This window comes from Paenibacillus alba, assembly GCF_013204855.1.
GTDB lineage: Bacteria > Bacillota > Bacilli > Paenibacillales > NBRC-103111 > Paenibacillus_E > Paenibacillus_E alba.
This window is the reverse complement of sequence record NZ_JABMKZ010000026.1, coordinates 57,672-112,605: the sequence shown is the minus strand read 5'-3', so window position 1 is coordinate 112,605 and position 54,934 is coordinate 57,672. Positions and strand designations below refer to the sequence as shown.

The window sequence follows — 54,934 nt, the reverse complement described above, 5'->3', positions numbered from 1 at the left end:
GATTTGGGGTATTCGTAAAAAGCATAAAAACACCGCGCTTTCGATGAAATAGGCTTTATAGCTCTATATTCATAGTAACGCGGTGAATTGGTAAAGTTCAAGTATTTTCTCAACAGCCTGATAATCGCAGGCTTTTCGCTATTTTCACCTAATCTGATCAAAAAAGCCTGCACTATTGCAGGTATTTCAAAAATCCGTGACCCACGGACATTGTCTGTATGGTGGAGCATACGCCTATACATGTTATTGGGCATCTTTGCTTGTTTCCACGCCAGATTGAAGCTTCAAAGACTACTTTACATATTATAGTAAATTCTTGGTACTGCCAACAAAAAGCTCCTCCCTTCCCCACTCTAAACCTCACTTTTAGTGCAAAACTCTAATTTGCTTAGATGCTTGGGTGTGGGTGCTGTTAGGTGCTAGGTGCTGCGTGTTAGGTGTGGGATGCTGGGGATTGGATACTGCGTGCTGGTTGTTACATGCTAGATGCTGGATTCTGCGTGCTCGATGTTGGGTGCTAGATGCTGGATTCTGCGTGCTAGCTGTCGGGTGCTAGACGCTGGATTCTGCGTACTGGCTTATGGGTGCTAGATGCTGGATACTACGTACTGGCTGTTGGGTGCTAGATGCTGGATACTACGTACTGGCTGTTGGGTGCTAGATGCTGGATACTACGTACTGGCTGTTGAGTGCTAGGTGCAGGATACTGCGTGCTGACTGGTTGTTGAGTGCTAGGTACTGGGTTGGGTATTGGGCGCTGAATGCTGGGTGTCGGGTGTTGTTTGGTCTATTGCGTTGGGTGCTGGAGATTGGGTACTAGATGCTGGATTCTGCGTATTGGCTGTTGAGTGCTAGATGCTAGGGTTGGGTATTATGTGCTGGCTATTGGGTGCTGCGTGCTGCGTGCTAGGTGCTCCAGGTGTCCCAAGGTGCTATCCAGTGTACACTGTGAATCTGTCGCGCTCCATGTTGTCAGATCAGCAATCTTTCGTCTACTTCCTTAGATCCTCCATCCGTCCAAGCTGGCCATCTTACTACCTTTGGCCTGACCTCTCCGTCATCTAAGATCCTCGACTCGACCAATCTGCCATAACCACCTGCAATCGGTTCGATCCACCCTCCAACCAACTGCCTCATCCGTCTATGAACGTACACAAATTAGAACAAATAAGAGCCTCAGAGACTCGTATTCTAGAGGTTAATAACTTCTCCCCCTGCTCAACGAACCACTAAAAGCTCTTATTTGCTCCATCTTGTTTTCGAATCTTCTTCAGACTTCAAGCCTTCCAAGTCTTCTTCGATGCTTTTTACTGTTCTTTTCCCAACCTTTTTACAGGCCCTCTCGGGTCTTTTCAAGTCTTCTTACATCACTCTTACACAAGCTCCCTCAAAGCACTCAAAGCCGCATCATAATTCGGATGTTCTTTCATCTCTGTCAAATACTCGACGTAGCGAACGGTGTTGTTCGTGTCCAAGATGAAAATCGCACGTTGGTCGAGTTGAATTTCTTTGATTAGCAATCCGTATGCTTGACCGAAGGCGCGGTGTTTGTAGTCGGATAGTGTAATGACTTTATCGATGCCCGCGGCTCCGCAGAAACGGCTTTGCGCGAAAGGGAGATCTACGGAAACCGTTAGAATAACGACATCCTCGCCAAGCTTGTCGGCCTCCACGTTGAAGCGGCGCGTCTGCGCATCACAAGTTCCCGTGTCTACAGAAGGAACGACGGAAATCAGCTTCACTTTGCCAGCATAATCCGCCAAGCTTACCTCGGTCATCAGATCTTTATTTAATGTAAAATCCGGTGCCTGATCGCCAACTTTGATTTCCGGTCCAAGCAAGGTTACCGGGTTTCCTCCAACGGTTGCTACTCCTGTGCGTTCTTGAATTTGTGTCATATATATTCCTCCTGAATTTATATTGAAATGCGACTTTATCCACAGCTATTGTCTTAAGCTTGCGAGATCACTGCTTTCAGTTTCTCTTTGGACTGAACACCAACAAGCTGATCAACGACTTGCCCATTCTTGAAAACAAGCAAGGTCGGAATACTCATGACGTTATATTTGGCAGCGGACTCGGGGTTGTCGTCCACATTGATTTTTACGATTTTAGCAGCATCGCCAATCTCGGCGGAAAGCTCATCGAGGATGGGAGCGATTATTTTACAAGGGCCGCACCAAGGTGCCCAGAAATCGACGAGTACGGTGCCTGCCGCTGTTTCGCTTTGGAATGTAGCATCGGAAATATGGTTAACTGACATGGCTGATTCCTCCTAGTATTGGTTTAACTTATTCGTTACGCGTGCTGCTCAGAGATGTAACGTTCTGCGTCCAGTGCAGCCATACACCCGCTTCCTGCCGAGGTAATGGCTTGGCGGTAAATGCCATCCTGCACATCGCCACAGGCAAAGATGCCTGGCACACCGGTTTGCGACGTTCCCGAAATGACCTGTAAGTAGCCCAGTTCATCCGTTGGCAGCTGTCCGCCAAGGAATGCTGTGTTCGGGGTATGTCCGATCGCTAAGAAGATACCGTCTGCTTCAAGCAGTTCCTCTTCGCCAGTCACATTATTGAGCACTTTCAGTCCGCTCACACCCATCGGGCCCGCCACCACTTCAAGGGGGGTGCGGTTGAGGCTCCAAGCGACTTTTTGATTGCCGCGGGCATGATCCTGCATGATTTTCGATGCCTTCAAATCGTCTCGGCGATGAACCACGCGCACTTATGAAGCGAATCGAGTCAAGAACTGCGCCTCTTCCATCGCGGTATCCCCGCCGCCAATGACGATGATTTTCTTATTGCGGAAGAAGAATCCGTCGCATGTCGCACAAGTGCTTACCCCTTTGCCGATATTCTCGGATTCGCCTGGGATGCCCAGCTTTTTGGCCGAGGCTCCTGTTGAGATGATGAGCGCATCTGCTGTGAGCTTCCCTCCATCTTCTAAAAACAAAGTGAAAGGGCGCTTGGAAGTATCCACTTCAGCAACACGGCCGGACTGTATCATGGCTCCGAAGCGCAGCGCTTGTTTCCGCATATTGTCCATAAGCTCCGGTCCGGTAATTCCGTCTGGGAAGCCTGGGAAGTTATCGACCTCGATCGTTGTTGTCAACTGACCTCCGGGTTGTATGCCTTCGATGACGAGTGGGGCCACGTTAGCTCTCGCCAAATAAATGGCTGCGGTTAATCCTGCAGGACCAGTACCGATAATAATCGCTTTGTGATGCATAGGAATTCCTCCTTTGTCTTGCCTATCCGAAATTTGTTGGCGTCAATTTAAGTTGTTATAAATTTAATTTGAAGCAAACTTTATGAATGAATCATATCAATTTCATTTAATATTGTCAACAATTAATTTGTATACAATATAAATTCGCGCAGACCATCTTGTCAGAAGAAATTAATGTATTAGACTGAATGAGTTGATCCCATGCGTCTTTTCGAATTACAGTCTCGTCAGATTTAGTAAAATAAATTTTAGACTGACCCCAATAAAAGAAACAGCGGCAGCCATGGACTGATAAAATAAAGTCCTAGACTGCCGCTGTTTTATGATGATTAGTTAAGTTTCAGATTATTCAAATCTCTTACACTAGCTAATTCCCCAGGAGCAAAATGTGGAGGTTTTAGTTTACCACCAGCCATTCTAAACTTTCCTTGGATAGAACCCGTTACGTAGTATGCATCACTTGCAACCGGACCACTATATTTCTTTAGGAAGACAATTGCTGATTCATTGACCTTAAAAACTGGACTATCTTCAAAGATGTACTCTTTACCTTCAAAAGTACCACCGGTTTCTAAAATTTTCACTGTATTACCTGGAACTGAGCCCTTATATACCTTTTTAACATTAGAGTCTGCTATAGAAAACACAAGACCTTCATATTTCAAAGTATTAACACTATTAGCTGTAACTTCTAAGATTAATTCGGAGTCTTGTTTAAGCGCTTCTACTGTTGGATATTCATTTGCAAATTCACCATCTATCCTAACGATGGATTCTGACTTATTTTTCTTTTCAAAAAAAACTACACTAAAAGCGACAATAATTGCGAGTAATATACATATTATGTAAGTGTATTTGTTGTTGAAAACATTATTCATAAAGGTACCTTGCCTCTCCTAAGGGTATAAAAAATTCACGCCAGCAATATCATCGTTTTGTGGTGTGTATACTGTTCTTCCTATCAATGATGACTACATGATTTGGGCTGATGATGATACGTGATTAATTCCGAAAACATGCCCAAGTTCATGTGTAAAAGTAGCAGATTTCTTTAAATCATCAACCTTGTCCATAAGAGTATAATTTGCTTTTATTTCTGCTTTACTAGCTATTCCATTTTGAGATCAGACTAGAGTAGACGCAGTATTTCCGTTATCACCATAGTATGCACCAGTTATATTTATTTCAGCTAAGTTCACGTCTGAAGTAGGTGTAAATCCAATTTGGGTAGGAGAATTCCACCAATTATTCATCGCTACATCTGAAGACTCATCATAAAAATCGCTCAAAGTAGCATCATAGTAATGGAAAGTGTGACTTGTAAACTTGTGACCCTGAAGATTATAAGCATTTACAGTATACGAAATAGATAAAACAGTAAAAAGCGCAAGCAATAAAGTAGTAAGACGCATGTATTTTTGATATACCATAATTCTACTCCCTTTAATTGTATTAAAAGCGGCCGTCTTTATATTCCCATATATTAACTTTATTAGACTTGATTTACCATAGCACAAAAGTATCCTTTATCAGTTTCTTTGGAGAATTGTGTAGTTTAATATTACATTAGATGAATATAATTACTTTTTTTAGGATAACAGCGGGGTTTATGTCTCAATTATTCTCACATTTTATTTACTTGTTATGACTGTTATTTAGAAAAAGGTAGGGGCAGTCTAGGACTTTATTATCACATCATGAATTAATACAGCTCTAGTTAGTAATCATCATTCCTGGCCACTTAGTCAAGACTTTATTTTCTCAGTCTCGGTCTACATCTTTATTTTTCAGTCTAATACTTTGTTTTCTTTCAACACATCTCTCTTTCTGGCTGATCCTTCATCTACCTGGCATTTTTATCCACCATTTTCATGAACCTTTCAGCATTCACTCAAGCCCCTTTCAGTTTAAGTAGGCATAATGACCTTAGCACAACGAAATCAAATGTTTCGAAGGGAGATCATTCAATGAATAACCATATACAAATCAGTCCCAAATGGAAGTGGGTTTCTACCCTGCTTGTCCTCATTATGATTGCCTATGTACTCGTATATCCACCTCTGAAGAAAACAGATGAAGCTGCCGTAGCCAAAGTGAACGGAGTTGCCATCACGAAAACACAGCTTTATGACGCAATGGTAGGCAGCGGCGGCGAACAAACGCTGGATACGTTAATATCCGAGGAGCTAATCAACCAAGAAAGCCAGAAATCCGGTGTCCAAGTAACCGATGACGATATTCAAGCAGAAACCTCCAAGATTCAAGGTTCTTACGGCTCTGACACCGAATTTCAACAAGCACTTACTTCCTATGGCATGACGCTGGACGATTTAAAGAAAAATATGAAAAGCCAAGTGCTGTTGAAGAAGATTTTAGCCCCTCAAGTCACAATTACGGATGATGAAATTAAAAAATACTATGACGACAATCTGGAGTCTCTGAAAAATCCTGAACAGGTACAAGCTTCACATATTTCTGTAGCAACCAAGGAGGAAGCTGATGCGATCTTAGCGGATTTGAAAAACGGAGGCGACTTTACTGCCATTGCCAAGGAGAAATCTCTAGATACAGCAACGAAGGATAAGGGCGGTGCGCTTGGATATATTGACAAAGGCAGTATGGACCCTACCTTCGAGACTGCGGTATTCGCTTTGGGCACAGGTGCGACTAGTGAAGCTGTGAAGACCAGCACAGGCTATGACATCATCAAAGTAACCGATCATAAAGCTGCCTCTACGCCAACATTGGAGGAAAAAACGAAGGATATTAAACAAACACTAACCGATGAAAAGTTATCGACGTTGGCGTCGACATGGCTGGATGAGCAAAAAACGAAATCAACCGTTGAAAACTATCTCAAGACAAAGGCTTAATACTTCGGAGCTGCCAAGTCCCCCAGAGGATCATCAAACGGAACTACAGTACGTTATCCTATCTGGATTAGGCCAGTTTGCGGCGCAAGCGGAACTACAGTACGCTATTTGTTCAATTTCACCGATTAAATGAATGTTTCCGAGCAAATAGCGTATCTCAGTTCCTTTTCAGCCAAAATTCCACCTTTTCCGCGTAAATAGCGTACCCTATTTCCTTCTCATCTCCATATAACCACAAAAGCTCACCCCATTATGGGATGAGCTTTTTCTACTTTCTAGCCCCAATTGTCTCTTGCTATAGAGTGGCCGCATTCCTATTCACTCTATGGCGTGTGTGTTTTCATCTCATCGAGACTTTTGAACTGATAACCTTGACTCCTGGCGTCGTCAATGATTCTGGCGAGTGCTTCGGTGTTGTCTTTGGATACCGAATGCAGCAGTATCACCGCGCCGGGGTGCAGCTGCGCCATCACATTTTTGTACGCGTATTCCCAGCCCTTCTGATGCTTAGGCTCCCAATCGCGATACGCAACGGACCAGAAGACGTTCGTGTAGCCAAGCTGCTGGCTGACGGTCAAGGACTGGCCGTTGAATACGCCCCGCGGCGTGCGCAGGTAGCGCATCTCCGTTTGGCCTGTGACAGCGCTGACGCCCTCTTTCACTTGATCCAGCTCTTTCTTGATGCGGTCTGCCGATATTTGACTCATGTCGGGATGACTCCAAGAATGGTTGCCGATCAAGTGGCCTTCCTGCGCCATACGCTTCAACAGCTCTGGCTCGGTTTTGATGTAGTGACCTGTGACGAAGAAAATGGCAGGCACCTGCTTCTCCTTCAGAACGTCCAAAATCTTGCCGGTATACCCTTGCTCATAGCCATTATCGAAGGTTAAGTATAGTTCTTTGACCGAAAGGTCGCCTGTAAAGATCGCTTCATGCCGCTTCAGCAAGCCTTTGAAGCCTTCCTCATCAATGGACGGGCGTTGTCCGTTTATGCTTTTTTTAAAGCCAAAATGATACGAGCCATCGGCAGATGCCAGGCTGGCCTGCCCGAGCAGCATAACAAGCATGGCGGTAAGGATACGGATGTAGTACACGGGTGTAAATTCACTCCTTGCCTTCTGTGGTTTGGTACAGCCAACTAGACTGTTACTAATATGCCACATTTTAGAGGCTGATTATGTGAAGAGAAGGAGTGTACCCCGCAGGGTAATACTGGATATTTTCCGCTTGCTAACCAATCACTTTGCCAAATGCATCTACAATATCTCCGCGAAAAGACTTGCCGACAAGCTTTTGAATCTCCACATACGCTTCGTGCTGCGACATCTCTTCTCGGTATGACCGCGGTGTCGTTAAGGCCAGGAAAACTTCAACGAGACCAAGCATTTGCGAGAGGAGCGGAATCTGATTGCCCGATAACTGATACGGATAACCGGTACCGTCTACCTTTTCATGATGATAGAGGAAAGCTTTCTCCACCTCTAGAAAATCAGGGATGCCCTCGCATAATTCCTTCGCCATATAGCAATGCTCCTGCACCACCTCGAACTCGAATTCCGACAGCTTCCCTTCCTTTTCGAACATATAGTCCGGCAGCTTGACCCGACTTACAAAATGCAGAAGCGACAACAAGTCGATCTCCCATTCTTGCACGCGCAGCCCGCCGCCATACTGCGTCACAAGCGCTTTCAACAAAGCGCTCATTTCTCCGATCTCTTTGCGGGAGGTTTGTGTTTTCCGCTCTCCAACGGGGATAAAACATTGCAGCAGGTTAATGACCTGCTGCTTCTGCTGCTGGAAAGCGGCAGCTTCCACGCGCTTTTTATGCTGATGGAAGGTTAAACTAATAATGCCTCCCAGAATCATCGTGCCAAGGGCATATACGGCTTTGGTCGTCGCCATAATGATTGGAGATAACCCCTCGTTGTTCACCGTAGGACCAAATATATGAAAGATCGAGAAATATATAATAAATATTACGATGCCATACAGATACATGCGATAATCTACGAGCAAACTGAGCATAATGGGGAAAAAGATCAATGCCACCCACATCTGCTGCAAAGCCATTGGATTGTATAACGTTATCACAACAACGACCAGGAAAATCAGCGCGGGAGTGATGAGCTTCGAATAAGGGCTATCCTTAGGTATACTTTTCTGAATGCCGTACATCCCCCACGAAAAAAGAGAAACCGTTAGCGAGGTCATCGTATATAGCTTGGATTCCGCATTTCCGCTTATTAACATATAAAAACAACCGCTTAATGCACAGATAAAAGCCATGCTCCCAATCATAGCCATCATCAGCTGGTCGGCAGGCTGCTCAGAGAAGCGTTGCACATATTTCATAGCACATTCCTCCTTAAGCCAGGCTCATCGTAGCTGTTCTCTTTGGGCTGAAAACAAGTAGCCCCTTTCATCACGTCATCGATCGTGGATAGAATGACCTCTGGGCTCGTATCTTTCATTAAGTAACCATCTACCCCAGCTTTGATAGCGCGATAAATATCTTCGCTCTCGTCAAATGCGGTTAAGATAATAATCTTCATGGCCGGATAAGTATCCTTTAGCGCCCGAGCTCCTTCAATGATCGATGTTCCGGGCATTTTCAAATCCGTCAGAAGCAGGTCCGGCGCCAAAGCAAGCGACTGTGCGATCGCTTCGTTCCCGTCCGCTGCCTCTCCGGCGACCGTATAATCTCCACAGCTTTGAAGTAGAATATGTAGTCCTTCTCTAACAATTGAACGGTCATCGGCTATCACTACTTTATACATAGGCTATGCTCCTTTCACGCGGAATGTAGGCGGTAACGGTTGTCCCCACAGCCAGCTCAGAATGAAAAGACAAAGCCCCATTCAAAGCTTTGATTCGCTTCTCCATGCCGCCAAGTCCGAATCTTCCCTCTTGAGCCATGGATGAGCTTTGCATTCCTATCCCATCATCCTTCACCATAATTGTCCATTGGACGCTGGTCACTTCAATTTTCACATGAATGTGTTTGGCACGCGCATGCTTAATGACATTATTCGCTGCTTCTTCGACCAAATGATAGATCGCCTCTTCAATATCCAACTGTTCATGTGCCACCCAACCGATGTTTTCGAACTTTGGTTTCACCTCGGTATGCTCCGTAACCCGATAAAGGAGCTTCTCAATAGCATGATGAAGATTGAATTTTCGCTTCTCATCCTTAAGCTCGATAATGAACTGACGAATATCCCGGTGACTTTCTTTCACTTTCTTCTCGATCTCGGTCACATAAGGCAGTACGGTCTCGCGCGCCTCGGAGGGAAGCGCATTTTTTAATTGAAACAGTTGTATCGAGATGAAGAACAGCTCCTGGGTAATGCCATCATGAATGTTCTGAGCAATCGTATTGCGCTCTATCGCCACAGCTGTTTCTTCCGCATCCTGCAATTCCTCATTGGTAAAATGAAAGGCTTCCAGCTTCACAAGAATAAATTGCATGTACATTTTGTGCAAAATGGACAGTTCCTGCTTCTCTGCTTTGACGAGCAGCCAACCGTACACTTTGCCATTACGATCAACGAGGGTTTGGATATACAGAGGCACAACTTCACCCGTCGGAAACGGCAGGTTCGTAAAAAGTCTCGGGCTGGAGGGCGTATTTTGTTTCATATAGTTTGTAAAATAGGTATGCTTCCAGCTTTGAATCTTCTCGTAAGGACCAGCACTCTCCAAGCAAAGAATGACTTCGCGGTCATCCAGAACCTTCTTGAGCAATTCTTCCACTTGGTAAATCGTTCTTTGTTTAAATGGGTATACCCCCATATGCCGCGAGGAGTAAATCATCACAAATTTGCGATACTGTTTGCGCAAGTTTTGCAGCGTATAGTGCACAAGTCCTACCACGCAAAAAAACGCAAAAATGACAAAACCATAGGTGAAATGAGCCAGCACATAACTATAAATAGAGCTGCTTGACGTCAGAGCAAACACTGTGGGAAGCATAATCACATACCCAAGTGAAATCACATAATAAGGCTTCCAAGCCACAAATCGTTTAATCATCCCAAGACCCGTAAAGCTATAGAATAAAAAGGGACTCGACAGCCCGCCGGTCAGCCAAAGCATGCCAAAACCAAAGCACACATCCGCTGCAACCGCCAGGAAAGCAACCTTTCTGCGCATTTTGTCCAAATGTACGAGGCTATATATCGTTTGAAAAAGCACCGCAATCAATAGCAGCCCCGGAGAAACTCCGCTGGCTTGGGTATAGACCAACATGCCAATTAACAGCAGAACCCATCTGCTGCCCAAAAATAAATATAAGCCTGTTTTATTCTGTAAAGCCATGCTTAACTGCTCCTAAACTTAATGTATTCTTAATGGTTTTTCAGCCTGTTTTGTTATACAATGAAAATCAGAACTAGCATAGGCACATAGTATTAGGTATTTGGAACTATTATTTCCAGTATAACATAGATTAGATCTTTTTTGGAGGGACGCAGCTTGATTACTATGATTATTCTTGATGACCATCCTCTTGTTCGCAAAGGAATTTGCACGGTTGTTTCATCCGGTCAATCCATGGATGTTATCGGAGAAGCCGCGAATTCAAGGGAAGCCCTTGGGCTTTTGGACCAGATGCAGCCAGATCTTGTACTCGTAGATTTAAATTTGGGGAATGAGAATGGCTTGGATTTCATTCAAAAGGCTCGTCGGGCGGGGCATACGTGTAAATATATGATATTAACCTCATCGGTCACGCGAAGTGAACTTCAATTAGCACAATCGATGCAAATTGAAGGAATCTGCTTGAAGGAAGCTTTCCCAGAAGATTTATTATATGCGGTAGAAGTTGTTGCTCGGGGCCGCAAATACTATGATCCCGTCTTAATGGGGTCCATGATGGACGATAAAGCAGGTAAAGAAGAACAGGATCTATCCGAACTAACCCCCAAAGAGCTAGAGGTTCTGATGTCCCTGGGCAAAGGACGCTCCAACAAAGAAATCGCAAGCGCTCTTTACATTACAGAATTCACTGTCAAAAAGCATGTCAGTCAGGTTTTAGCGAAGCTGGAGCTAGCCGATCGAACGCAAGCAGCTTTATATGCACTGTCCAAAGGGCTCGTACAATTCGAAATGCAGCGATAAACAGCTTACAAGAAAGATCCGCCGGGATAGCCCGCCGGATCTTTTGTCTTTATAGGTCAAGCGGCTCTGGAATACGATGCATAGGAAGCAACGAGAATTCCGCGTAACCTTTCACATCCTTGATATGAACAGGACCTAATGAGGGATCCCTGCTGTCTTTGCTTTCACCCAAAGTCCTGTTGTCTCCTATGACGAATAGGGAACCGGCTGGAACTGTTTGAACCGCCATATCTTCTGATTTACCGGCTGTGTATAGTTCAGGAAGCGGCGTTTCGTTCACATAGATAACACCGTCCCGGATAAGGATCCGATCTCCTTGAACAGCAATAACACGCTTAATAATGCTAAATTCCAGACGCTCATCCTTAATGACAACGACATCGCCATATTTGGGGGTAGAAAAGAATAAGGAAAACTTATTCATCAGCAGCACATTGCCGTTTTGAAGGCTGGGATACATGGAGTTGCCTGAAACTCTCGTAAGCCCAATTACGTTGTTAATCAATATAAAGGCCAGAGTTAAGAGTAAAATAAATTTCACCCAACCCCAAAATCCATTTTTATTCTTAACAACGGAGCGACTTACTTCCGGATTCAATTCGATCATGATAGACTTCCCACCTCAGCAGCTTAAAATGTAAGATTATTATTGTGTATAGGTTGCATTCACTATAGTTGAGCTGGCGGGTGCTGCCCGTAGACATCATCTGTGACTGTAGGCTGCTGCGGAGTCGGCGGCACAGGTGCTGGCGCCGGATTCTCGACAGGCACTGTTGGCACTACTACTGCCGGAGGCACTGCTGGCACTACTACCGCCGGAGGCGCTGTTGGCACTACTGCCGGAGGCACTATGACAGGCGGAGCCGGCGAGAATACCAACACAGGCGGTACATAGCTGCCTGCCAATGCATCCATCGCACCCTTGGCACTATCCGTAATGGATTGAAGTTTGTTTATAATCTGCTGACGATCTTGCTCCGTTCTGATATCCGTCTGTGCGAGCAGCTTTTGTGCATATTGTGCAAGTGCTTGAACGTGAACCTGCTTCTGCTCCTCTGTGAAGGCTTCCAGATTCCTGGCTGATGCTTCGAGTCGAAGCTGCAACTCTTTCTTCAACACTTCCTTCTGCGCATCCGTCTCTAACTTCATGGATTGGTCAAGATTCTGGACCACTTGCTCCGTTTTCTTATTAAACCAAGAAGCCATTGTACCGGCAATATCAATATCCGCATAGGAAACCCCGGCTGATGCCGTAAGAATAACCGTTAAAGAAACAATTCCAGCTGCGACAATCCGTTTGGATTTCACCTTGCCTTGTTTTTCATTTCTAGTGATCATCGTGATTCCTCCTTTTCTTTATAGTGCATATAGTAAGAATAAAGTAAGATGGAGGCCCCGTTGCCGGGGCCTGTTTTCATTCTTATTTTTTGAATCCGTCAAGAACGATGTTTTCAAGAGCTGCTTTGCCAGTAGTCTCAAGGGCAACACCTTTCTCGGAGATGCTTTTCTTGTTGGAAGCTTCCAAAGCATCAGCAAGCGCTTGAAGATCAGCTAATTTCTCAGCTACTTTGGCAGCGATGTTATCTTTGATTTCTTGGGAAGCTGCCGTTCTTTCAGCAGCAAGCAAAGCGTTCAATTCTGCTTTAGTTGCTTCGATTTTTGCAGTTAAAGTCGTAGCTGCTTGAGCTTGTGTTGTAGCTACAGCAGCATTCAAGCTGTTCAGGGAAGACTTTCCTTGAGCTGTAACATCGCTGTAAATATCAGCTGCGCCGACAAGACCAGCTAAATCAACCGCTTTATTGTTCAAAGAGTTAGCATCACTAACCACTTTATCGTACTCGCCTGCCATGCCGTTTTTGATGCTTGTGTTTTTACCGTCAATTGCTGTGGAGTAAGCCGTTACTTGACCATTGATAGCGCCTTGTACGCGACCTGTTTCAGTTGTACCAGCTGTTTTCACATTGTTAACTGCACCGTTGTTGATAGCTTTGTAGTCAGAAACAAGTTTGTCTTTGTTTGCCGCTACGAAACCTGCAACATCTCCGGCTACTAATGCTTTTGTTGCAGCTGTTGCTGTGTTGTACCAGCCTTGAAGTTGTCCGCCAGCGTCAGTTGCTGCGAAAGCTGTACCCATACCCGCTACTAAACCTGTTGCAATAACACCAATTGCTAATTTGCTTTTCAATGCTTTCATCTTTAATCAATCTCCCTTATATGGTTTTATTGGTTTAATTGTGTTCACGATAGGTGAACCCATAACTCACAATGACTGACTACTTACCCAGCTTCGACGTCAGCTCTACAATTGTCTCCTGAGCCAACTGATCAATTTCACGATCATGGTTCCTTTTCGAAGTACTCACGTACTTGTCAAAATCAGCAGCGCCCCTTTTTACAAGTTCATTGGCAACAAGCTCCATTTGACTCACATAGATTTGGTTAGCTTTATCTATGCGATCGATTGTTTGTTGACTCGTGTCATCCGCTATCTTAGTCAGATGGACATTGGACACGGAGACCTTCTCTTTCGCCGATGCTTCCAAGGATTGAGCAGCTTCGGCCCATTCTTGTAGGGCTTTGATGTTGATCTCACTCATCCCCTGTTGGGTGCGAGCTTTGTACCAGTTCTGCAATGGCGCACTCGCATCGGAGTAGGCATACGCCGTACCCATCACAAGGCAAGTCGATAGGCTCAATGAAACGATGATGACTTTGCGTTTCAAGCGATTCATTGGGTTATCCTGCCTCCTTCTTGTTCTGCGCTTGCTTACAAACCTATTGTATCTCGCTATACGATTCGCGACTTCGTCCTTTGGAGTAATTTATATGTGCCACCTTCGCAGGGGGGGCATGGTAGACTTTGGTACCAGATGATTCAAAAACATCCAAATTGGTTATTAAGGTATATCGCCCCATACCACTTGGCATCCACTCGAATATACTAACTCACGAGCCCTTTGAAGGATGGCAAATCGTTTAACCTGTAGAAAAGAGGATACAATGAACACGAAACAAATGCTCATGGTCAGCACAGTGGCCATCACCCTAAGTATGGGTGGCACAACCTGGAACGACGCGGTACAGGCAAGTTCAATAGAAAACACACAAACAACTACACCTATAAAAGAAGATCTACTGCAAGTGCTGGGCGTATCCTCTGAGGAGGACATCTACAAAGCCCAATATGAGGGACAATCTCTGGCTGAGATGGCAAAAGCTAATCATGTCGATGTCCAGAAGGTCATTGCCCTTCAATTGGCAGAGCTAACTGAACTCCTCAACGAGCGACTGTACAGCGGCAGCATCTCTCCTGAACAATACCAAGCCCAATGCGCCGAACTGCCTGAGATTATTATTAAAAGTGTCTACGCGATGTGAAAAAAGAGCTTTCCTACAAGTCGTAACTTGAGGAAAGCTCTTTTTCATTCTTAGTACTTTTAATAAAACCTGCGATTATGCCTCTTTTTCATCCTTGAAATCACTTAAACGATGAAATTCCTGCGTTTCTGCAGGCTTTTGAGGCTTTTCCCGAATTTTAGGATGAAAAAGCTAAAAATTCCTGCACAATGGCAGGAATTTTCGTTTTTCGTGTGATTTTCTAGATAAAGCCTGCACTTTCGCAGGTTTCTGACTCCGTGAGCCAACCATTATACGTTGCCTTGCCCAAGGGAAAACCTTAAATCATTCCTCTTAGCCGATCCGCGATGACCCGCATCATGCTTCGCAGGACATCAATGTTCTGGAAGCAGAAGGTCATGACCTGATCCCGGTGCAATTGAAGCAGCAAGGTGGCTTCCTTCGCTGTACAGTCTGCCGAGCGGGGCCCGCTGTCGATAATCGCCATCTCCCCAAAGAACGAGCCTTCCTGAAGAACCGCATATTCCTCACTGCCGCGATGAACGCGAATACTGCCTTCGATGATCCCATACATGGTATCTCCGAAGTCACCGGCTCGGCATATCGTTTCACCAGGGGCAAAAGCGACTTCATCGACCATTTGCGCCAGCCACAAGAAGTCATCAGGAGCGAGATGAGCAAACAAATCAATCTTTTGCAGCACTAGTATGCGCCGTAATAGAACTTCATCCTTCGTCAGATCTTCCGTCGATTTGGCGGCCAGCAGCTCAGAGCCAACTGCGGCTTCTGCAAGCTTAGGCGCCGACTCGGACTTGTCAGCTGCCTGCCCCCGCTCCAATTCGGAGCGAAGCCGGCGGGAGAGCAGCTTCATCATTTCAACGGCAATGCTCGTTTGATCGAACATCATGTCGTAGAAAACAGATGAATCCAATCGCCACAAAAGGCTATCTTCCTCCGCTCGAATGGAAGCCGTCCGCGGTCCTTGCGTCAAGATGGCCATCTCTCCGAAGCAATCCCCACGCTTCAGTTCTCCGAGCAACTGACCGTTGCGGTGCACACTAGCACGTCCATCCCCCATCAACATCAAGGAATCCCCGGGATCCCCTTCCTGAATGATGATCGTTCCCTTGGACACGTCCATCTTATGCAGTCGCTGAGCGATCTCAGACAAGTCCTTGCTGGTCATGCCATGGAACAACGAAACGTGACGCAGCAGTTTCACACGGTGCATCAGATCCGCCAGCTCGTTATCCTGCGAAGCCTCGAATCTTTGTAGAATAAGATGCTGAATCGATTGGGTGAGCCAGTCATCTCCTTGCGCGGACAGCCAACTCAGATGTGCCTCGATTTGAGCATTCGCCGCAGAACTCCGCATCATTTTACGAGAAGCTGCCATTAGCTTGGTCATTTCCGTGCGAAGGCTTCCCTGCAGCGTTTGATCAATCACTTCTTCCGCATTCGCCTGCTGCCTTGTATCTCCCTCAGACCAATCCAAGAATACAGCCTGCATCGTCATCTCATCATGGATAAGAGACAACAATTGAAAAATGCGCCGACTGATCGCGGCTCGAATTTCGTTAACAATATCGGCAATATCCGCATAGCCGTCCACCCCAACCAGGCATGAGCCATGCTCAGCAAACTGTCCATACAAATGCAGCTCCTGAACAATATAAGCTTCTGCCTTCTTGCTGTCCACGAATGGCTCTCTTCGCTGCATCCGCAGCAGTGATTCCACAATCCGATCCCTCATGTCATAGGAGGCTGTTTCATAATAAGCGAATAATCGGTCAAAAGCTGATTGTGTAGCGAACCGCTCGAATACAGCCGGTACATGCAGACCCACTTCTTTTTGGTCCAAATAAGGCATCAATGGAGGCAGCACATCATCCTCATCGTAAGCCGCCAGCGCACTAATCGCGTAGCGGCGGGTTTGGCTATCTTTTAGCATAGCAATAATGGGGGCAAGCAGTGGGGGAACATGAAGAATAGCGGCCGACTCCAGCGCTCGAATTCGAACCTGCGGACTGTGATCATGCAAAAGAGAAATCAACGGCTTATAGAAATTTTTCACACGAATTTGCCCGAACAAAGCAGCCATCGCGATCCGTTCTTCTTCTTCTCCGCTCTCCATCATTTCCTTGAGCTTGCCAACGGCTCGAAACATGCCTTCAATGCTATAATATTTGACCAAACCAGCAATAGCTGCCGCTTGTACATCGACGGAAGGAGCATCCAGATGTTTCGTAATCTCATCAACATACGCCTCTTTGGCATAGGCAGCTAACGCCAGCAGCGCTTTGGCCTTCACCTGATTATCGCCTTCCGCCACTAAGGATTGCAGATCAGCTTCAAAGCCTTCGGGCACCTTTTGCTCCACATAAATCAAAGCTTCTATGACCATTTCGGGAATCGAATGATGCAGCAGTCCGTTCACATGGGGGGTAAGATCAAACGTATCCATCTCACGCAAAAGGCCAAAGGCATATAACGCCTGCTGCTTATCCGTGCCGGAAAGAGCATCAATCAAGATTTGCCGGCTTACGGCATCCATCAGATTGAGCTCGATCTTCTCTCGATCGTCTCCTCCTTTTTTGAGGTTGGCCAGCAATGTGCTTAAATAGGCTTTTTTCACTTTGACCCCTGCCAGGATCCCCACAGCAAGCAGTGCTACAATCAAATAACTCAGCTGCTCAGGCGCTAGAAATCGCGTCACGACGAGCAAACAGATCGCCGCCAAGCCCTTAGCCCCATTTCGGACAATGCCATCCAGGAAGCCTTTGGCTTTACCGCGCCACTCCGGAGGAACAGGGAACATCACAAGCTGGCTGACCGACGAATAGAGCGTGTCCCCAATCACTTTATCGCTGCCTTTCACCATAACAGCCATCGCCAGCACCGGTACGATCAGAATCCCAAGGCTGCCCGCCATTAACGCAATTGGAAAAATGAGCAGAGCCGTCATCACGCCGAATCGCGTCAAAATGCGTCCGGAAATAAACAATTGCACGAATAAAGCAATCAGCCCCGAGAAGCCATAAAAGCTCCCCATGAATCCAGCCAAAGCCTCATTTTGCAAAGTGCCTCTTAGGATGACCTTGAACTGATAATCAATTAAGGTAAGCGATACGACGAGCGCCGCTGAAAGAATAGCTACATATTTCAAATGAGGCACACTGGCAAAAAGCCCCGCCTTCTGTGGAACCGTCATCTTCGACGCAGTTGTCCTTGGCTGTACGGGCTTATTGTCCAACGTGTCTTTGGTGATCCGCAATATCAAATACACGGCTACTAAACCGAGCAGCTGCAATCCTGCATAGAAATAAATCAGGTTCGCCGTGCCTACAAGCGGAACGAGCGCTTTTAACCCAAAACCACTGAGAATTCCGCCTGTAATGCCGCCGCTTCCCACAATACCGATCATTTGCTTCGCTTTTCTTTGATCCATGACGGAAGTAGCGAACTGCCAGAAACATACGATCATCAGGAAGTTAAACACGTCGTACCCGATATAAATGACCGGAAATACCCAGCGCAGCTCGAGTCCAACACCGAGCCTCGAGACTAGCACCAGCACAGAGATAAGCGGTATTAAGCTCTTCATGAGGCTGTCCAACCGGACCTTCGGGGAGTAACGCTGGAACAGGATTCCTGCCGTAATCATGACGAGGGCCTGCGGCAAATACATCAAAGATAAATAGGAATTATCGAATCGGCTTAAAAAGAGCGTATCCGCCGCTGTTCTGCCGATCGTGGAGGCGGACACCACAAAAAATAAATAAGCGAACAATAAGAAAACTTTCCTGTACTCCTTCTTATCCTGTGCAAATTTATGTAGAAACGTTTGGTAAAATTGGCTGGACCATATCCCGTTCATGACACACCTCATCTTAGAATCATCGCTCACTTACTGGCTAATGAGATTGTACCAGAAGTCCTAGGAGAAAATAACTACTACAGCCAAAAAAGAACAAAAAAAAAGACGCGCTCCCACGGAGGCGTCTTCATCTGAATGACCATGTTTATGATTTTCCAATAATCTCGTCGATCTCGCTTTTCAGCAGCAGATAGCGGTGCACGCTTCTCATGATGGGCACCTTGGTCAACTTGTTTTTGTCCACGTAAAGCTTCATTTGATCCTTGGTAAGTCCTAAGTATTCCCCTGCTTCCATTACGGTTAAAACAACTTCATTACTCGTCGCATTGAACGTCGTCTTTACTTTCTGGTTCCAATCTTCAAATACCTGCATGTGCTCGCAACACCCTTCTAGTCCGATCCTACTAGTATACCACAAAAACCAACTCTTTGTGGATGGTGTCTTTATTTGGAATCGTCATCGGTTAGGAGCTCGAGCAAAGCTTGCGGCAGCGCGAACTGTTGATTATTAATAATAATGCGGTTGAGCGCATCGACAGAGGTATCCGATTGTTCTTCTTTGATGACTTCAATCTCTGCATGCAGCCTCTCCATTTGCAAATCAAGGGCATACGCGGCGGCAGCCGCTTGCTTTAATTCGTCCAACAGCCTTCCCGGCACCGCTTGATTGCCTTGATTGAACTTATAATAAATTTTGTGCTCCAAGCTGGCCCAGAAGTCCATAGCAATCGTTCGAATCTGAACCTCGATACAGACACTTTCTTGACGATCGGACATATGTACCGGAACTTCGATCAGCAAATGAAGGCTTTGATAACCGTTTGGCTTCGGATGCTTAATATAATCTTTTTCCCCTAGTATCTTGAGGTCGCTTTGGTTTTTGAGCATATTGCTGATCACATAAATATCCGAGATGAACGAACAGGTGATTCGCATGCCGGCTATGTCTTTAATACTGTCTCGAATCCCCGTAAAAGAGATATCGCCACCTTTTCTGTTCAGCTTATGAAAGATGCTTTCGGGCGATTTCAGGCGAGACTTGGTATGTTCAATAGGGTTATATTCATGCAGCATTTCGAATTCCTGCACTAAGATTTCTACGCGTGTCTCCATAGCATCCAGAGCAAATTTGTACGTCATCATGAAACGGGTGATTTCATTCTTGAAATTTTTCAAGTCATTTATGGAAAGCTGATTCATCATGATTGTTCCATCCTTTGGTCGTGGTTATTTTACCAGTCTTCTCTAGTTTAAAGCACGGGGTTCACTTGGAGCAAATTTGGTGTTCGTATTGACAGTTTGTGCGGCAACTTGGTATAGTACAGCTATTCTATTTCAAGCGAATACTTACGTGGAAGCACCCGTGAGATAAGGCTATCAGCCTTTCTTGCCGGTGCTTTTTTTGTTGTATTCCCAACCATTTTCAAATTCGAAGGAGGACGTTTATGAAAAATATGACCGTTTGGCTCACCGCATTTGCCCTCGCCTCAACCCTGCCAGCAGGATCTGCCGCTGCCGCTTCCATGGAAATAACCGCCGCGATCCAAACCTCGCTGGACAAGACCATCGCCGGCGCCTCTCCAAGCCAAGCCCGGACCATCCAATCTCTTTACAGCGAATTCCTCCGTCTGCAGAAGCAAGATCAAGATTGGGAGCGTACAATTGACGCCCTCCACGATCGTAATAAAGATACAACTGCCGCGATAAGCAAAAGTGTCAAAGAGATTGATTCGGCCAAAATCAGCAAGATGGAGGCGGAAATTAAGCAAACAAGAGAGAGGTACGAGCCCTTATTATCCCGATATACTTCACTGAATAAGCAGATTGAAGCTGCCCGAGCCTTGAAAAGCAAAAGCTTGAACACCCTGCTGAATATCCAGGTCGCCGCACTGAAAATCCCCGTGCAGCTTGCTCGCGCAGACATTGCTGCCAAGGTGAAGGCTCACCAAGCCGCCAAAGACAAAGTCACGCAAGCCTCGAAGAAAATCCGCAGCCGTCTCACTGAGCTTGACCCTACGAATGCCCAAATCAAAGCCAAACAAGGCGCGATCCGAACCACCCAAAGCAGTCTGTCTCCCTTATGGAGCGCCTTCAAGCAAGCTGCCAAAAAGGCCGACTCGAACGGTGTTCAAAGTTCTCTGGCCTCCATGGTCACTCTGGCACATCAAATTAATGAGGAAAACCAGAAAATCTTTAACCTCGAAACTACGATCAGCGAAAAGCTAACCTCCATTCAATCTCAAATGCCATAGAAAGAAAAAAGACACCAATTTGGGTGCCTTGACAGCCATTCAAGCCATCTTGTAGATCTTAGTCTCAATGCGCACTAACCTGGCGGTATTTAATGAAACTGCCAATTCGCCAGACGCAGATATATAAGTATGCCATTACCATCGTGAGCACGGTGAATTCGGTATAATCCAGACTTTTGAAATATTGCGATAAAACAACCCGAAGGACGACAATCGCGATCAGCACATATTTAAAATTTTTATTTCGCCGCGCATATACAAGCCCATCCTCGCGCTTCTCATAGCCAGTATGGTAAAGCATGATGCTGCCTAATCCGATACCCAATACGCCTGCGCATAATATTTCCCATATGGCTGGAAGATGAAAGGGATGGTCTGGTATGTGTGACAGTGAACTGATAGAAAACCCGAATATGACAAGCAGCAGAACAACCGGGATGAGCATCCCGAAGCCTTTATTGCGAATAGGCCGCTCCTTGCCGCGAGTTCTCAGCCAGATGACCAAGATAATAATAACAGCACCGATCCCATATCCAATTAACGTTTGGGCATTCATATGAACTTCCCCTTATATATCGTAGTGTGTAAAGCTCGGAACTTGTTTAGCCTTCTTATATTCTTGCCCGTTCAAGAAAACTTCATTAGGGTTTGTTATCCGATTACTGCGGGTCCATAGATTTTATTGTACCTAATTCTAAGAGTCTGTTCAATCAGCCCCCAGTAAGACTTTTTATCGGTCTTAAGTCGGACATTATCTCTAAGTGCATGGAATGAGCGTCAAGATAGGACAGTACTTAAACTCAGCCTCCTCACATATTTTTGTTATGGCGGGATACGTGCGCTTCTATAAAGGAGTTGAACATGATGGTGCTGTATAAAAAAATGAATATTAATGGGCTTTGTATATTTTTTCGCGAAGCTGGGAGTCGTGACAATCCGACCCTTATTCTTCTGCACGGGTTCCCCAGTTCCTCCCATATGTTCAGGGATTTGATCCCTCTTCTGGCTGACTGCTTTCATATCATCGCTCCTGACTATCCCGGCTTCGGAAATAGCAGCATGCCTTCAACGGAAGACTATCCGTACACCTTCGAGAATTTGTCCATTGTGATTGAACAATTAATCGCTAGACTCCATATTTCTCATTATTTATTGTATGTCCATGATTATGGCGGACCTATCGGATTTAGATTAGCTATGCGCAATCCGCAGCGTATTCTTGGCTTCGTTATTCAGAATGCCGTCGCCGATGAGAAAGGGCTGGGAAAGCCTTTTGATCTCTTTAAAGCGCTATGGGCAGACCGCAACCCGACAACTGAAGCAGCATTTGCCAAGCTTGTAACATTTGATTTTACCAAAAGCCAATATGTCCTCGGAGCATGCCAACCTTACCTCATAAGCCCTGATGGATATTCCATGGACCAATTTTTCCTGGATCGTCCCGGGAATAGCCAAATCCAGTTGGAGCTAGGCTACGATTATAGGAAAAACGTCGAAGAATATCCTGCCTGGCAGCATTACTTGCGGACTTATCAGCCTCCTGCACTGGTAGTCTGGGGGAAGAACGATTTTATTTTTACATTGGAAGGGGCCTATGCCTTTAGCAAGGATTTAATCCACATCCAAACTTATATGCTGTGTGGTGGACATTTTGTGCTGGAGGAACAAAGCTGGCACGTTGCGGAGCTTATCAAGGGGTTCTTTGTCCGCCTATGAACGGAAATAGAAAAGCAGCCATCCCAGAGGAGGAATCTCTGTGATCAACTGCTTTATGGGCATATAATTGAACCTATGTTTAACGCACTCCGGAATAACTGACAAGTGATCACGATTGATAATACGGGGGTGCTTTGAGCCACCCTCTTCTTATCAATAGATCTTTTAACGTGATGGCGAAAGTTAACTTCTTCATCTGAAACTTAACAAACATGGCAGCTACATCCGGCCGTACAGCTTCCGTCATTCCCCGGCAAGCATAATTCATGCCAAGTACAAGATTGAAACTAAGGAGACTTGCGATTTCCTCATCGGACATTCTAGAGCCCTCCGGCATATTGCGAAAATCTCCTATTGGTTTGTCCGGTGCTGGCTCTGTTAACGGAACGCCTTCCGCTTGCAAAAACTCCCTCAATTCGTTAAATATCGGACGATGAACGTCGTTGATAACTTCTTGCAGCTTCTCTTTGAGTTCAGGATCCTGAACAATATTATAAGAGACCTGCTCACCGCACATGGTTTGTTCCGTTGCAGTTAAATAAAACCACAGGTTCATGACTTCTCCGACGTTGAGAGGAGGCTTTTCACCATCCAGAAACGGCTTCATCGCATCGCTCAGTACTTCCAGAATATTCATGTTAGCAACTCCTTTTGCTAATTAGAATACCCAAAAGCTTCTATTTTATGAGCCGCCGATCTTTGACAACTATTTTCTTTGAGGCTGCCGCTAACGCATATGGGGCGGGAGCAGGAAGTCAAAATCACAACCTTGGTTGGCCTGCAGCACCCGCTCCTGAAACAAAAGACCATACCCCCGGTCATAGAATGGGGCTGGCGCCTGCCAGGCTTTGCGACGTTCGGCAAGCTCCGCTTCCGATACATTCAGATTTAACCTGCGATCGGCAATATCCAGCTCAATCTCATCACCATCCTGCACCAGCGCAAGAGGACCGCCTATCGCCGCTTCAGGCGCAACATGAACAATTAGCGCCCCATAAGAGGTACCGCTGATTCTGGCATCAGATATGCGAACCATGTCCCTAACCCCCTGCTTTAGCAGCTTGGTTGGGATCGGAATTTGCCCGATTTCCGGCATCGCCGGCGCGCCCTTAGGCCCTGCATTTTTCAATACGAGCACACAGTCCGCATCTACATCCAGATCAGGATCGTCAATGCGCGCAGCCAGATCGGCGGGGTTCTCGAAAACAACCGCACGTCCTGTATGCTTTTTGAGATGCGCGGAGACAGCCGTTTGTTTAATAAGCGCTCCATCAGGCGCAAGATTGCCGCGCAGCACAGCGATCCCTCCCTGCGGATCAAGAGGCTCTTCCACGGTGCGAATCACATCTCTATTCAACGTGCGGGCGCTCGCCGCTCCCAAGTTGTCTCCTATCGTTCGACCCGTAACCGTTAAACAATCCAGGTGTAGATTAGCTTCCAGTTCCTTCATTAATGCGGGAACTCCGCCAGCTTCGAAGTATTCTTCCATTTGATATTCCCCTGAAGGGCGCAAATTCAAAATAAAAGGTGTTGTCGCACTAATCGTATCAAATGTCTCGAGAGGAAGCTTCAAACCCAGCCTTCCGGCTATCGCGACCAAATGAATAATCGCATTGGTAGAGCCACCGCTCGCCATAGTAACCCGAATCGCATTCTCGATGGCTTCCATGGTCATAATATCGCGCGGACGAATGTTCTGCCGCACAAGCTCCACGATCTGCTTCCCTGTCCGTTCAGCCATATGCTTGCGGCGGCTGTCCGGCGCGGGAATCGCGGCATTGCCCGGAAGAGCCATGCCGATAGCTTCCGCGATAGAAGCCATCGTGCTCGCTGTTCCCATCACCATGCAGTGCCCATCGCTGCGGCAAATCGCATTCTCTGCGGTTGCCAGCTCCTCATCCGAGAGGTTGCCAGCCTTGTGCTCCAAGGTAAATCCATAGCAATCGGTACAAGCCCCAAGGCTCCGTCCGCCCAGACGTCCATTCAGCATCGGCCCGCCTGTAATGACGATGGCCGGGATATTGGCACTGGAAGCAGCCATTAATTGCGCTGGCACTGTTTTGTCGCAGCCTCCCATAAGCACAACACCATCAATCGGATGAGCTTTCATCATTTCCTCGGTATCCATCGCCATCAGGTTGCGTAGCAGCATACTGGTCGGCTTAACATAAGGCTCACCGATAGAAATCGTCGGAAACTCCATCGGTACGCCGCCTGCCTGCCATACCCCGCGTTTCACATAGTCCGCAAGCTCGTTGAAATGCGAATGACATTTATTTAATTCGCTATAGGTATTGCATATACCGATTAAAGGCTTCGTCAGATCTTCTTCCGTATAGCCCATGGATTTCGTAAAGGAGCGATGAATAAATCCCCACAAGTCCTTTTCCTGAAAAAAAGTTTTGCTTCTCAAGCTGTTTTCATTAGGTTCTTCGCTTTTCCGCTGCTCATCAGTCATGACGTCTCTCTCCTTCGGCATATGACTTACAACACGCCGTACTTATCGTAAACTTGACGCAGCGTTCTACCCTCCAGCAGTTCTTTGCGCGTGTTGTTCTCTCTTGTCGCTTTATCCAAAGCAAGCTTGATAACTTCATCAACCAGCTGATTCGGGATGACGACAATGCCGTCCCGATCTCCGAATACGACATCTCCAGGATTCACCATCACGCCGCCGCAACGTACGGGCACGTCATATTCGATAACCATACCACGTCCTTGGGAGTCAACAGGCTTCGTACCTGTAGCGAAAACAGGAAAGTCCAGCTCCAGTATTTTTTTCGTATCACGAATCAATCCGTCTACAACTGCGCCCCGAGCTCCTCTCACTTTGCAGGCGGTAGACAGAAGCTCCCCCCATAGCCCGTTCTGGGTCGATTCATTCGTACAGCCAATGACGATTTCATCCTCGTTCACACTGTCAACCGCTTCGATCTCTTTGCCATAAGGGTTTTCTGGAATGTAATGAACATCAACAGCCAGCACCGTCTTCGCACGGCCAGCTATAACCCAATTAGGATCTATGGGATTAATATTTTCCCGCATGACTTGATGACGATAACCCAGCTCATCGAGCGTATCAGAAATAACTGCGGCATAAAGGGATTCGCACATTGTATCGAACAGTTGTTTATCATTCATCTAGCTTCAGCCTCCTCTAGGCTTGTAAGTTGATTAGTAATTTCAGGACTCGAACTAGATAAGTCCCAACAGCTCTGGGGTATTGCGGTGTATGATATCTTCAATGATGGACTCAGGAATTCTCGGTAGCGAGGTTCCCTCGGTATGTTGATTAATGTTGCGCAAGGAGGCCATCATGCGTTCGGCAGTAAAAAAGGGATAATCGGAGCCGAACAATATTTTGTGAGTCACCCCGTATTCCATCGCCGATACGATAGCGTTATAAAATTGCCATGGACGTGAGCCCAGCGCAGACAGATCCATATACATATTCGTATTTTTACGGACGACGGCAATGCATTCATCTATCCAAGGATGACCCATATGGGCAATCACCATCTTCAGATCTGGAAATGCTCGCGCGATTGGATCAAGAGCCGCCGGTCTGGAGGCATCCAAATACCCTTCCGGCACGAAAGAAGTTCCCTGATGCCACAAAATCGGAATTTTCAGTTCATTTGCTTTAGCATAAAGCGGCAGAAACTCTGGAGCCCCTGGATAAAAGTTTTGATATATCGGTCCCAGTTTCAGTCCGGTTAGCTTCATTTCCTTAATGGCCGATTCCAAAATAAATGGGGCGTTTGCCCGATTGGGGTCAACACTGGCGAAGCCAAACAGCTTGCCAGGATGCTGCGCCACATAGTCAGCCACGTATTCATTGGGTACATTAAGTCCAGTAGCCGGCGCGTCAAAAGCAAGCACAATGGCCCCATCTAAATCCTTATAGAGCTCCCAATGAATCTCTGGCGTAACCAGCATTTCTTGATCGTTTCCCCAAGCGCGTTTGGCTGAGGCCAGTGTCGCCCCGCCGAATTGCCCAGGCCCAAACAGATGCGTATGACAGTCAAAGACCAAATGAATCCTTCCTCCCTAACACAGCCGGGCAAGGGGGCAGCTCCATTGCTTGCCTCCCCTTATCCACCTATGATTATTGATCGTTTCATCCGTATTACCGCAATTGCAGCGATCCTTCAATCCGCGAGATCAGTTCCTCTTCAGTCTCTAGTCCTGCCCAGTACAGCTTGGCTTCTTGATTGATGGTCGTAAGCTCCTTAGGGCTAATACCTAAGTCAGAGAAGTAGTGGAAACTCGGAATCGTTTCACGGAATAGCGAGAATCGAGAAGGACGATACAGCTCCTCCTGACCTTTCCATGCCGAAGCTGATTTCAGCGCGGGAAGACTGTAAGTCATCTGCCGGATGAACAGCTGCGCCTTGTGCGATGTCAGGAAATCAACCAGTTTGACGGCAGCTTCCTTCACTTGAGAATGGCGGTTAACAGCCAGACCGATATTAAGCAGCAATGTCAACGGAGTTCCCAGATGCGGTACTGGTGCTATGTCGAACGAGACATTCTCATTAATTAAATAGTTCAAATAAAAGTAACTCGTCATAATAATGGATACCTTGCCCTGCGCCAGCAGACGCTCCGATTCCCCCGTTGTAATGCCTTCGGACAACATGGGGAAATCATGCTTCATATCACGGCAAATTCGCAGCGCCTCCATCATTTTGGTCCCTGCAAGACGAATTCGCCCGTCCTGCTGCCGTTCGAATTTGGCTTGTGTTTGGAGCGGCAGCAGCGGCCAGCGGTTAGGAGAGTAAAAATCACAATGAAACCCGAGTCTTTCGTTAGGAATAGCGAGCTTGGCCGCATTTTTCCTCAGATCGCTCCACTGCCAGCTGCTGTCCGGCTCAGGAATGTTCGCTTCCAGAAAGTGATCGCGGTTATAACATAGAATAATAGGTGAAAAAATAAAGGGCTGTACCAGCAAACGCCCGTTGTCTGTAAAGCCATCGGATAAAAAGGTGCTGATCTCCGAATTAGGCTCCATCGGTTCCAATAAATCGCCATTATCAATCTCTAGAAATTCTCTGAAATTCGTATAGTTCATCATGACGACATCGAGGATACCGCCCGTTAAATAGTTATGAATATAGCCGTAGTCGCTTCCATATAGAGGCACAGCCTGAACCCGGATATGCGGATGTTCCTTTTGAAAAAGCGCCAGCAGCCGAAGAATATCCGCTTCTCCCGTCACGGAAGTATGGTATCCGAACTTCACGGTAACGAATGAACCGTCCGGTGATCCGACGACCTTCGTTCCCACACGCGGAATTTTCTCGATCAGCCTTTCCGATACCAGGACATCAAGCCCTTTGCGCACGAGCTGATTGCTAAGGTTATACTGCTCAGCGAACGTTTTCTCGGAAGGCAAATAGTCGCCAACAGGTCGTTTGCCTGTTAGAATATCTTCTCGAAGCATGCTGATAAGCTCGCTTAATCGTTTACGGGCTGTATCCCGATTTGTTTGTTTTTCCATTCTGCTCCCTCATTCTTCGAGCCATTTACTCGACAATCTACATAGTCCGCTCTAATCAATTCGTTATTTGGATAGGATAAGTATAGCAATAGTCTCCATTTCATCCAATCCAATATACGTCTGTAGAATTAGGAAAGCGTAATGTTTCCTGCGCTATGTTTAATCGCATCGTTCTCGGGAGGCAGTGCAGCACGATTAACACCTTGTTCGATGCATGAGTTTAGGAAGAAATAACGGCCACTTCCGAATGCAGTCGCCGCTGCCTCATACTTGCCATTCGTAAACCTTGCGCCGATGGCTTTCAAATTACCAGTGCCCGCCGGAATACTAAAGTGTGCGGTACTCGAATCTGCGGCTGTGCTTTTACAGTCCCCGAAGCTCCACGTAACGACACCCTTCGTATTATTGCTTTTCAAAAACGCCTTCTCCGCGTTCGTTCCGCTAAGCTGGGCTCCTCCGCCCACCGTAATCGACTGATCCTCCGTTCCTGTCGCAACCGAATCGAAAGTTCCTGTCAACAGCAGTCCCGAGTTGCGGAAGCCGCCACCTTGTACAGTTACATCAATACTGCCCACTCGTACTGGCCTGGATGTTGGCGAAACCCCAGTAAACCAAGTATTAATCAGTACAAGCCGGTTAATGCTGCCGATATGATTATTATCCACATTGATAAATTCACAATTCTGCATCACAAAATCGGAAGAAACGGGCAGATTCCCCACAGCCGTGCTTCGGACTGGACGAGCGATTTCATAATCCGGCGTCATCCCGAAGGTGCAGCCATCCGCGATATTTTTTCGGGCGGAACGATTTGAGCTTTGGGAAAGTGTCAGCATCATCTCTGTCGTACAGCCTCGCATCTGCAAGCCATCCGCGTTCGCCCATATCGTGCCTGAGTTGTCCAAGCCTTCCTTCTTGATGGCGTGAACGTCCTCCAGTGTAAGGTCGGTCAGCTTCTTGTGTGCCACGATCCGTGTCGCAATATGCTTCTTAACCGTGATTCGCTTCGCGCTGTCCCCCCACGTGGTCCCGCTGTTGGCAAACGAGAGCAAGCCGGAGTTTCCGATATATACAAGGTCATGCTCGAACTGCCCATGGGTCACGAAAGGACCGTAATCATCCCCGTCGCCATGACAATTCTCGACCATGCAATAGCCGGCGCAAGTGAAGTCATTAAGGTGCCGTGCATTGCTGGTGTTGCAATCCCTGACATGCCCGTAGAGTACGTTAAGCTGTTGGGTCAAATAGCCTGTGCCTCCCCAGTCCCTTTCCTCCGGATTGTAGAGCTCGCAGCGCTCCGTTACGTAATGCGTACAATATCGCCGCTGGACTACTGGCCAGAATACTTTGGTTGCCACAATCCCAGATGCATCGCATCGGACTGCGAACTCATAAGCAACCGGATTGGAGCCAATCTGATCCCATGTCTCGAAGGGCCTTACCGTTGTTGAGTTGGTTGGCGGCACAGGGACACCTACAAACTTCATATTTCGCACATGGCAGTGAAAGACGGGCTTCATCTTCTTATACGTAATGACTCGGCCTGCCGCAAGCGCCCAACCCAGCTTATAATTAACACGAATATGAGTGCTGTCAATGATTTCTGTGACCATCAGCAAGTAATCCAACTCGCGCTGCGCTTTACCGCCTGGATTGTTATTTACCTGCGCGTTCCACCAATCCTCTACCTGAAACGCGGAGGAGCTAGGCACCTCCAGAATGTCGCTTAACTCGGCAATATTCTTGGAGAGCGTAACCGTCTGTATGTCACCCGTCGCTGTACCTTGAAAGAACAGCACAGCTCCGAAGGGATTGTCCTTCGTGTTCAACACAATTCCTTCCGTTGTTACGGTATGACCGTGGAAATCCAGCTCAATATCGCTTCGATGGTATGTATGACGCCCAATAAAATTCAAATCGGTATGAGCCTCAATCCGGTGGATAGATAGATCATTAACCATGGCATCCAGGGCATCATCCGCGTTCTTCGATCCATCAAAGAGACCAAACCAACGGAAATCAGCCACACCTTGATGGATAACTTCCCAACAACCCTTTTTATTGCCAGCAGCCTTATGAACCGTGCCGCCGTTATCCGCCTTAGTGCTTCCGTCTATCCAGCGGACCAGCTTGGCTCCGCCATCACCAAGTCGATGATAACCACCCACATAGACGATGGTTCCATCCTTGAGGTGTCCCGGAGGGAGCTCGAGGAGTTGTCTCACATTGCTTACCTGCAGCAGCGGATCTCCCCCCTTTCCTTTCTCATCCTTATCTCTGCCATTCCCAATTCCCTGCTGCTCATCCTGATTGCCTTTTTGATTATCTGCAAAGGCAAGCTTGGCGGCGAGCACATTGCCAGCCAGCACCGCTCCGCCCACACTTAACGTTTTGAGCAAGCTCCTTCGGCTCACTCTTTCCTTTTCCGTTTCCTTCGACATTGGATTCTTGTTATCAGCAGATTCATCTCGAGACATTTGCAACGGCTCCCTTTTCACTAGTTATTGGTGGAAAAAAGCATACCTGTTCACAAATCACACGCGTTGGCCAGATGACCGCCATCTACGACCAGCGTAGTTCCGGTTATATAGGACGCTTCATCTGAAGCCAGAAAGAGAAAAGCATTAGCTACCTCACCGACCGTCCCAAGGCGGCGCATCGGCGTCCTTGCAGTCAGGTTAAGCGTCTGTTCCGATGTTTCCTTAAGTTCTCTGTCCAGTGGTGTATCAATAAAGCCCGGCGCTACCGCATTAACACGAATCCCGTATTCCGCAAGATCAACAGCCATTGATTGTGTCAGCAGCACAACACCCCCCTTGGAGGCGTTATAGTGGGCAAGTACAGCACTGCCTGCCAAGCCATTTTTGGAAGCCATATTTACAATCGAACCTTGAATCTCATCTGTAATCATCCTCTTAGCGACCCATTGGCTGAGCTGGAACATCGCAGTAAGATTCACTTGAATCACCTGCTGCCAGCGGGAAAGCGGAATATCCACGAACGATTCCCGCGTTGCAATCCCCGCATTATTGACCAGAATATCAAGCCCGCCCCAGAGGGACCAAGCCTCCTCGGCGGCCCGCTCCACCTGTTCGGGTATACCCAAATCACAAACTACCGTTGCAATTTGGGCTGTAATTCCGCGTTCCTCGGCAAATTTGCGAAGCATAACGGCGGATTGAAGCACATGCTCTTCCCGGTAGTCAAGCAGAATGACATGGGCACCTTCCGCCACGAATTTCTCCGCAATTCCCTGTCCGATGCCTCTCGCCCCACCTGTGACCAACGCCTTTTTTCCCTTTAAACGCATCGCCAAATCTCCAATCCGCTTGATTAGTTATCCGTTTTAAAAGTAATGGCTTTCCCTTGGGCCGCAGCAACCTGCTCCGCATAATAATCAAATATCGCTTTACCGCCGTATTTGGTCATAATTTCTTGGCGATATTGCGGCCAGTTCGATGCATCCTTATCTTTGTACAAGACTTGAATAAGCAGTTCATTCATACGTTTGCGCATGCCCGCTAGGTCCATACCCTCTTTGATAGCAAGACTTGTTCCAACCGAAGGAAGGATCTTATAGGAGCGAATTTTCTCCACAATTTTCTTATCCCGCTCTGTCACATCTTTATCCATAATGTCCAGTCCGAAAACTTCCGGCTTTCTTGGTGTAAACCATCCATAAATATCGATAAAGTTGCCATTGTCGGTAACATCTTTTTTATAGGCGTCCGCATTAACCTCAATCTTCTTGCCATCGCGCTTATAGTCCACACCTTCTTGACCGTAGCGTGTCAGCAGGAAGCCTTCTTCCCCTGAGAGCCAATCGAGAATTTCTATGGAGCGTTGTGCTTTGGCATCTGATGCTTTGGAGCTGATGAGAAAAGGATTGCCCGGGATCGTTTCAACCCATGAACCTGTCTTTTCCCACGGATGGAAAGGCTCCCAGTTCGCGTTTGGATTGCTGGTAACCTGCTTTGTTTTCATTTGAATCCCGGCAGGATTGTTATCGAAGGCAAGCGTTTTGCCCATACCCAGCACGATCCCTACTTTACCCTGCGATGCCTTCTCATACTGCTGTCCGTTTTTATTCAACAGCCAGTCTGGGTCAACGACCTTTAGGCTGAGCAGGTTTTTGATATCATTGAGAACCGGCTGCAGGCGAATATCCGTCCGTACATCAATTAATTTATCGCCTTCCACATAAGTGTCACCGACCAAGCCATTTTTCAAAAACTCAGGAAAATCCATCGACATGTTGGTTCCATTCCCCACAGCGGTAAACCCATACGTATCGTTTTTCCCGTTCCCATCCGGATCATCGAACGTAAATGCCTTCATGACAGTAATCAATTCATCATAATTGGTAGGCATTTTCAGACCTAGCTTAGTCAGCCAATCTGTTCGAATATAGAACGTGCGGTACAAATCGGTTTCGTACGGCACCGGAGCCCGTTTGAACACGTTTTGCACCTGATAGCCTTTCAGAATATCTTCTTTCATCCAGTATTTGAAATAGTTCGGCATCTTGGCTGGCGTAACAAGTCCGGTTAAATCGCGAGCGACACCATCTTTAATGTACGTATTGGAATCAATCCCCTCCGAGAAGAACAGATCAGGGATATCGCCGGATGCGATCAGGGTATTTAGTCTATTTTTATAATCCTGCCCCATCGGCGCATAAGTCAGCTTGAGACTGACATTAAACTTTTGTTCGATCGCTTTTTTCACAAAATCCTTATCAGGCGATGGCAGTTGACTGCTTGCATCAGCAATGACATTCCATTTCAGTTCGAGCTTTTCCTTGGTGCCAGCGACAGCCGAAGTGCTTCCCGGGCTGCCCTTGGGGGATGAAGACGCACCTTCGTTGGCGCCTCCACAAGCGGTTAAAACCAGAGATGAGGTAATTAAAACGGACGTGATCTTGGAAAATGTTTTCAAAATCGTAACCTCCCTATTCGTTCTCATTTCGCAAATCGAGACTGGCAGCTTAACTCCACAACAACGCAAACCGTTGACCCCTGTCGATCGAAATTCGCCTTCGACCGCTCATCCCCCCTATGACGTGGTAGCTCTTCAACTAGCTGTCTGAACCTTATATGAGAATGCTTCGATCAGCATTTAGCCTTTCACAGCACCGAGCAGCATGCCTTTAACGAAATATTTTTGCAGGAAGGGATATATAATCATGACCGGTACGATTGCTACAACAACCGTTGCCATCTTAATCGTTTCTGGCGGCAAGGCATCCAGCGAGGACTGCGGAACCGCAAGCTCCTGACTAACCGTTGGCGATACAATCATATTGCGCAGCACTACCTGCAAGGGATAGAGCTCGCGATCCGTTAAATACATAATCCCCCCGAAATAGGCATTCCAGTGATTGACCCCATAAAACAACCCCAGTGTCGCAATAATCGGCATCGAGAGTGGAAGCACTATGCGCAGAAGCGTCCCGAAATCATTGCACCCATCCACCTTCGCTGCTTCTTCAATTTCATTCGGAAGCCCTTCGAAGAAGGTTTTCATAATCAACATATTAAAGGAGGACACTAGCCCTGGAATAATGAGCGCCCACAAAGAATTCATAAGCCCCGTACCCTTAACAACCAGATACGTAGGGATAATCCCGCCCGAGAACAGCATCGTGAACACAATGCCCATGAGCACAATGTTCCTTCCGGGAAGAAACTTTTTGGATAGCGGATAAGCTAGCAAAGTAGTAATTGCCAGATTGCAGGCCGTGCCCACAATCGTAATGAACACCGTTACTTGGAGCGCCTTAGGCACGACATTACTGCCAAAAATCGTCTTGAACGCCTCAAAGGTAAACACATTCGGGAAGATAACAAAGCCCCCATTGCGAAGCACCTCCGTATAGGGCGTAATCGACATAATGATGACAAAATAGATCGGAAATAATGTCGCAAGCGAGAACAGAATCAAGCCTCCGTAAAGGATACCATCGACTATTCGATCGGATTTTGTTTTCTTCAATGCATATAACATCGTCGTGATCCCCTCCTACCAGATGCCGGAGCCATCTACTTTTTTGGCCAATTTATTAGCCCCAAGGACGAGCACCAGCCCAATGACAGACTTGAACACACCCATAGCTGCCGGTACACTGAATTCCATCTGCTCGATGCCTCGGCGGAAAATCCATGTATCCAGAATATCCCCAACATCGTACACGCGCGCGTTCAAAAAGATGTACACCTGCTCGAAGCCCGCATCCATAATGTGCCCGATCCTTAAGATCAAAAGCAGGATGAATACCTGTCGAATACCGGGCAGCGTAATGTGCCAGAGAAGACGCCAACGTCCAGCACCGTCGACCACAGCGGCCTCATAGAGCTCATGATTGATACTGCCCAGTGCAGCCAAATAAATAATGGCCCCAAATCCCGTGCTTTTCCATAAATCTGTCGAAATGAGCATCGTCCGGAAATAATCCGAATTGGTTAGGACATCCATATTCCCCCAACCCCAGTCGCGGAACAGCGTCGTAAACAGTCCAGCACCAGGGGCAAAGAATGAAAACACAAGCCCATATACGATAATCCACGATAAGAAGTACGGGCCGTAGGTAATCGTCTGCACGATCCTTTTAAACCACTGTGACCTGATTTCATTAAGTATCAACGCCAAGAGAACATCAGGCAGCATGTTGAACACGATCCGGTATAAGCTCAGCAGCAGTGTGTTCTTCATTAATAAGGGAAAATCAGGTGACGCAAAAATCGTGCGGAAATTATCAAAGCCAACCCACTTGCTGCCCCAGATGCCGGACATCAGGTTATATTGCTTAAAGGCAATTAACAGCCCGATCATCGGAAAGTAATGATACACGATATAATAAGCAACACCTGGCATAAGCATTAGATACAACAAGCGGTATCGGACCAAGGTTTTCCATACCTTTTGACTAGGCAGCTTCGGTGCTATCTTTCCTCTGGCTAACGCGCTTCCATTCTTATCCACGCAGGACACCTCCCATGTAATTTATAAGCCATACCGACAGGTGCCTGATTAATTATAGGTAACGATAACTCCCATCATCTGCTCCGGTGAATTCATATAGCTTTGATACATATCAGGAAGCAAATCCAGCTTGCATTCGTTCATAATGAGAGACTCGATAGCAATCCGCTTCTCAGCAATCAGTCGTAAAAACTCCTGCATATTGCGGCCTTCTGTCCAACGAACATAACCAATCGGATAATCTACACCCTGCTGCTCATAGCTATCCTCGTACCGACCCGGCCCTCCCGCGCGGGAAATATGAATGGTCGCCTCTTTGCTAAACAGCAGATCTCGATCGAAATCAGTGCCTGTATCTCCAACAATCACAATTCGCCCCCGGTCCCGCAGCCAATTGAGAGCGCTGTCAATCATGCTGTGTTCCCTCCTGCTAGCGCACAATAGGACGGCATCAGCACCTTGTATCGTTTTATCCAAGGCTAAAGCCTGCTGCATCTTTTCCTCGCTTCTATAAACCGTCACGCCTTCTTGTTCTAGTAAAAGACATCTTTCCTCCATCAGTTCAAGGCCAACCACTCGGTAGCCAGCCGCATTGGCGATGCGCGCGATGACTTGACCCAGAATACCAAGGCCAACCACGATAACCGTCTCACCAAACTGCAAATTAGCCTGCCGGAGAGCATGAATCGCAATCGCTCCAATGCCGACGAACGCCGCTTCTACTGGGTTCACACCTTCTGGAACCAAAGCGACCAGATGTTTGGGTGCCACTACATACTCCCGATGGCAAGGAACGCCGTAGCACGCTACACGTTGACCAGGAACGACATGCGTCACGCCCTCCCCTATTTCCTCTACAATTCCAGTAGCGCTATAGCCGAGCCCGGCATTGCTTTGATTGCGGATCATCATAAGCTCAGTACCCACACTTACCGCCGAAAAATCAACTTTCACTTTCACGTGATGCGGCTTCAGCTCAGGAATTGGAAGCTCCACGATTTGAGAAGTCCCATTGCGACTTTGGACAGCCTTCATAACTCAACAACCTCTCTAGATTATTTCTGGTTTATTTTATGCGGAATTGTACACCACGATTTATATTGTGATTTGTTTCTGGTTTATTTTCATTATATAGAGGGCATATTCAGATTGTCAATGAATTTTTATTTAGAGAACGCTTTCATGTGTAAGAATAAATAACATTAAAAATAAAATTTTAATTTGAGTTACATTAAATGACATACAAAGAACGTTAAATGGCATTTCTCAAAAGAAATTTGACCAAAATAACGATTTCCCTAAGAATGTTCCGGAGAACGATGTTAGATTCCAAGGAAAGGAGACTATGAAAGAAAGAGACACCGACCTCAATAATGGGGTCTGGTGCCTCTTTTAAATTTATAGGAAGGAGAGTTGCGACTGGGTAAACCCTTCATAATTCACTTTCAGTGATAGTACGGGGATTCAAGGAGTTGGTCTAGTTCTTCTTCTGGTTTTCTGAATAGACTTCCATTCTAACCGTATCTATGATTAGATTTGCAGTTTGAATAAAATCAAACCCAAGGATTCCTTCAATTTCCATCCCGTAATCCATATTCCCAACCTCAACTTGAAAGTTATCTAAGCAAACTCTATCAAGATAAATAGCATCAAAATTCTTTGTATATACGTATTCAACTCCACCGACACCTCGAATAGTATCAACTACGTCTTCAGATTCAGGAATCACTCCAATCACCCCAACCACATCAGAATTAAAAATCGTTCCTGCAGATCCTGTATCTAGCAGAACTTTTTGGAGTGTCAGTCTTTTCCCACGAAATTGAATTGTGACAGTCACAAAGGGGAGACCATAATGTATATTAAAATTCATCGAGGCCCTCGCACTCCGACATATCGTTCACGTGCCACCAAAGCAGAGCGAGACGTATGAAAAAAACAATACTCACGATGAGGATCTTTCTTGTGTAACTCGCTATATCGACGTAACGCTGCTGTTGAGTCATCAAATTTGTCAATAACCACAACTTCTTCAATATAACGTTTCCCCTCTTCAGAATGTGCCTTCGTAGCTTCTAGTACAACCCATTCATTAGGAAATCGCTCCTGCACTTCTTCCCATCGCATCTCGTCACCTCCAGCAATAACTTACTCTAATTATATCATATAAATAAATGAATCCTAAAAACGTTTAACTTTCAATTTATTAGAAATCTCTTTATCCCTGAAACAAGCAAATCATTTTCACTTACGTAAACAAAATATTTACTTAGTGATAACACTCCACTCACATATCCACCTTACAATGAAGTTATCTTATCGTGATGGAGGCATCGGAATATGACAGCAAAAATTATTGTTGCATTTGCCTGCTTATTATCCCTATCCGCTTTGGGCGTGAGTGCAACAGAGAGTCATATTGTTCGTCCGTACTCACCTGAGCTCTATGACTCAACAGCACAATTCGAATACGAATTCGAATGGTTAAACGGTAAGATCATCGCGAATCCACAATAACAAAAAAACATTGCAATCTGACACCTATGCGCATCATTTATAGGCGTACCTTCGCCTCAAAACATAAATCTCTAACGCAAACTCATTAAAGCACCCCAGAGGGTGCTTCTTTCATTTTCCCGGAGATGAGCGTTACAAAAAAAAAAAAAAAAAAAAAAAAAAAAAAAAAAAAAAAAAAAAAAAAAAAAAAAAAAAACACACAAAGAGCCCGCCATCCGCAGTTGAATGGTCGAGCTCTTTTATGGATATCGTTAATGGAGGCACGCCATGGCAGCGTAAAACCACATTTATAGAAAGATAATTGCAACTTCCTTTAAATAACACCTTGCGCAATCATAGCGTCGGCCACTTTAATAAAGCCAGCAATATTGGCGCCTACTACGAGATTGCCTGGATGTCCGTATTCCTCTGCCGCTTGGACGGAGCTGCGGTAAATATTTTTCATAATCGTGTGAAGCTTGTCATCCACCTCATGGAAATGCCAGGAATATCTCATGCTGTTTTGAGACATTTCTAGGGCTGATACAGCAACTCCGCCTGCATTCGCCGCTTTGGCCGGTCCAAAAAGCACACCCGCTTGCAAGAAGACTTCAATCGCTTCAAGCGTCGACGGCATGTTCGCGCCTTCTCCGACAGCTTTTACGCCATTTCTTACAAGAATTCTCGCCATTTCCTCGTCAATCTCATTCTGCGTTGCACTTGGAAGCGCAATGTCACAAGGAATGGTCCAGATGCCGTTACAGCCTTCGTGATAAGTCGCGTTCGGATGCTCATTGACGTACTCGCTAATCCGTTTTCTTTCGACCTCTTTCAACCGTCGTACTGTGTCTAAATTGATTCCATCCTTGTCATAGATGTAGCCATTGGAGTCACTGCAAGCAACAACCTTAGCTCCCAACTGCGTAGCCTTCTGTATGGAATAAATCGCTACATTCCCGGAACCGGAAACAACGACAGTACTGCCTTCTAGACTAAGACCCTTGGCTTGCAGCATTTCATTCACAAAATAAACACAGCCATAACCCGTAGCTTCGGTACGAGCCAAGCTTCCGCCATAAATGATCCCTTTGCCTGTCAATACACCAGCCTCGTAAGCGCCGCGAATTCTCTTATATTGACCGAACATGTAGCCAATTTCACGCGCACCAACACCAATATCTCCGGCCGGCACGTCCGTGTCTTGTCCAATATATTTATACAGCTCCGTCATGAAGCTTTGCGTAAAGCGCATGACTTCGTTGTCCGACTTCCCTTTAGGATCGAAATCGGATCCCCCTTTGCCACCGCCGATAGGCTGGCCTGTAAGGGAGTTTTTGAACGTTTGCTCAAAGCCTAGAAACTTAATAATGCTGGCATTAACAGAGGGATGAAACCGCAGACCACCCTTGTACGGTCCAATAGCACCATTAAATTGAACACGGAAACCACGATTCACATGCGTAACTCCATGATCATCCACCCATGGCACACGGAAAGTGATAAGACGCTCCGGCTCCACAAGGCGCTCAAGAATGCTGTGCTTCATGTACTTCGGATGTTTAGCGATAACAGGAGTCAACGACTCCAATATTTCCTTCACAGCTTGATGGAACTCATTCTCATGGGGATTGCGCTTAACTACAGTTTCGTATACTGCTTGAATATAATCTCTTGCCGCAACTTCATTCTCTACTTGAACTGTCACAACCTTAACCACCTTCGTCACTAGTTTATTGTATTGTAAAAGTGTTTTACTATATTAGCAACCAAAATTTACATGTCATGTAACATTACTTGGATAGGTTAGTCTAAGGATCATTGGATGTAACTTATGGGGCTAGTTTTTTTGTAATGGTGGTAATTTAATCCTAAGAATTCAATATTACACTGGAATTACGCAGCAAGGACAGATTAGATTATACAAGGAATAAACATCCTTGTTCCTTTATAAATTTCATGCTAGAGATAATGAATAAAAAAGACACCCCATTCGGTGTCTTTTTTATTTGTATCGACTGTGCCACAGCTTAGTAAATCACCACTCGCATTTTATATCAATACAAAGGCTCCGCGTATTGGCTCTCTTGCCCGTTGCTCGCTTCCGGCTGAACTCCCTCCGCTCGGTACCGCGTTGGGTTGACGCCTTGCGTGGCTTTAAAAACGCGACTGAAGTAGTAGGCGCTCGAGAAGCCAGCCTGCTCTGCGACTTCTCTCATCGATAGATCGGAATGCAGCAGCAAGTCGATCGCTTTGTTCAGCCGAATCTCCGTCATGCGCTGGAGTATCGTACGGCCGGTGTGACGCTTGAATTCCCGCGCGACATGGGCATAGCTGAGGTGCAGGGAAGCGGCGAGCAGCTTGACGTCCAGCTCCCGGTCTTGCAAGTCGCCGAGAAAGATGTCTACTTTGCGCACGAGACCGTTACTGAACTTCTCAGCGTAAGGATGAGCTCGCCTCGTGGAAGAAGCCGCAGATTCAGAGAGACGCAGCAGCAGGCGAACAAAAGACATTTGCAGGAACACAGCCTGCTCCCCCGCTTCCGACTCGCCAAGCAGCTTCTCCAGCCTTTCGCCCAATCCGATTTCGTCCCTCAGAGGAGTGGGCGCCCAATCTTTTAAGCGCATCAACTTGTCGTAGACGGCAATTTCGTCTGCTGCTGCGCCTTCCCTGCGGGTCACCCGCCACCTGAGACATAGCCCTTCATGGGGGAACTCAGCATCGTATCGGTGGGAATGAACCGTTCCCGGCGGAATCAGAACGAAATCGCCGGCTTCCATCCGTTGCATGATGCCGTCGTCGAAGGCGGTGTCCATCGTACCCTCGGCAACATAGTTGAATTCAAACCAGTCGTGCGAGTGAGGCGCACAATAGGGGAATCCCGCGGCGTTCTCAAACAAAATGTCGATCCATTCGACGATGGCGTCGTTGAATGCGATACGGCGGCAAGCGTGATGGGTCAAAAATTGCGTCTGAGACTTCAACTCCAGCATTCTCATGCGGTTCAATCCCCCAATCTATATAGAAGAAGTTCAACGATGATCACTACGACCCCTTCCCCAAACATCATATTTGTGCAAATCTAAGTCATTCCTCGCGATTTCCAATCTATGCTGCCTATGAAACAATAAAAGTGCTACAAAGCGAGAGAGGATGTCGATGACGAATGAAAAAACTGCACCTGCTTAGCAACGCACACTTGGACCCTGTATGGCAATGGCAATGGGAGGAAGGCGCGGCGGCGGCGGTATCCACTTTCCGTGCTGCGGCTGATTTTTGCGAGGAATTCGAGGGCTACATCTTCAACCACAACGAAGTCATCCTGTATCAATGGGTCGAAGAATACGAACCCCAACTATTCGAGCGGATTCGCCGGCTGGTCGCTGCTGGCCGATGGCATATCATGGGCGGCTGGTACTTGCAGCCAGATTGCAACATGCCCTCCGGTGAATCGATCGTGCGCCAGATTCTCGCAGGTCGAACGTATTTCCGCGACAAGTTTGGTGACTACGCGGAACCGACGACCGCCATCAATTTCGACCCATTTGGCCATTCCAAAGGGCTCGTGCAGATTATGCAGCTCGCGGGCTACGATTCTTATATTTTCATGCGTCCCGATGAGTTGGAAGTACCTGCGCAAGATTTCGTCTGGCAAGGATTCAACGGCAGCTCCGTCATGGCACATAAAGTGTGGGGCGGCTACAATTCATTGCTCGGCAAGTCCGCGGACAAAATCGGCAATTGGCTGGAGGCGAACGCCGACGCACCGATCGGGCTCGTGCTCTGGGGCGTCGGCAACCATGGCGGTGGTCCGTCCAGAATCGATTTAAAACTGATCGCGGAGCTCGCTGCGAAGACGGACGACTTCCAAATCGTTCACTCGACGCCCGAGGCATACTTCAAGGAACTGGCGGCAGAACGCGATTTACCGGTGCTCACTCAGGACTTGAACCCCAGGTTCGTCGGTTGCTACACGTCACAAGTCCGGATTAAGCAAAAACACCGAATGCTCGAAAATGAATTGTTCGTCACCGAGAAAATGTTGTCTGTCGCCGCGCTGGCTGGCACGGTCGCGTATCCATATGAAGCTCTCCAAGACGCTCAGCAGGATTTGCTTACGAGCCAGTTTCACGATATTTTGCCCGGTTCTTCCGTACAGAGCGTAGAAGACACCTCGCTTCGCGGCCTGGACCACGGCTTGGAAGTACTCAGCAAGCTGAAAACTCGCGCTTTCTTCGCATTGGCCGCCGGACAGCGGGCCGCGGCGCCAGGGGAATATCCGATTCTTGCGTTTAATCCACATCCTTTCCCAGTCCGAGGTGTTTGGGAGTGCGAATTCATGCTCGAAGACCAAAATTGGAAAGAAGAATTTTCCATGCCCGTCGTCTACAAAGACGGCAAGCGTGTCACTTCCCAGCCAGAAAAGGAAGACAGCAACCTAAACCTCGATTGGCGGAAAAAGGTGACATTTGAAGCCGAGCTGCCGCCGATGGCGATGAGTCGGTTCGAGTGCCGTATTGAGCTGCTGCCAGAGAAGCCTGCCCCCGTACTGAAAACGGAGGACGGGCGAATCTCCTTCCGCACCGACCGCTTGTCCGTCGTCGTGAACGCGATGACCGGCTTAATTGACGAGTATGCCGTGGACGGCGTAAGCGTCTTGACACCGAATGCGTGCCTGCCGATCGTCATGAACGATAACAGCGATCCATGGCGGATGGACGTAGTCGCATTCCGCGACATGCTCGGCCAGTTCCAGCTTATGCCCCCCGGCCAGGGTACCGATTTCTCCGGGGTCAACCAAGCATTGTTGCCGTCGGTTCGCGTCATTGAGGACGGGGACGTCCGCTCGGTGATTGAAGCCGTGTTCTTTTACCGCGACTCCCAGATCGTACAGACGTACAAATTGCCGAAGCATAGCACAGAAATCGAAGTTCATGTCCGCGTCTTCTGGAGCGAGAAGGACAAAATGCTGAAGTGGTCGATTCCGACAGCACTTGGGTCTTCCAGCAGCTATCGCGGACAAACCATGTATGGCGTGGCTGAGCTTCCAACGAACGGTGACGAAGCGATCGCTCAAAAGTGGGTAGCCGCTGTCGGCGAACGTTACGCCCTTACCGTCACGAACGACGGCGTGTACGGCTCGGATTTCCAAGATGGCGAAATCCGCATGACGCTTCTTCGCTCGTCCGCTTACTGTGCGCATCCGATCAATGATCGGCCACTCGTCGTGCAAGACCGGTTTTTGCCGCGGATGGATCAGGGCGAACGCCAATTCACGTTCTGGCTGAACGCCGCAGGCTCCGCAACAGAACGGCTCGAAGCCATCGACCGCGAAGCGCTCGCACACGGCGAGAAGCCGTTCGTGCTGTCCTTCTTCCCGTCGGGCAACGGTGAAACGCCGAATAGCCCCTTCGTGCTCGAAGACGACGTCGTGCAGCTTACGGCGTTCAAACGCGAAGAGCGCGGAGAAGGCTACATCCTGCGCTTGTTCGAGCCTACCGGCCAAGCGCGCGACACCGCGCTGGTACTCGGCGGCAACGCCGCTCGCGTTCCTATCTCGCTCGCCGGATTCGAGATCAAGACATTACGGTACGATCCGGAGACCCGCAGCGTGACGGAAACTTCTTTGCTTGAGCGTTAGGCCACCGTATTTCAGAAGCAAAGCTAAAGCCCCTTTTAATAAAAATATCGATTGGGACTGACAGAGCAGTATGCTCAGAGATAATATAAGCAAAAAGCACCCGCAAGGGTGCTTTTTCTTACATATCACTGTTATTTGAATCTATACTCATTTACACCCACACAACCTAAACATAATTGCAATATTATATCTTTAAGATGCACTTGATAACATGCAGGAGTAAACCCAAAAAAGATCATTCGTACCGATCTTTCATTTAGTTATTTGCACCATAAGTCTGATTAATTGAGGGGTTGGTGATATTCTTATGATCTACACAGCTCTTGGAGATTCTATTACATTTGGGGAAAACGCCTCTTCATTCGCAAACGCTTATCCCCAGTTGACGGTATCCAGTTTAAACTCAAGCTCCCGCAGGGTTACTGGTTATGTCATGGCTCGGCCTGGTTGGACCAGCGATGATCTTCTAGATTCTGTGATATGGCGAGGAGCGCCCGTGCTTAGGGATTCTGATGTCGTTACAATTTGGATTGGAGGCGTAGATTTAGCAAACGCTGCACTGATTTCTCTCAAAACTCAGCAGCCATCAGCCGCAAAACAAATAGCAGCCAACTATAAGCGTAATCTAAGTGCCATTTTAAATCAAATAAAAAAAGGATGCCATGCCCGCATCTTCTGCTGCACCCAATACAACCCATTCCCGAACAGCCCTCTTGCAGCAGAGTCGGTAGGTCTACTCAATCGTTTGACAACCGAACTTGCGCAAAGCTACAGTACAAGTATCGTCCCTGTTCATACATGGTTCGAAGGAAAGCAAGCGAATCTTATCTATGGCTATAAAAACGGAAAGATTGAGGATGCCTTAAGCGGCTCTCTGCCCATCCATCCCAACGATAGGGGGCATCATGTTATTGCGGCGGGTTTGGCGCCGTATCTTATTCCACGCAAGTAGCTGCCTCACTTTATGCTGCAGTCCGCGGGATTGACCTAGCTGGGGTCTTTCTTCTTATACGATCATACAGAAGAAAGAAGCACCCTTCTTGCGGGCACTTCTTTCTTTTCACTTTAATGGAGGTGAGCCGTGGCTTAGCACTTCCACACTTCGCCACTGATTGCAGCGGCCTCAGTATAAAAATTTACTCGCGGATAACCGTAATTTGAAGAGCTTTTCCATAGATTTTTTGTGTTGATTGATCCTTAGTTAAAGCTATGACATTTAATAAATAGGTCCCTGCCACATTTAGTGCATTGCCATCAAAGACCAGAGACTTACCATCGGAGTATACAGACCCAGTAACACTTACAGGTGTGATTCCAGCTCTGGAAATAGTTAAAGTAGAAGGAATAAGGTTAATTCCAGTCAAGGTTAATCCATCATTAGCAAGTGTGTCACTGAAAGAAAGCATCACAAACGTATTAACTTTATTATTTGGAATAACGACAGTATTGGAACCATCATTGTACACTGCCCCATATACCGAAGCCGTTACTCCCCTATCTAAGGAAGTCGTTAAACCGTAAACGACCATACTAACCGTAGATTGAAGATAAACAGAAACGTTAAATGCTGCAGTTAATCCTGCATAAGTAGCGGAAACGACAGTAGTTCCGCTTGAAACTGGAGTAAATAAACCAGTTGTACTAACAGTTCCGATAGAAGGATTTATGGCTGTCCAAGTTGCAAGATTACTAACATCCGTTATTTGACCTTCGCTAGTTTGCGCACTTACTTGCAATTGAACGGGTGAAGAAACTAAAGTATTCACAGAATCGTTGTAAACCAAACCAGTAACTGTAATTGGAGGATTGACTGTAACTGTGTAGGTTTTCTTTGTAATACCATTAGCCGCAGTAACAATTACTTTATCCCCAGTAACCATTGCTCCCGTTTTAATGGTTGTTCCGTTACTTTCGTACCCTTCCATCGTTGCTCCTGCAGGAAGGGTAACATTTGTCTTGAATGCTTCAACCGCAGTTCCGTGAGCCACATTCTTAATTGTATTTGCAGTATCATTTACAACATAGATATTCGACACCAATGTAGCAATGAAATTAAGAGGACCCCTTGCATCTGCTTCACTTGCAAATAATTGATTTACTTCTGTATAGGTAACGTTAGAACCGTTTACATCCATATCAAAAACAGCCCAGTAAAGCTCTTTTCCTGTACCAGCTGGAACCACATAAGATTTAACTGGTGTTGCAGAGTCGCCACTAAAGACTTTTACCTCCGCCCCAGATGTTCTTAATGTAGAGCTTCCACTAAAATGATGGATATAGAATCGATACTTCCCATCTACAGTCTTCCTAATCGTTGTAGTTTCCGGACCATAAGAAGAAGTATCATCCAGATCTAGATCCGCATAGGTTAATTCATTATTAGAATTCACTCTGTTAGCGTACCAAGTATGGAATCCATTTCCATTCACAGTTGGACCTACTAAATGAGAATCAAGGTCTCTCGGATTTTCTCCCCAAGTTAGAACAATTCTCACTTCATCTGCGTTCGGAATACGGATTGCTGTTGCATCTTCATGCATATTATAAACATTTTCCGCTGAAATACCTACCACATATGTTACAATAAATCCATCCTTAATTAACTCCCCGGTATATGAACCAAATGGAAGTTTAACAGCATACCGACCATTTGTATCCGTCATTACTTCATATACTACTTGTCCAACTGTAGAACCGATTCCTCTTCTAAATTTAATTTCCAATCCTGAAACTGGAGCCCCGTTTACATCTTTAATATTCCCTTCAAAGCCTATACGACGCCCCACCACAGTTGGGATTTCTCCGCCTGCTCCAACTGTAACATTATTGGGAGACCTCTCAAAAAGTGCCTGATTTGTATTGATAGTTGCATTCTGAATGACACCATTACCTAATACACTTGTTGCTGCGTTAAGTACTAGATTAGATAATTGCGTTTCGTCACCCAATTGAACTACAAAATTCGAAGCATACACATCTACAGTTTCAAATATCCCAACTAAAGACACCGATGAATTAGCTGGCATTGAGTTAGAAACAGTTACATTCGAGAAACCAGTCCCAGTTGCACCGAACTCTTCTAGAATAGCACTCGATTGAAGTGTTACTTGTTGAACAGTCGTAGTGCCCTCTACCACGAGCCGAACAACCCCAGTTGCTCTATTAACAATAACAGATACTAGGACTGTATTATTCAAATGGATAGAGTTTTTACCACCACCGGATACCGTCGTCACTCCACGAACCTGAACGTTATCTAGTGTGACATCACCGTCACCAACTTCTTCACCTATAACTAGGTTACCTGTAACAATTGTATTTTTTAAAATCACATTTTTCGACGCGATCCTCACATCACCTGTTAAAGTTTGTGTACCGCTCGAAGGACCATAAACACCTGCTGTATTAAATACTTGTGTGCTTGGGCTGTCTGAGCTGTCTGAGCTATCAGAACTACTAGAACTACCGCCGCTAACAGTTCCAATAGCCGTACCTGTTAGCGTCTTTCCTGTGTCCACACCTTTATAGCTTAGCTTATAAATAGTGCCACCTGTTTGAGAGCTAGTGGTCAGTACCACTACTTTGTCATAGCCTGCTTTCAATGAAGCATTCACTACAGTTAATCCGCCATCAAACGTGAAGTCTGTCGCTATGACATTAGAGATTGCCTTTTCAAACGTAACTTCGACCGTAGTATTACTTGTAGAAGTGAAGCCTGTAATAGTAATATTGGATACCTCAGTTGTATCTGGGAACAAGGTTTCTGCTTTAGCGACTAATGCAGACTTATTTTTTGAAAATTCATAGGCAAGGCGCGCAAGCGCTTGACGTTCCGCACTATCTTTAGGGCTGAAACGTAAAGTACCCTCGCCATCATCTATCCCTTTGACAAATCCCAACTTGAAGCCGAGAGACACATCTGCTTTAGCCCATGAGGATACAGAATCCATATCGCTAAGCTTTGTGTCAATAGCTATTTTAGAAGCTTTCTCTTCTAATCCTAAAGCCCGAATAAAGAATACAACTAATTCTTCCCTAGTGACTGGCGCATCTGGCGCAAATCTTGTCGGTGTAACTCCTTGTGTAATTCCTGAAGCAACAAGGGCTCCAACATAACCTCTGTACCATGCGTTGCTAGAAACGTCAGTGAATGTGGCAGCCTTATCTGCGTTCTCTTGTAAGCCAGCTGACAACACAATAATTTTGGCAAGTTCGGCACGAGACATTGCTTTTGTTGGCATAAATGAACCGTCTTCGTATCCACCAATCACTCCGGCATCTGTCAGTGCTTCGATTTCTGCCTTTGCGTACGAATTAGAAACATCAGTTAAGGTTTTCTTAGCAGCTTCTGCAATATTCCCTGTACCTACTGGTACTATGGCTAGTGACGCAAAAACCATTGAAAATGCTAGCAACTTACTTATACTTGTCTTCATTCTTCGGATCACATTTTTTGTGGCTAAGCCTCCCTGGTTCGGAACCTTATCTTGCTGATTACCTCTGTTCATCTTCCATCTCCTAATGTTGTATTTATTCGACAATTTTCCGTCCAATCAACCATTTCTAGTAAATATCCAAATAATCGGTAATTACCCAAAAATATTCTACTACAAAATATCCCATTATTCTACAAAAATTTTACAAGTCCATTATTCTCCACGGGACGATGCTCAAAATATTGCCAAAGGACAGTCGCACGCTGCATACATCACTTCGCCGCGGGACCCAAGATGAACCTCCACTTCATACAGCTGACTCCCCTTCACCTCAGCATGGTACATTAGCGGCTCTACCTCTTCAACAGATACAATATGACCTTTCTCTCGATACGCCTTCCCACGCTCAAATGTGATTTGATCTACGATCTTCTCAAAATCTTTCAGCTTCATTTACGGGTCCCTGCTTTCTTAGATATCGTTGAATTTATTTTCTCAAATTTCTCTCTTGTTGCTTAGAATTATTGAATCTAACGTAAAAAAAACACCCGTTAGGGTGCTTTTTTCTTGAAAACTGTTATGGAAGCAGTTCATTATGTATCAATAAGATTTCGCTTTGGCGCTTCGTGCCATAAGCCAAAGCAGATACGGCGTACCGATTACCGCTACGACCAAGCCAGCAGGAATCTCTTTCGGGGCAATGATGACCCTGCCGACCAGATCGGCCGCTATCATTAGAATTGCACCCAGCATCGCGGCCAGCACGACCAAGCGTTTATGGTTCTGACCGACCATCATGCGGGCCGCATGCGGAGCCAGCAAGCCGATAAACCCGACAGTACCGACACTGGTTACAGCCAGCGCCGCTAGCCCAACCCCGACCAGGGCTGCAATGAGCCGAGTTTGCCTTAAGCGCAGGCCTAATCCGAGAGAGGTATTATCACTAAACGACAAAAGGTCAATGCGACGACCTAAATACCACGCATAAGGGCCAAGCACAATTAAACCGGCACTCATCCAAAGGAATTCACCCCAACCGCGACCATATGTGCTTCCTGCAAGCCAAGCAAGAGCAGAAGCAGCATGCATCTGGGACTTAATGACAAGAAAATGAATGATGGCCGACCCCATCGCCGTAATCGCGATACCGACTAGAGTAACCACGGTCGGATGCAACCCTTTGCGCCAGGAAAGCATATAAACGGCAGCAGCAGCAAGTACAGCACCTATCAATGCAAATACAGGAAGCAGGAAACCAGCTGCACCGGGCCATACAACAATCAGCAGCAACGCACCAACACCTGCGCCGGAAGTTACGCCGATAACAGAAGGATCGGCAAGCGGATTACGGACGGCCCCTTGAAGCAGGACGCCTGAAACAGCTAGTCCCGCACCTGCCAGCACGGCGACGAGCATGCGAGGGAGCCGAAGCTTAAGAATGATATTATGGTACATATCTTGTCCTGTACCGGTCAATACCTTCATCACTTCACCGACAGGCACTTTTAAGCTACCTTGAGTCAAGCCGAACACTAGCAAGGCAACTAGAAGCACGAACGCCCCTGCGATTAGGACCGGATAATGCCACCTGAAACGAGCCGTTCCAACACTCATCGAAGAGCCTGTTTCCCCCGACTTTGGGGATCGCGTGCTTCGGACGGCAAGCCAGATAAGCCACGGCGCTCCAAGCACAGCCGTAACCGTACCGACAGGAAGCTCCCCAATCGTGCTGCGAACTAATTTAGCGACTACATCGGCTCCGACCACAATCGACGCCCCCCACAGAGCCGCTGCGGGGATAAGCACCAGATGTCTGCGGTATCCGATCAGCCGAACGAGATGTGGAGCAATCAAGCCTACAAAGCCGATTGGCCCTACTACACTTACAGCGACCGCTGCTAATAATATCGCCATAAACAGCGCAGAGAGCCTCGCAGCACCTACCTTTTGCCCCAAGGATTGCGCTGTTTCCTCGTCAAGTTCAAGCAGATCCAGCATCCGTACGAAGAACATTAGAATGATCAATACTAATACGATCCAAGGCCATGAAAACTGCACGCCCTTCCAATCGTTCTGGACAAGCGAACCGGAGCCCCATATAAAGAGCCCGTTGGTTTCATTCTCGAATAACAGCTGAAGAGCGCTCGTGAATGAAGCCAGCGCCATTGTCACAATCATGCCTGCCAGCGCCAATCGAACGGGCGTGCCCTTTCTTCCTCCTGCCAGGAAATAGGCAATCATCGCGCCACCAAGACCACCAATCATCGCTAGCAGAAGCGGGACGGAAAAAACCAAGGATGGGACAAAAACAGTAGCAGCAACAATCATAAAATAAGCGCCAGCATTGATGCCGAATGTCCCTGCTGAGGCTAATGGATTTTTAGTCACCGTCTGGAGAAGCACTCCTGCAACCGCTAAAGCGGCTCCCGCCAATACACCCATCGTCGCTCGAGACAGCCGCATGCCCAGTACAACATGATGTGACTGCTGATCCGCAGCAGCTAGAAGCGATCCGATCACGTCCTGAAAGGTTATATCAGCCTCCCCTTGCGTAAGACTTATAAAAAAAAGAAGGGCGAGACTTACTAAGCCTCCCCCGAATACCGCGATCTTCTTCCACGTGGACCTCGCCATTGATTTTGTTGCCATTTCGATCGGCTGCGTCATCACTTTTTCGTCAACTGCTCAACGGTTTTTTCCACAAGCAACTTCAAAGAACCAGGGCCGCCATACAGCCACATATCGCCTCCAAGCGGATACAGCCGGTTTTCTTTCACGAACTTAAGACTTTTCCACACATCATTATCCTTCAATTGTTTCGCAAATACGTCGTCGTCTGGTTGAATAACGTAGAGAAGGTCGGCTTGCTGAACAGATAAAAGCGACTCTACAGAAGCTGCCGAGAAGCCGTTTGCTTCATATTTTTGGGATTTATAGGCATTTTTCAACCCAATCCGGTTGAGCACTTCAGTTGCTGCGGAGTTATCCAGGAACAGACGGAACGAAACCGCGTTTTGGTTCGAGGAGGCCGACGCTAGCACATATTCGGTTCCCGCTTTGCCTGCCGCTTGAAGCTTCGCCTTCGCAGCTTCGTACGACTTGTTCAAGTCGGCCAACACAGCATCTGCCTCAGTTTTTTTGCCGACAACGTCCGCGATCACCTTGAAGTGGGATTCCATCTCTGCGTATTGATTTTTCGAGGTATCCTCCAAATACTGGTCGAACACAAGTGTTGGTGCAATGGCGCTAAGCTGCTCATAGTTATTTTTGACGCGATTTCCAGCGGCAATAATCAGATCCGGCTTAAGCGAGGTAATCACTTCAAGACTCGGCTCCTGACGGGTTCCTACATCTTGAACATTCGCAGCAAGCTCCGGCTTCGCGCTGATCCACTTCTTGTAACCAGCAATATCCGCAACGCCGACCGGCTGAATGCCGAGCGAGAGCAGTTCCTCCACATACTTCCATTCAAGGGCGACAATGCGCTTTGGTGTTCCCTTGATTTTGGCCTCGCCCCTTACATGTTTGATGACCCGCTCAGCATTAGCGCTTGCGGCTTCGGGGCTAGCTGATGGAGAAGCGCCGCTATCCGTTATCGATTTGGTTCCGCAGCCTGCTATAAGTAGCAGCACAGCAAGTAATACAACTAAAGGCTTCAGTCTCTGACTCATGAAATACATTCTCCTTATAAATGATGTAATGATTACGAAAAGATAGTTATCCGACCCTTATTTCCTTCCCTTTAACCGAACTACGCTCCCCCTCTTCCTGTAAACAATGTGAAACTGCTCGGCGAACATGCGAGAAAGCAAAATACCAGTATCTTCTAATCAACTATAAATGATAATGAATATCATTATCGGTGTCAACTTTTTTTGCATTTACAGTACCTTATATCAGAATAGTTGTCGTATTCTGCGATATTTGTGCCTCACTAGTCCAATCTTCCTGCGATATTTGTGCCTCACTAGTCCAATCTTCCTGCAATATTCTTTTGTAATCTCGTCTATTTGTATTTCCTGATTGTCGACTCTACAATTACCAATAATTAATACTACTAAACCATTGGGCTTAAGGAGGACCCAAGCAAAAAAGCATCCGTTAGGATGCTTTTTTTAGTAGTCAGACAATCTTATTCGTATTTCTTCTAAATCAAAGAAAATGGATGTGCAATCATCATTTATGTAAATTTTAATAGCGTAGCTTCATCTTTATTATTAAAATATTCCTTAAAAAAAGGCACCTCTTCCTCTTCCGCCTCCCACCCTTCGAGAACCAGTTGATCTTCATCCAATGAAAAGTGACAATCCCTGCTTCGGGGAGGAACTGTGCGATCGAGGCTCTCCATGTCGGCGAATCGTTCCATTTCCCCCCATGTAACGCCATATGGAATTCCCCAACTCGTATATTCGGCTATATATGCGTATGTCTCATCAGACCACGGAACCGTACCGCTTCGTTGCTCGTCCAGACACTGCCGCCTTTTTTCCTTGCGGGTTTGTTTTACTCTGATCGCAGCTTGCTCACTTTCTGTAGCTCTCTTAACAACTTCATCGGAAAGCGGTACGCCAAGCATACGCAGCTCCGCAATTGCTGTCCCTATACTGACATCAAAATGTTTGCGGTACCCAAAAATATGGCGATTCCCAGTATAAGTCTTAAGCCAGCTAGCCGCAGCCGATTGCAGTCGACCTTCCCGTTTCATGCATTTGACTCGCGGCATGTTTGTCTTTTTCTTCCTCCCCAACGACGTCCCTCCACAAATATTCTCATTCCTTGCGATGATATTAGAATAACACAACTTCTTACTGTACTGGTGTAGATGTGCGGGGATTGCCTTTAATATAAACGATACGCTGCTACTTCTCTAAAATGGAAAACAGATCCTACAATACATGTTAATGAAATTTTTAAGGCTGAACTTTTCGGCATACAGGTATACTTCAAATGCCGTGCTCCCTCAACTCACGCTCCGGTCCACACAGGGCGACCCCTTGAGGGAGCTCCTCTCGTAACCCATACAAATGAGAAAAGCACCCTTCAGGTGCTTTTCTCATTTGTATGGAGGTGAGCAAGTGGCTTAGCAAATCCACAATTCGCCGTCGCGTGATGCTATATTGTTTGGGGAGGTGGCTTAAGCCGTTCTTACTTTTGTCGAAGAAAAATATAACGAAACCGCATTAACCAATAAAGAAATATGGTTATTGAAATGAACGAATAATATACACTAATACCTGACTGAAAGAAGGAAGTCTATGATTCTCATCAGGTAAACTTACATATGGCAACCAATCGTTAACATCTGTCGGATCGTCCCAATTTATACTTTCAAGTAAGCCGTCAATCACCGGGTATAAGCTAGTAGAAAACATTTTTCCATCCGCGCTGTATTTAAAATATGATTCACAATTTGGATCTAACGGGGATACAGTAAGCCTTGCGTCGTACCAGAAGCCTTTTGAATGTCCACAAAAGGGAAGTAAGCACGAGAGATTCAAACTGGTTATATACCAAGAAGCACACAAACAGATATACAGTATTTCTTGCTTTTTTCTGCAGTTCCGATCTATTCAAACAATGCCCCCTAACTTACAAGATCTTCGGGGTTATCTCTCGTAACTCCTCACAAAACGCCGGCCTATGTGCATATCCGCATAAAAACTGCCGATGCAGCGCTTCTGCTTGGACAGATCCGCAAGCTTGCCTATATGTGACAAGCAACTTAGCAACTTGCTTATAATGACTGCGATTATTCGCATTGCTGGCTTGCAGTTCGATATACCCGCTGAATAGCTGACGAATTTCATCCGGGTAATGTTCCGTCAAATTGGCATAATAGTACTCAATTTGATTAGGTCGCGCCTGCACGTACTTAAGGATCCGGGCATGATCATTGGTATCCTGCATGATGCGAATGTACACGTTATTATAATAATAATCTTTCTGCTCCAATTGCTGCATAAGCCGATCGTACACCTCCGGCCAGGACGCCTCCGGATAAAGCCGTTTTAGCTCCAAATAGTAAGCATACTCCCCGCCAAGCGTCAAATCGAAAGCCAGCTCTCTCAGCTGCTCCATGTAACTCGCAGCTGTACATGCCTCATAACGCAGCTTCTTCCAATTCGTCACAAGCCCTCGCAGACCGCGCTCTTGGTCCGAAAGCTCGCCTTGCTCTGCCAAGAGGATGGCATCGTCAAAGCGTTGTGCATCTATCGCTTGCCGAATGGCCTGCTCGCGAAAGGAAGGCTTGTCCAATTGCGCAAGAAGGAAAGCCTCTTGCTCCGCTTCATCTAGCAACGTATAACGCAATCTTGCGAGCGCCTCACGCTCATAATTGGCTGACCGTTCGTGATGCGAGTGAACTGTGCGCAGCTCGAGTTGCGTGATTGCCTGCTTCAGCTCCTCGCGCAGTTCCCACGTTTGCGACAACTCCGCACAAGCGCCAAGCAACGAATGACGCCAGTCGGACCAATCGTCGTAGCGCGATGCCATCGCTTCCGTCAGTAGAACACGGAAGATTTCCGCCTGTTTGTCCGGCGTCATGGCTTCTAGATCTAAACTAGTGGCTGTCTCCAAGCTTTCCTCGATCAACCCTCCGATAGCCCCATCCGAATCATCCGCATCCTGCAGCAACTGAATCATTTCATGCACGACACAAAAACAGAAATGAATAGCAAATAATGGGTCGTCATCTCGCCAATCATCAATTGCGCGCTGCAGCACGAGTTCCCCTCCACGAATGGCTTGGGATACTTTCCCGTAGGCGATAGACCCGTGACGGTCCGTATGCTTCCTTATGTGGCTACGAATCAACTCATAGCAAGTAGATAGTTCTGTCTTAACATCACCACGCTCGTAGCGCAGACGGACTTGCTTGGCAATATCCTGATCTTCCTGAATCATCAAAAGTATAAATTCAACCAAATCCTCTTTGCTTTGCTCTGCCAAAATCAAGCGGATATCCCGTTTCACCTTTGTTTCTTTACTGGCAATGACAGTGCTATCCTTGCTCGCATTGGAGAAAGCCGTCTCGACTTGACTCTCCTCTCCGTCAACGACAGTTTCTTCCCACTCAGCACGCAGTTCATACAACACAGCAACCTGATGCTTACAAACTGCCCCCTCGAACGGGCATGTGCAATGATGAGAATGTATCAAGCCATTTTCCTTCAAGGCGATGATAACATTATAGTCATCACGTCCCTCAACGGTCGCTGCAAAGAGATTTTCATTGATTTCTTCTATAGAAGAGACAAGATCATCCATGTAATAATCGTAACCTCGCTCTATAATTACACTGCTTACTTTCTCTTCAAATGTCAGAATATGCATCTACTAATCATCCCCCCCTGGTAAACACACTTAGCGTTACAATCACTATATCAAACCACAAAGTGTTTCCAATACAGTGCAGGTCTGACTCTCAATAAAAAGCGGCTGTACCGTCGAAAGCGTC

The 54,934-nt window shown here is 46.7% G+C and carries 47 protein-coding genes and 1 pseudogene; 9 read left to right on the top strand and 39 right to left on the bottom strand.

What is annotated here, in order from left to right; all coding sequences use genetic code 11:
• From HQN90_RS38380 to HQN90_RS26260, 6 genes and pseudogenes are all read right to left on the bottom strand, one after another.
• Positions 1-254: hypothetical protein (locus tag HQN90_RS38380; protein WP_216855466.1), on the bottom strand; the 254-nt coding region annotated here is incomplete at its 3' end.
• 1,119 nt (positions 255-1,373) lie between these two features.
• Positions 1,374-1,898, bottom strand: coding sequence for a thiol peroxidase (gene tpx / locus HQN90_RS26280; protein WP_079411132.1), 525 nt, complete (start codon positions 1,896-1,898; stop codon positions 1,374-1,376).
• Between the two features lie 53 nt (positions 1,899-1,951).
• The gene (trxA, locus tag HQN90_RS26275; RefSeq protein ID WP_079411133.1) at positions 1,952-2,263 is read right to left on the bottom strand and encodes a thioredoxin; all 312 of its coding nucleotides are present in this window, start codon (positions 2,261-2,263) and stop codon (positions 1,952-1,954) included.
• 35 nt (positions 2,264-2,298) lie between these two features.
• Positions 2,299-3,228, bottom strand: a pseudogene (trxB, locus tag HQN90_RS26270) (thioredoxin-disulfide reductase).
• Between the two features lie 329 nt (positions 3,229-3,557).
• A complete protein-coding gene (locus HQN90_RS26265) occupies positions 3,558-4,106 on the bottom strand; it encodes a hypothetical protein (protein WP_173224207.1) in 549 nt (182 codons plus the stop codon).
• Positions 4,107-4,352: 246 nt separating this feature from the next.
• Positions 4,353-4,658, bottom strand: a complete 306-nt coding sequence (locus HQN90_RS26260) for a hypothetical protein (RefSeq protein ID WP_173224205.1) — start codon at positions 4,656-4,658, stop codon at positions 4,353-4,355.
• Between the two features lie 537 nt (positions 4,659-5,195).
• Here HQN90_RS26260 and HQN90_RS26255 point away from each other — a divergent pair.
• Positions 5,196-6,101, top strand: coding sequence for a peptidyl-prolyl cis-trans isomerase (locus HQN90_RS26255; RefSeq protein ID WP_173224203.1), 906 nt, complete (start codon positions 5,196-5,198; stop codon positions 6,099-6,101).
• A 323-nt stretch (positions 6,102-6,424) separates the two neighbouring features.
• On the opposite strand, the gene pdaA is transcribed toward HQN90_RS26255, so the two are convergent.
• The 4 genes from pdaA to HQN90_RS26235 form a co-directional block, all read right to left on the bottom strand.
• Positions 6,425-7,168 carry a delta-lactam-biosynthetic de-N-acetylase gene (gene pdaA, locus HQN90_RS26250; protein WP_173224229.1) on the bottom strand — a complete coding sequence of 248 codons (744 nt, stop codon included), beginning with the start codon at positions 7,166-7,168 and terminating at the stop codon, positions 6,425-6,427.
• A 163-nt stretch (positions 7,169-7,331) separates the two neighbouring features.
• Complete coding sequence (locus HQN90_RS26245; protein ID WP_173224201.1) at positions 7,332-8,453, bottom strand: HD-GYP domain-containing protein; 1,122 nt, start codon at positions 8,451-8,453, stop codon at positions 7,332-7,334.
• Positions 8,450-8,878 (bottom strand): response regulator, encoded by a 429-nt coding sequence (locus HQN90_RS26240; RefSeq protein WP_173224199.1) that lies wholly within the window; start codon positions 8,876-8,878, stop codon positions 8,450-8,452. Before HQN90_RS26240 ends, HQN90_RS26245 begins: the two co-directional genes overlap by 4 nt.
• Positions 8,871-10,421, bottom strand: coding sequence for a sensor histidine kinase (locus tag HQN90_RS26235; RefSeq protein ID WP_173224197.1), 1,551 nt, complete (start codon positions 10,419-10,421; stop codon positions 8,871-8,873). Before HQN90_RS26235 ends, HQN90_RS26240 begins: the two co-directional genes overlap by 8 nt.
• Before the next feature lie 165 nt (positions 10,422-10,586).
• Between HQN90_RS26235 and HQN90_RS26230 the strand changes: the two genes are divergently transcribed.
• A complete protein-coding gene (locus HQN90_RS26230) occupies positions 10,587-11,222 on the top strand; it encodes a response regulator (protein WP_216855470.1) in 636 nt (211 codons plus the stop codon).
• A gap of 49 nt (positions 11,223-11,271) precedes the next feature.
• On the opposite strand, the gene lepB is transcribed toward HQN90_RS26230, so the two are convergent.
• The 4 genes from lepB to HQN90_RS26210 form a co-directional block, all read right to left on the bottom strand.
• The gene (lepB, locus tag HQN90_RS26225; protein ID WP_173224196.1) at positions 11,272-11,829 is read right to left on the bottom strand and encodes a signal peptidase I; all 558 of its coding nucleotides are present in this window, start codon (positions 11,827-11,829) and stop codon (positions 11,272-11,274) included.
• 62 nt (positions 11,830-11,891) lie between these two features.
• The gene (locus HQN90_RS26220; RefSeq protein WP_173224194.1) at positions 11,892-12,560 is read right to left on the bottom strand and encodes a hypothetical protein; all 669 of its coding nucleotides are present in this window, start codon (positions 12,558-12,560) and stop codon (positions 11,892-11,894) included.
• Positions 12,561-12,642: 82 nt separating this feature from the next.
• Positions 12,643-13,416 carry a hypothetical protein gene (locus tag HQN90_RS26215; RefSeq protein ID WP_173224192.1) on the bottom strand — a complete coding sequence of 258 codons (774 nt, stop codon included), beginning with the start codon at positions 13,414-13,416 and terminating at the stop codon, positions 12,643-12,645.
• 79 nt (positions 13,417-13,495) lie between these two features.
• Positions 13,496-13,954: a hypothetical protein gene (locus HQN90_RS26210; RefSeq protein ID WP_173224190.1), complete on the bottom strand. Its 459-nt coding sequence runs from the start codon at positions 13,952-13,954 to the stop codon at positions 13,496-13,498.
• A 268-nt stretch (positions 13,955-14,222) separates the two neighbouring features.
• On the opposite strand from HQN90_RS26210, the gene HQN90_RS26205 reads away from it, so the two are divergent.
• Entirely contained in the window at positions 14,223-14,600 is a 378-nt protein-coding gene (locus HQN90_RS26205) for a hypothetical protein (protein ID WP_173224188.1), read from the top strand.
• 298 nt (positions 14,601-14,898) lie between these two features.
• Here HQN90_RS26205 and HQN90_RS26200 read toward each other — a convergent pair whose 3' ends face one another.
• The 3 genes from HQN90_RS26200 to HQN90_RS26190 all read right to left on the bottom strand — a co-directional run bounded on the left by HQN90_RS26200 (position 14,899) and on the right by HQN90_RS26190 (position 19,656).
• On the bottom strand, positions 14,899-18,456 hold the full coding sequence (locus tag HQN90_RS26200) for an Npt1/Npt2 family nucleotide transporter (RefSeq protein ID WP_173224186.1): 3,558 nt from the start codon (positions 18,454-18,456) through the stop codon (positions 14,899-14,901).
• A gap of 145 nt (positions 18,457-18,601) precedes the next feature.
• Positions 18,602-18,829 carry a DNA-binding protein gene (locus HQN90_RS26195; protein ID WP_173224184.1) on the bottom strand — a complete coding sequence of 76 codons (228 nt, stop codon included), beginning with the start codon at positions 18,827-18,829 and terminating at the stop codon, positions 18,602-18,604.
• A 71-nt stretch (positions 18,830-18,900) separates the two neighbouring features.
• Positions 18,901-19,656: a GTP pyrophosphokinase gene (locus HQN90_RS26190; RefSeq protein ID WP_079419611.1), complete on the bottom strand. Its 756-nt coding sequence runs from the start codon at positions 19,654-19,656 to the stop codon at positions 18,901-18,903.
• Between the two features lie 245 nt (positions 19,657-19,901).
• Between HQN90_RS26190 and HQN90_RS26185 the strand changes: the two genes are divergently transcribed.
• The gene (locus HQN90_RS26185) at positions 19,902-20,708 is read left to right on the top strand and encodes a coiled-coil domain-containing protein (RefSeq protein WP_173224182.1); all 807 of its coding nucleotides are present in this window, start codon (positions 19,902-19,904) and stop codon (positions 20,706-20,708) included.
• A 64-nt stretch (positions 20,709-20,772) separates the two neighbouring features.
• Here HQN90_RS26185 and HQN90_RS26180 read toward each other — a convergent pair whose 3' ends face one another.
• A complete protein-coding gene (locus tag HQN90_RS26180) occupies positions 20,773-21,264 on the bottom strand; it encodes a CcdC protein domain-containing protein (RefSeq protein WP_173224180.1) in 492 nt (163 codons plus the stop codon).
• A 305-nt stretch (positions 21,265-21,569) separates the two neighbouring features.
• Here HQN90_RS26180 and HQN90_RS26175 point away from each other — a divergent pair, with 305 nt between their 5' ends.
• Positions 21,570-22,424: an alpha/beta fold hydrolase gene (locus tag HQN90_RS26175; protein WP_246362848.1), complete on the top strand. Its 855-nt coding sequence runs from the start codon at positions 21,570-21,572 to the stop codon at positions 22,422-22,424.
• Between the two features lie 109 nt (positions 22,425-22,533).
• On the opposite strand, the gene HQN90_RS26170 is transcribed toward HQN90_RS26175, so the two are convergent.
• The 13 genes from HQN90_RS26170 to HQN90_RS26110 all read right to left on the bottom strand — a co-directional run bounded on the left by HQN90_RS26170 (position 22,534) and on the right by HQN90_RS26110 (position 37,035).
• Positions 22,534-23,061: a DUF3231 family protein gene (locus HQN90_RS26170; RefSeq protein WP_173224178.1), complete on the bottom strand. Its 528-nt coding sequence runs from the start codon at positions 23,059-23,061 to the stop codon at positions 22,534-22,536.
• Positions 23,062-23,151: 90 nt separating this feature from the next.
• On the bottom strand, positions 23,152-24,882 hold the full coding sequence (locus tag HQN90_RS26165) for an IlvD/Edd family dehydratase (RefSeq protein ID WP_173224176.1): 1,731 nt from the start codon (positions 24,880-24,882) through the stop codon (positions 23,152-23,154).
• Between the two features lie 26 nt (positions 24,883-24,908).
• Positions 24,909-25,565 carry an RraA family protein gene (locus tag HQN90_RS26160; RefSeq protein WP_079419578.1) on the bottom strand — a complete coding sequence of 219 codons (657 nt, stop codon included), beginning with the start codon at positions 25,563-25,565 and terminating at the stop codon, positions 24,909-24,911.
• Between the two features lie 54 nt (positions 25,566-25,619).
• A complete protein-coding gene (locus HQN90_RS26155; protein WP_173224174.1) occupies positions 25,620-26,459 on the bottom strand; it encodes an amidohydrolase family protein in 840 nt (279 codons plus the stop codon).
• A 94-nt stretch (positions 26,460-26,553) separates the two neighbouring features.
• Positions 26,554-27,927, bottom strand: coding sequence for an extracellular solute-binding protein (locus tag HQN90_RS26150; RefSeq protein WP_079419574.1), 1,374 nt, complete (start codon positions 27,925-27,927; stop codon positions 26,554-26,556).
• 128 nt (positions 27,928-28,055) lie between these two features.
• Positions 28,056-30,404: a hypothetical protein gene (locus HQN90_RS26145; RefSeq protein WP_216855465.1), complete on the bottom strand. Its 2,349-nt coding sequence runs from the start codon at positions 30,402-30,404 to the stop codon at positions 28,056-28,058.
• 50 nt (positions 30,405-30,454) lie between these two features.
• A complete protein-coding gene (locus HQN90_RS26140) occupies positions 30,455-31,237 on the bottom strand; it encodes an SDR family NAD(P)-dependent oxidoreductase (protein ID WP_173224172.1) in 783 nt (260 codons plus the stop codon).
• Positions 31,238-31,260: 23 nt separating this feature from the next.
• Positions 31,261-32,865, bottom strand: coding sequence for an extracellular solute-binding protein (locus HQN90_RS26135; protein WP_173224170.1), 1,605 nt, complete (start codon positions 32,863-32,865; stop codon positions 31,261-31,263).
• Between the two features lie 180 nt (positions 32,866-33,045).
• Positions 33,046-33,933, bottom strand: coding sequence for a carbohydrate ABC transporter permease (locus HQN90_RS26130; protein WP_173224168.1), 888 nt, complete (start codon positions 33,931-33,933; stop codon positions 33,046-33,048).
• Between the two features lie 15 nt (positions 33,934-33,948).
• Positions 33,949-34,908: an ABC transporter permease gene (locus HQN90_RS26125; protein ID WP_338042387.1), complete on the bottom strand. Its 960-nt coding sequence runs from the start codon at positions 34,906-34,908 to the stop codon at positions 33,949-33,951.
• A gap of 48 nt (positions 34,909-34,956) precedes the next feature.
• Positions 34,957-35,943 carry a zinc-dependent alcohol dehydrogenase gene (locus HQN90_RS26120; protein WP_173224166.1) on the bottom strand — a complete coding sequence of 329 codons (987 nt, stop codon included), beginning with the start codon at positions 35,941-35,943 and terminating at the stop codon, positions 34,957-34,959.
• Between the two features lie 442 nt (positions 35,944-36,385).
• A complete protein-coding gene (locus tag HQN90_RS26115; RefSeq protein ID WP_173224164.1) occupies positions 36,386-36,781 on the bottom strand; it encodes a retropepsin-like aspartic protease in 396 nt (131 codons plus the stop codon).
• Complete coding sequence (locus HQN90_RS26110) at positions 36,778-37,035, bottom strand: hypothetical protein (protein WP_173224162.1); 258 nt, start codon at positions 37,033-37,035, stop codon at positions 36,778-36,780. The genes HQN90_RS26115 and HQN90_RS26110 overlap by 4 nt, the downstream gene beginning before the upstream one ends.
• Before the next feature lie 213 nt (positions 37,036-37,248).
• Here HQN90_RS26110 and HQN90_RS26105 point away from each other — a divergent pair, with 213 nt between their 5' ends.
• Positions 37,249-37,425, top strand: a complete 177-nt coding sequence (locus HQN90_RS26105) for a hypothetical protein (RefSeq protein ID WP_173224160.1) — start codon at positions 37,249-37,251, stop codon at positions 37,423-37,425.
• A 313-nt stretch (positions 37,426-37,738) separates the two neighbouring features.
• On the opposite strand, the gene gdhA is transcribed toward HQN90_RS26105, so the two are convergent.
• Together gdhA and HQN90_RS38970 are read right to left on the bottom strand one after the other, a co-directional pair.
• Entirely contained in the window at positions 37,739-39,109 is a 1,371-nt protein-coding gene (gdhA, locus tag HQN90_RS26100) for an NADP-specific glutamate dehydrogenase (RefSeq protein WP_326075167.1), read from the bottom strand.
• Positions 39,110-39,458: 349 nt separating this feature from the next.
• A complete protein-coding gene (locus HQN90_RS38970; RefSeq protein WP_420851085.1) occupies positions 39,459-40,217 on the bottom strand; it encodes a helix-turn-helix transcriptional regulator in 759 nt (252 codons plus the stop codon).
• On the opposite strand from HQN90_RS38970, the gene HQN90_RS38965 reads away from it, so the two are divergent.
• The 3 genes from HQN90_RS38965 (at position 40,107) to HQN90_RS26085 (ending at position 43,994) form a co-directional block, all read left to right on the top strand.
• Positions 40,107-40,487, top strand: a complete 381-nt coding sequence (locus HQN90_RS38965; protein ID WP_246362847.1) for a hypothetical protein — start codon at positions 40,107-40,109, stop codon at positions 40,485-40,487. The genes HQN90_RS38970 and HQN90_RS38965 overlap by 111 nt on opposite strands.
• 80 nt (positions 40,488-40,567) lie before the next feature.
• Positions 40,568-43,042, top strand: coding sequence for a glycoside hydrolase family 38 N-terminal domain-containing protein (locus tag HQN90_RS26090; RefSeq protein ID WP_173224154.1), 2,475 nt, complete (start codon positions 40,568-40,570; stop codon positions 43,040-43,042).
• A gap of 307 nt (positions 43,043-43,349) precedes the next feature.
• Positions 43,350-43,994, top strand: coding sequence for an SGNH/GDSL hydrolase family protein (locus tag HQN90_RS26085; RefSeq protein WP_173224152.1), 645 nt, complete (start codon positions 43,350-43,352; stop codon positions 43,992-43,994).
• 184 nt (positions 43,995-44,178) lie between these two features.
• Here the strand turns inward: HQN90_RS26085 and HQN90_RS26080 are convergent, their stop codons facing one another.
• From HQN90_RS26080 to HQN90_RS26055, 6 genes are all read right to left on the bottom strand, one after another.
• Positions 44,179-47,550, bottom strand: coding sequence for an S-layer homology domain-containing protein (locus HQN90_RS26080; protein ID WP_173224150.1), 3,372 nt, complete (start codon positions 47,548-47,550; stop codon positions 44,179-44,181).
• Positions 47,551-47,712: 162 nt separating this feature from the next.
• The gene (locus tag HQN90_RS26075) at positions 47,713-47,931 is read right to left on the bottom strand and encodes an SWIM zinc finger family protein (protein WP_173224148.1); all 219 of its coding nucleotides are present in this window, start codon (positions 47,929-47,931) and stop codon (positions 47,713-47,715) included.
• Positions 47,932-48,078: 147 nt separating this feature from the next.
• Complete coding sequence (gene fhuB / locus HQN90_RS26070) at positions 48,079-50,127, bottom strand: Fe(3+)-hydroxamate ABC transporter permease FhuB (protein WP_246362846.1); 2,049 nt, start codon at positions 50,125-50,127, stop codon at positions 48,079-48,081.
• Between the two features lie 17 nt (positions 50,128-50,144).
• A complete protein-coding gene (locus HQN90_RS26065) occupies positions 50,145-51,149 on the bottom strand; it encodes an ABC transporter substrate-binding protein (protein ID WP_173224146.1) in 1,005 nt (334 codons plus the stop codon).
• A gap of 509 nt (positions 51,150-51,658) precedes the next feature.
• The gene (locus HQN90_RS26060) at positions 51,659-52,225 is read right to left on the bottom strand and encodes a hypothetical protein (protein WP_173224144.1); all 567 of its coding nucleotides are present in this window, start codon (positions 52,223-52,225) and stop codon (positions 51,659-51,661) included.
• Positions 52,226-53,067: 842 nt separating this feature from the next.
• Positions 53,068-54,810, bottom strand: coding sequence for an SWIM zinc finger family protein (locus tag HQN90_RS26055; RefSeq protein WP_173224142.1), 1,743 nt, complete (start codon positions 54,808-54,810; stop codon positions 53,068-53,070).
• Positions 54,811-54,934: the final 124 nt, after the last annotated feature.

Bases quoted from the DNA above. Each gene is read 5' to 3' on its own strand.
- HQN90_RS38965 (WP_246362847.1), top strand. From the start codon at position 40,107: ATGGGGGAACTCAGCATCGTATCGGTGGGAATGAACCGTTCCCGGCGG.
- HQN90_RS26255 (WP_173224203.1), top strand. From the start codon at position 5,196: ATGAATAACCATATACAAATCAGTCCCAAATGGAAGTGGGTTTCTACC.
- HQN90_RS26120 (WP_173224166.1), bottom strand. From the start codon at position 35,943: ATGAAGGCTGTCCAAAGTCGCAATGGGACTTCTCAAATCGTGGAGCTT.
- HQN90_RS26055 (WP_173224142.1), bottom strand. From the start codon at position 54,810: ATGCATATTCTGACATTTGAAGAGAAAGTAAGCAGTGTAATTATAGAG.
- pdaA (WP_173224229.1), bottom strand. From the start codon at position 7,168: ATGCTTGTTATGCTGCTCGGGCAGGCCAGCCTGGCATCTGCCGATGGC.
- HQN90_RS26230 (WP_216855470.1), top strand. From the start codon at position 10,587: ATGATTATTCTTGATGACCATCCTCTTGTTCGCAAAGGAATTTGCACG.
- HQN90_RS26235 (WP_173224197.1), bottom strand. From the start codon at position 10,421: ATGGCTTTACAGAATAAAACAGGCTTATATTTATTTTTGGGCAGCAGA.
- HQN90_RS26260 (WP_173224205.1), bottom strand. From the start codon at position 4,658: ATGGTATATCAAAAATACATGCGTCTTACTACTTTATTGCTTGCGCTT.
- HQN90_RS26065 (WP_173224146.1), bottom strand. From the start codon at position 51,149: ATGAGTCAGAGACTGAAGCCTTTAGTTGTATTACTTGCTGTGCTGCTA.
- HQN90_RS26190 (WP_079419611.1), bottom strand. From the start codon at position 19,656: ATGAATCAGCTTTCCATAAATGACTTGAAAAATTTCAAGAATGAAATC.
- HQN90_RS26115 (WP_173224164.1), bottom strand. From the start codon at position 36,781: ATGAATTTTAATATACATTATGGTCTCCCCTTTGTGACTGTCACAATT.
- HQN90_RS38970 (WP_420851085.1), bottom strand. From the start codon at position 40,217: ATGGACACCGCCTTCGACGACGGCATCATGCAACGGATGGAAGCCGGC.
- HQN90_RS26200 (WP_173224186.1), bottom strand. From the start codon at position 18,456: ATGAACGGGATATGGTCCAGCCAATTTTACCAAACGTTTCTACATAAA.
- HQN90_RS26205 (WP_173224188.1), top strand. From the start codon at position 14,223: ATGAACACGAAACAAATGCTCATGGTCAGCACAGTGGCCATCACCCTA.
- HQN90_RS26170 (WP_173224178.1), bottom strand. From the start codon at position 23,061: ATGAATATTCTGGAAGTACTGAGCGATGCGATGAAGCCGTTTCTGGAT.
- HQN90_RS26140 (WP_173224172.1), bottom strand. From the start codon at position 31,237: ATGCGTTTAAAGGGAAAAAAGGCGTTGGTCACAGGTGGGGCGAGAGGC.
- HQN90_RS26265 (WP_173224207.1), bottom strand. From the start codon at position 4,106: ATGAATAATGTTTTCAACAACAAATACACTTACATAATATGTATATTA.
- HQN90_RS26240 (WP_173224199.1), bottom strand. From the start codon at position 8,878: ATGTATAAAGTAGTGATAGCCGATGACCGTTCAATTGTTAGAGAAGGA.
- HQN90_RS26085 (WP_173224152.1), top strand. From the start codon at position 43,350: ATGATCTACACAGCTCTTGGAGATTCTATTACATTTGGGGAAAACGCC.
- HQN90_RS26220 (WP_173224194.1), bottom strand. From the start codon at position 12,560: ATGATCACTAGAAATGAAAAACAAGGCAAGGTGAAATCCAAACGGATT.
- HQN90_RS26175 (WP_246362848.1), top strand. From the start codon at position 21,570: ATGATGGTGCTGTATAAAAAAATGAATATTAATGGGCTTTGTATATTT.
- fhuB (WP_246362846.1), bottom strand. From the start codon at position 50,127: ATGGCAACAAAATCAATGGCGAGGTCCACGTGGAAGAAGATCGCGGTA.
- HQN90_RS26210 (WP_173224190.1), bottom strand. From the start codon at position 13,954: ATGAATCGCTTGAAACGCAAAGTCATCATCGTTTCATTGAGCCTATCG.
- HQN90_RS26145 (WP_216855465.1), bottom strand. From the start codon at position 30,404: ATGTCTCGAGATGAATCTGCTGATAACAAGAATCCAATGTCGAAGGAA.
- HQN90_RS26195 (WP_173224184.1), bottom strand. From the start codon at position 18,829: ATGCAGGTATTTGAAGATTGGAACCAGAAAGTAAAGACGACGTTCAAT.
- HQN90_RS26180 (WP_173224180.1), bottom strand. From the start codon at position 21,264: ATGAATGCCCAAACGTTAATTGGATATGGGATCGGTGCTGTTATTATT.
- HQN90_RS26245 (WP_173224201.1), bottom strand. From the start codon at position 8,453: ATGAAATATGTGCAACGCTTCTCTGAGCAGCCTGCCGACCAGCTGATG.
- HQN90_RS26150 (WP_079419574.1), bottom strand. From the start codon at position 27,927: ATGGAAAAACAAACAAATCGGGATACAGCCCGTAAACGATTAAGCGAG.
- HQN90_RS26130 (WP_173224168.1), bottom strand. From the start codon at position 33,933: ATGTTATATGCATTGAAGAAAACAAAATCCGATCGAATAGTCGATGGT.
- HQN90_RS26080 (WP_173224150.1), bottom strand. From the start codon at position 47,550: ATGAACAGAGGTAATCAGCAAGATAAGGTTCCGAACCAGGGAGGCTTA.
- HQN90_RS26165 (WP_173224176.1), bottom strand. From the start codon at position 24,882: ATGACTGATGAGCAGCGGAAAAGCGAAGAACCTAATGAAAACAGCTTG.
- HQN90_RS26105 (WP_173224160.1), top strand. From the start codon at position 37,249: ATGACAGCAAAAATTATTGTTGCATTTGCCTGCTTATTATCCCTATCC.
- HQN90_RS26110 (WP_173224162.1), bottom strand. From the start codon at position 37,035: ATGCGATGGGAAGAAGTGCAGGAGCGATTTCCTAATGAATGGGTTGTA.
- HQN90_RS26215 (WP_173224192.1), bottom strand. From the start codon at position 13,416: ATGAAAGCATTGAAAAGCAAATTAGCAATTGGTGTTATTGCAACAGGT.
- HQN90_RS26160 (WP_079419578.1), bottom strand. From the start codon at position 25,565: ATGAATGATAAACAACTGTTCGATACAATGTGCGAATCCCTTTATGCC.
- HQN90_RS26090 (WP_173224154.1), top strand. From the start codon at position 40,568: ATGAAAAAACTGCACCTGCTTAGCAACGCACACTTGGACCCTGTATGG.
- tpx (WP_079411132.1), bottom strand. From the start codon at position 1,898: ATGACACAAATTCAAGAACGCACAGGAGTAGCAACCGTTGGAGGAAAC.
- HQN90_RS26185 (WP_173224182.1), top strand. From the start codon at position 19,902: ATGAAAAATATGACCGTTTGGCTCACCGCATTTGCCCTCGCCTCAACC.
- lepB (WP_173224196.1), bottom strand. From the start codon at position 11,829: ATGATCGAATTGAATCCGGAAGTAAGTCGCTCCGTTGTTAAGAATAAA.
- trxA (WP_079411133.1), bottom strand. From the start codon at position 2,263: ATGTCAGTTAACCATATTTCCGATGCTACATTCCAAAGCGAAACAGCG.
- HQN90_RS26075 (WP_173224148.1), bottom strand. From the start codon at position 47,931: ATGAAGCTGAAAGATTTTGAGAAGATCGTAGATCAAATCACATTTGAG.